This window comes from Weissella uvarum, assembly GCF_016908785.1.
Classification (GTDB): Bacteria; Bacillota; Bacilli; order Lactobacillales; family Lactobacillaceae; genus Weissella; species Weissella uvarum.
The window spans coordinates 57,282-114,952 of sequence record NZ_JAFBEO010000005.1 but is presented as its reverse complement, the minus strand read 5'-3'; the positions used below and the strand labels follow the sequence as shown (position 1 = coordinate 114,952).

Sequence of the window (57,671 nt, the reverse complement as noted above, 5' to 3'; positions counted from 1 at the left end):
AGTATCAAAAGGCTTATGATTTATTAAATTCAGCAAGTTTTAATGCAGACTTAGAAGAATTGGTTATGTCAGAATATTATTTGCTAAATGCACTATGGCATTCTGGAATTGGTGAAGCGACAAAGGCTTTGCATTATTTGCAATTGGCGTTGAGTACTGTCCTGCACACGCAAGTTGGCTTAATTATTGAAATTTTTAGTGAGATGGGGGCTATCTGGATTAAAATGGCTGAATATGAGAATGCTAAGGATTGTTTAGAGCGCTGTACGAAGTTATATAATGCTATGAAAAAAGATGCAAAGAATGATATGGTGCGAGCTGTAATGGTGAAAGTGTACCGTTACTATGCACAATTAGCGACACAACAAAAAGACTATGAGCAAACCTTATTGTGGATTAATCAGGCAATGCAGGTCATGCCAAGATTAAATACTTTTTACGAATTGGTACAGCTACAAGAACTAAGAATTCAAGCGGCGAGCGCATTAGGAAAAAAACAGGAACAAAAAGAAGCAAAACTTTTAGCTTATGCAGCAGGGCTTTTTTCACAAGAACAGAAATTAGCAGAACAAACACAACACTACAAAATTGAATTTGAAACTAATGAAGTAAAATAATCTTTTTCGAATATATTTAAAGTATATAATTTACATTTTAAAAGCTGGCGTTATTTTTAAGCTTAAAACTAAGTGAGAATTAGAGTTTGTGAAGTTAGAAGTGCAAAATGACTTTTTGTCATTTTTTTATATCAATCATAGGGCATATTGCAAGATTTCTGATATTTGCAATAGAAATTTAATATTCACTTTTGGTGATTTTGCGTTATAATTATATAGTTTTAGGAAACTAGTTTATGGAGTAGGAGGCAAGTTATGGACTTGATTACAGGTTTAACGATGTTAGATTTGAGTCGGTTCCAATTTGCGATGACCACGATTTTTCATTTCTTCTTCGTGCCATTGTCAATTGGGCTAGGGATAATCGTAGCAATCATGGAAACCTTATATGTCATCAAGGGTGATGACACATATAAGAGAATGACAAAGTTCTGGGGACGGATTTTCCTTCTCAGCTTTGCCGTTGGTGTTGTGACAGGAATCATTCAAGAATTCCAATTCGGAATGAACTGGTCACGTTATTCACGTTATGTTGGTGATATTTTTGGACCAGCCTTGGCGGTTGAAGCTTTGGTTGCGTTCTTCTGTGAATCAACATTCTTGGGACTTTGGTCATTTGGTTGGGATCGCTTTAAGAAGGGTGTTCATTTGATGTTCATCTGGTTGACGGCCATTGGATCAGCATTCTCAGCTTTGTGGATTCTTGCAGCTAACTCATTTATGCAAAACCCAGTTGGTTTCAAGATTGATCACAAATTTGGACGTGCCGTATTGGTCGACTTCCCAGCCTTGTTGACTAATCATCAATTATGGTTGGAATTCCCTCACGTTTTGTTCGGTACATTATTGATTGGACCATTCGTCGTGATTGGTGTTTCTGCTTTCTCATTGATGCGTCATAAGAACGAGGTTACTTTCTTTAAGAAGTCAATTCACATCGCATCATTCATTGCCTTGATTGGAACACTTGGAATCTTAGTAACTGGTGATAGCCATGCTTACAAGATTCAAGAAGACCAACCAATGAAGTTTGCTGCTATGGAAGGTATTCGTGAAGATGTCGGTGGTAAAGATAAGCAACAGCCATGGTCTGTTGTATCGTATACAAATCCTAAGACACACGATGTGGAGTGGTCAATTGATGTACCATACATGCTATCAATCTTGGCTCACCACAAGTTAACTGGTTATAACCAAGGTACTGAAACGATTAATAAAGAATTGCATGAAAAGTATGATAAGAAGTTCGGTAAGGATATGAATTATTACGTACCTGAGAACACCTTATTCTATGCATTCCGTATTATGTCTGCTGTGGCCGGCGTATTGGGCTTGTTGGCTGCAATTGCTTGGTGGTTTACACGTGAGAAGTCAAATTACGATTTGACAAAGTATCGTTGGATCTTGTGGATCTTTGGATTATCAACATTTATCCCATTCTTTGGGACAACCGCTGGTTGGTTAGTGACTGAATTAGGTCGTTACCCTTGGGTTGTTTACGGCGTCTTGACAATTGCCGATGCCGTATCACCTAATGTTTCATTTGCATCACTATTTATTTCAAATATCGTTTACTTCTTGACATTTACTGCCTTGGGCGGTGTGATGATTTACCTTACACGTCGTGTTATGATTCAAGGTCCAGCATCTGTTGATGAAGAAGTAGATGAAGAACAAATTCCTGCAGATCCATTCTCTGCGGATGCGTTTGACGAAAAAGGAGGTAACAACTAATGCCTTCACTATTACAAAATTTGTGGTTCTTGTTAGTCGCCGTCCTATTTATCGGATTCTTCTTCCTTGAAGGATTTGACTTTGGGGTTGGTATGTCACTAAAGACTGTGGCCAAGAATGAAGAAGAGCAAGATGCGTTGATTTCATCAATCGGACCTCACTGGGACGGAAATGAAGTTTGGTTAATCGCCGGTGGTGGTGCCATGTTTGCGGCAATCCCATACTGGTATGCTTCATTGTTCTCAGGTTTCTACTTGATTTTGTTCATCATTTTGTTGGGCTTAATCTTCCGTGGTGTATCATTTGAATTCCGTGAGCAAATGTATACTTCAAAGTATCGTGAGCTTTGGGCTACCATTGCTTCAATTACATCATTCATCGTGCCATTTTTCTTTGGCTTGATGTTTGCTGATGTTGTGCAAGGTATGCCAATTGATGCCGCTGGTGATTTATCAGCTGGATTCTTCGACTATGTCAACATTTTCTCAGTTGTTGCGGGGGTTGCCCTTGCATTGCTTTCATATATGCACGGTCTTAACTACACACGCTTAAAGTTGGCTGAAAGCCCACTTGTTGAACGTGCTAAGCAACAACTTAAGGTACTCTATCCAGTCTTGTTACTTGGTGAAGTTGCCTTCGCGGTTTCTTTGTATTTCTTCACTGACTTCTTTACAACAAAGCCAATGATTACGTTGATTTTGTTAGTTGTCATTGTTGGATTGACGCTATTAGCATGGTTTACAAATGTTAAAGATCACCAAGGTTGGACCTTTATGGCTCTTGGATTGGTAATTGCAACCGTTGTTGCATTACTTTTGATTGGTTTGTATCCACGTGTTATGGTTGCCGACAATCCTGCAAATTCAATTCTATTGAAGAATGCAACATCAACACCATACACATTGAAGTGGATGACGATTATCGCATTAACAGTTGTGCCAATCGTTGTTTGTTATCAAGCTTGGAGCTTCTGGGTCTTCCGTAAGCGAATTCAAGTTGGTGGCGATGAAAAATATGGAAATTAACATATAGGATATTGAAGAGGGAGCGACAATTGTTGTTCCCTCTTTGTACATAACATAAATAAATAGGAGAGTTGCTTCATGTTAGACCCAAGAATTTTTAAATTTAAAGGAGCCAAAAAGGCTCTTGGTTGGCTATCAGTTTTGACTTTGATTCAAGCAGTCATCATTATTTGCCAAGGTCGCTTTTTGAGTGTTAGTTTAACGGAACTATGGCAACACAGAGCGTTGCAACAAGTTGCGCTCGTACTGGGCATTTTTATCACTGCTTTTATCTTGCGACAGATTCTAACAGTCGTTAAAAACTATGTCTTGGTACCATTTGCTAATCGTGCCACGGATGAACTTCAAAAAGAATTAATCAAGAAATACACGCGGCTAGGCCCAACATTAATTGCTAATAATGGGACTGGTAAGTCTGTTAATTTGGTGATTGAAGGGATTAGTCAAGTTAATAATTATTTGACCTTAGTGTTAGTAAAATTTATCGATGTCAGTATTATTCCTTGGTTGATTTTGCTTTATATTGCCACGATTAAATGGGAACAAGCGGCGTTCTTATTGATTGTATACCCAGTGATTATTTTGTTTATGATCATCTTAGGTTATACGGCACAAGCCAAGGCGGATCGAGAATATGATCGCTTTAATCGTTTATCTAATCATTTTGTTGATACCTTACGTGGTTTAACCACGCTTAAGCAACTGGGCCTTTCTAAGCAATATGCGAATAACGTGTATGAAGTTTCAGAAGATTATCGTAAAGCGACCCTAGGGACCCTTAGTGTTGGAATCTTATCAACCTTTGCGCTTGATTTTTTGACTACATTATCAATTGCGGTAGTGGCTTTGTTCTTGGGACTTGCCTTAATGGATGGCTCAATGACATTAGCGCCAGCGCTAACGATTTTGATTTTGGCACCAGAGTATTTCTTGCCAATCCGTAATTTTGCTGATGATTATCACGCCACATTAGATGGAAAGAATGCTTTAGCTGACATTATGGATATTTTGGAACAACCTGAGCCAACTGATCGTGAAATTTACCATGCGCCAGCAAGTTGGAACGCACAAAGCACTTTGACTTTGGACCATGTAAATTATCATTATCCTGATACGAAGCAAAATGCATTACAAGACATTAGTTTTAAAGCGCAGGGTTATGAGCGGATTGGACTTGTTGGGACCTCAGGTTCTGGAAAATCAACCTTGCTTAATTTATTAGGTGGTTTTGTTAGTGGTGAGGGTGCTATCACAATTGATGGACAAGAAGTACCTCATTTTGCTCAAAACGATTGGCAAAAGAATTTAGAAGTGATGCCACAGGATCCTTATATTTTCCATGATACCGTACGGGCAAATTTGGCCTTCTATAGTCCACAAGCCACGGATGACCAAATCATGGCTGTGATTGAACGGGTTGGCTTATCAAGCTGGTTTAATGAATTAGATAACGGTTTGGACACGATTATTGGTGATGGTGCAATGCAGACATCAGGTGGTCAAGCGCAACGAATTGCCTTAGCACGAATCATGTTGAATCCAGACCGGCACGTTATCTTGATGGACGAACCAACGGCTCATTTGGATATTGAAACAGAGATGCAATTGAAAGAAACGATGTTACCAGTTTTTGATCAGCATTTGGTTATTTTTGCGACACACCGGTTACACTGGTTAGCTGAAATGGATTGGATTTTGGTTATGAAAGATGGAAAAATCGTTGAACAAGGTACTTTGGATGAATTATTAGCCAATAATGGCTACTTTGTTGAATTAAGAAATGCAATGCGGGGGACAGAAAATGCGTAATTTTTGGCATACAGTAAAAAATGATCGTTGGGTCTTTCCTTATTTAACTAAATATAAAGGCCTCCTTGCTTTGATTATTTTCCTGGGGTTCATGACGTTCTTTTGTGGAGGGGCTTTAATGTTCACCTCTGGATTCTTGATTTCCCGATCAGCTCAACGACCTGGTAATATTTTAATGGTCTATGCGCCAATTGTGTTAACCCGTGCTTTTGGAATTGGGCGGCCTTCTTTTCGCTATGCTGAACGGTTGACTTCGCACAACTGGGTTTTGAAAATTGTGTCTGTTTTCCGTAAGCGGCTTTATCAAATTGTTGAGGCTGGGACCAAAAGTATTTATGCCCATGTACAAACTGGTGAAGTCTTTAATTTGATGGCCAATGATTTGTTTAAGATTGAGAATATGTATCTTCGTGTGGTCTTCCCAAGTATTATTGGTTGGTTACTTTATGTTTTGGGTTCAATCGCGCTGGGTATTTTTAGCCCAATTATGGCCTTGTTAATCTTTATTATTTTAGGAATCGATGCAATTGTGATTCCCCTTATCACGTTGGCAATTATGGGCGAACGTGATGCGACACAAAAACAAGTCGAAAATAAAATTTATACTAACTTAACGGATGCTGTGATGGGCTTGCAAGACTGGACTTTGTCAGGACGGACACAGGAACTAGTTGATAATCAAGAAGAAGATTTTGATCAACTTGGTAATTTACAGACCAAGGATGATCACTTTGATTGGTGGCGTAACTTTAGCTCTGAAGTGGTAATGGGAATTGCTGCATTAGCTTTGATTATTTTTGCGACAATGGCGTTTGGTCACTCTACTTTCGGTGTAAACTGGATTGCTGCTTTTGGCTTGGTACTTTTCCCAATTACGGATGCTTTGGGTAGCATCAGTCAAGGCTTTGGCGAATTGCCACGTTACACAGATTCAATCAAGCGTTTGAATGCCATGGATCAAGAAAGTCAGGCTGAGACCAATCAACAATTACCTCAGGTTGATCAGCTACCTTTGGAAAATACAATTAATTTGGCTGATGTCAGTTTTGGATATGATGGTGGCAAAAATGTTTTGAATGATATAAACCTAAATATTCCAGTTGGTGAACATCTAGCCATCTTAGGCCCTTCTGGTGCCGGAAAATCAACCTTGCTTAAGTTAATTACAGGGGATGAAGTACCAAATACTGGAGCGGTAACGGTCGGTGGTATAAATGTTTCGCAATTACAAAGTCATCGGGCAGAGTTAATTGCGGTTTTGGATCAACAACCTTATTTATTTGACACGACAGTTGCCAATAACTTGAAATTGGGTAAGTTGCATGCAAGTGATGCTCAACTTTGGGATGTATTAGACCAAGTCAATTTGAAAGAATTGGTGGAACAATTACCAGAACAGTTAGATACACCAATGACTGAAGCTGGAAAGCGGTTCTCTGGTGGTGAAAAGCAACGTTTTGCACTAGCCCGAATTTTGCTACAAGATACACCGATTGTTATCTTAGATGAACCAACGGTTGGCCTTGATCCGATTACGGAGTTAGAGGTTTTGCAAACAATTTTTGCAACTTTGCAAGATAAGACGCTAATTTGGGTGACACATCATTTGACTGGGGTTGAATTGGTGGATAACGTTATCTTTATTGAGCATCACCAAATTACTTTGGAAGGTTCTCCCCAAGCGTTGCTTGAAACTTCACCACGATTTAATCAATTGTTGGCGATGGACCATGGATTTTAATAGTTTTTAAGGAAAATAGCAGTTAAGTCTGCTATTTTTTTATTTACACATGTCACACCAAAATATTGTATGATAAAGTAGTGATTATAAAGGCAGCGCTGATGGTGCCTTTGATAGAGGGGATGCGCAGTGCAGAAAAAGAAAGAGAATAATATAAAGGTTATTGTAGCCCTGCTCATTGTTTTTGTTATCGGTAGTTTTGTCACGATTCGGTTAGTTCAATTGAATACACCGGCACCGACAACATCGGCAACACCTGGCATGAGCAAGCAAGCCTTTATAAAGAAGCTGGCACCTACTGCGGTCCAGATTCAAAAACAAAAAGGGGTGCCGGCATCGATTAGTTTAGCGCAAGCAGCACTAGAATCTAATTGGGGTCAGTCTGAGTTGGCAGCTAAATACAATAATTTGTATGGTGTTAAGGGTTCTGCAAACACGCGAAACATCAAATTACCGACACAAGAATATGTCAATGGACAGTGGCAGACTGTCAACGCATCCTTTCGCTGGTATGATAGTTGGGAACAGTCGATGTGGGCGCATGCAACCTTGCTTGAACATGGCACATCAGATAATTCGCAGCGGTATGCTAAAGTGATTCGCAGTCATAACTATCGTGATGCGGCACAAGGTTTGGTTGATGGTGGCTATGCTACAGATCCAGATTATGCTTCAAAATTAATAGAAATCATCGAAAAATATCATTTAAATAAATACGATCAGAGTTAAGGGGTTAGTTAGATGAGTGGGAACATTTTACCGGGTGCAACAATTGGAATATTAGGTGATGATATTATGAGTAATTATGTTGCTCAAGTAGCCCATCGCCAAGGTTATACGGTTGCAGCATATAGTGACTTTGCGGAAGCACCAGTGATGAAAGAAGCCGATTATCGTTTCGTTGGACGTGAAGAACTCGTTAATTTTATGGGGCTAAGTGATTTAATTACCTATGCATCATCTTGGGTACCAAGTGATGTCATCAATACCCTAGAACTAGCACAGGCAAATGTCCCCCAGGGCTATGATTTGATTAGCTTTACGGATGACCACGCTCTAAGCAAGGCTTTTGCTGAAGAACAAGCTTTTAATATTACGCCGTATGAAATTGGAACGTCATTAGATGATGTGGCTTCAGCAGCTCGAAATTTGGGCTATCCGGTTATTGTTAAGCCAATTGCACGCCATCACCATGAAAATCATGCGGTGGTCTTAAAAGGCGCATATGATTTAGGAAAGGTCGCCCCTTTGATTGATGGGGCTCCAGTCATTATTGAAAGTTGGCTAGAACATGTTCAAGAATATTCGATGACCGCTGTTCGGGATCAAAATGGCGAATTTGTTTACTATCCTTTGCGTCAACGCATTACTGATAAAAATAAATTACATAGTGCGTGGACCGTTGGTGATATTGAAAATAGTGTACGACAAGAAATGCGTGAGATTACCACGAAGATTGGAAACTCTTTAAACTATGTTGGTGCCTATGCAGTACATTTCTTTTACGCAGATTCGGGGACACTTTATTTATGTGATGTGACTGCTGGAACAGAGCGAGTTGATTTAATGTACAACATTAGCTGTAATTGTTCAGTTGAAGCGCAACATATGCGGGCCCTAACTGGTCAAAAATTGATGCCAATTAAGGTGTTGCAAGAGTCAGCTTATCTACCATTAGTTGAGGCTGATTTAGATAAGCTTGCTTTACATTGGGGAATTCAAGAAAACTGGACGATTAATCTTTATCCAACGATCCCTTATAGTCAACAGCGTGGACATGTGGTCGTTACCGGTGATAATACGACTGAAATGCTTAATCAGATTCAAGTTGCAAACATTTGGGATATTAATAATAATCAAGCATAAAAAAAGCTAGTTAGCTGAATTACCAGTTAACTAGCTTTTTAATTAAAATAGTTGCAAAATCACTAAGAGTGATGAACCAACTAGGACAACTAACATGAACACAACAAAGAATTGTAGGATACGTTGCATTGTTGATTTTTGCTTACGCTTGCTCATCGGCATACCTCATTAACATTTTTTAATCTTTACACAATTGATATTATAGCAAATTTAACGTGAGAATTCGCACAGACTTGGCTAAATCAAGTATAATGGAATAGATATTATACGAAGAAAAGAGATTTATTATGGCAACTGCGATTAACTGGCCTTATTCGATTTTAATTGTTTTACTGCTTTGGCTACTGTTGAGTCTAGTAAAGCGGGTCAACCAAAGTTGGCCGAAAAAATTGCGCGTCATTGATTTAATGATCTTACCAATGTGGTGGAGTATGGAGGCGATGACTTTTCAAAGTACGCACTACTCAGTGGTTGGACCGATGATGTGCATGTTTTTAATTTGGGGAATCGCGCTTGCTATTTATCAGACATTTGGCACACAACAGTTTGTAATTAAACGTTTTTTGTTAAATTGGTGGCGAATTATTGGCATTGTGACTTTAGTTGTATATGTCTTAGTAATCGTGATGACTTTGTGGCAATTAAAGTAGAGGAGAAAATGGAATGGAAAAATTACATGGAACAGTTAAAACATGGGATGATGATAAAGGCTTTGGATTTATTCAAGCCCCTGACATGGATGATGTCTTCGTCCATTTCTCTGGTTTAGAAAATATGCGTGTACGTTCATTACCAATCGGTGCAGCGGTCTCATTTGTCGTTGTACCAGGGGTACGCGGACCACAAGCTGCTTTAGTTGAACTGGAACAAGGAGAAGCTTAAGCATGGATGAAAATTATCGAGAAACAGTTTTGCAAGAAGATGAGCGTTATGCAGGACACATCATTCGAGTGACCGAGCAGGTCGTGGCTTTACCAGATGGTAGAAAAGCACATCGTGATATTGTCTATCATAGTGGCGCAATCGCAATATTAGCCTTGACTGATGATGGCAAAATGATTTTAGAAGAGCAATGGCGGGCGCCGGTTCAGGCGAAGACATTAGAAATTCCAGCTGGAAAAGTCGATAATCGTGATGATAATTATTTAGACACTGTGCAACGCGAATTAAATGAAGAAACTCGATTGTCAGCTGATCATATTGAAAAGATTGCTGGATTCTACACGTCAATTGGTTTTTCAGATGAATATATGGAATTGTATTTAGCAACAGGCTTACATCCTGTCGAGCATGCATTACCACAAGATGATGATGAATCAATTGATTTAAAGTACTATACTTTGGATGAAATGAATCAATTGTTTAGTGCAGGCAAGTTAAATGACGCCAAAACTTTAATGGCCTATTTTTACTGGCAGACACTGCAAGGAAAGTAATTAGAATTATGTGGGAAAAGATAAAGGCTTTTTTTGAAGAAAAATATCAAAATTATCAAGAAAAAAAGCAACGAGAAGCACAAGTGAAAACGACATTAGCGCAGATGGATCCGCCACTTACACGAAAAGAGTACCGATTAACAGGGCGTGGTAAGTATGAATTGGATCCACAAACGCGGCGTTTAACCCAATTCGGTTTAACGACACGTCTTAAGCACAAACTTAATTTAGTGATTTTGGTGTTATTAGGCTTGATTTTAGTAACCTATATTATTTTGTTTTTCTTTTAAGGAGTAAATATGCGATTTGGAATTGTAAATGCCATGGCGGAAGAAAAAGTGGCATTGTTAGAAGGAATGACTGACCAAGCTGAAGTAACCATCGATGGTAAAGTTTTCTATACTGGAAAAGTTGGACAACAAGATGTGGTCATTGTTGAGGCTGGAATTGGAAAAGTAGCAGCGGCAATCACGACGACCTTATTGTTAAATTCATTCGATATTGATTATGTGATTAATTCTGGTTCAGCGGGTGCGTTGGGGCATGATTTGAAGATTGGTGATGTTGTCGTTGCAAATGAGTTAGCGTATGCAGATGCAGATGCACGAGCCTTTGGCTATGTATATGGACAAGTTCCGCAACAACCAGCTCGGTATGTAACAGATGCATGGTTATCAGAACAGTTGATGCAAGATTTTGCTAAAGCGACTGATAAGCAACGTTTACAAGGATTAATTGTAACGAGTGATTCATTTATTGCAGATGACGCACAAAAAGAAACGATTTTAAGTCATTTCCCAGATGCACTATCAGCTGAAATGGAAGGCGCAGCCATTGCCCAAGTGGCAACGACGTATCAAAAACCATTTGCAGTTGTACGAGCAATCTCTGATAACGCCAATGGTGAAGCAGGACCAACCTTTGATGACTTTATTATTGAAGCTGGCCGTCAATCGGCACAAGTATTGTTAGATTTTTTGAATCAAGCTGAATAAGGACTTTATGATGAGAATAAAGGCAGGTGAAGTAAATGGCATTTGAACAAGTCATTAATATTCCAGGTGATGATAAGACGTACAGGGTAAGTCCAAAGATTAAACGATATGCGTTGACTGATACTGGTTTTGTATCTAAGCCGAATGGTACGTTTGTGATGGAACGTTCATTGGAACCTATGAAGCCGATTAATCAAGCAATTAAGTTAAAAATTGTGGTTAATGCTGAACTTAATGGCATGAAAATTAAAACGCTCAATCCAGCGGGAACAGTCACCATTAATTTGTTTAACTTATCAGACAATGCAGAAATGGTGCAATTGTATCATTATTATTTGCAAGAATTAGTTGATCGTGATGTATTAGAAGTCATTTAACTTGAACAGTGTACCGAGCGGTATGCTGTTTTTTTGATTGACTAGCATTATTTGTAAATAAAATAACTCTTTAATAACTTATTAGATGTCATTACTTTGCAACAAAAAGAGAAAAACGTTTATGTTGTTTAGAAAAATGTGCATTTTTTATCGAAAACGACTTTTTTTCAAAAAAAATTGCGAGTATTCGTAAAATAATGCTGAATATAAATTGCTCTAGCGCGGTCTTTTAGCGCTATGAATGGGTTGAACGTTGTGAAGATTAAAGCCCTGTCATAACGTTGTAAAGTTTTGATTTCTCTTTGTCATGCACTAACTGCTCAGCTTGTTAAACTATTATTTGTCGATGAGGTGGTCGTGAGCTGCTGATATTGCATATGAGTTCAGCACCGACCTAGATATTTTTTCACTTAAAGAGGAGTATTAATTCACATGAATATTAAACAAGCTATTTTAATGACAACTGCAACTGCCGCCGGGCTTTTGGGTGCAACTGGAATTGCATCTGCCGATCAAGTAACAATCAAGTCAGGTGATACTCTTGCATCTATCGCACAAAACTACAACACGACAGCGGATAAGTTAGCTGAAATCAATAACATTGAAAACCCAGACATGATTTATGCTGGTGAAACACTTGAAACCGAAGGTTCAGCCCAAGCTACAACAACTGTTGCCGCTGCGCCTGCTGCTACCCAACAAGTTGCAACGCAAGCTGCATCAAAGCAACAAGCTACGCAAACAGCTCAAGTGGCTGCTCCTAAGCAACAAGCTACACAAACTGTTGCTACAGCACCAAAGCAACAAGCAGCCCAAACCACTACAGCGGCTGCACCAGCTCAACAACAAGCTGCTTCAACGCAACAAACAACTACTAACACAGCGCAAGCAACAAACGCTGGTGGTTCAACTTACGCCCAATTCATCGCTAACGGTGGATCAGCTGCTTTGTGGCAAGCTGTTGTGATGCCTGAATCAGGTGGAAATGCTAACGCCGTATCAGCTAATGGATACCGTGGATTAGGCCAAACTAAGGAAAGCTGGGGAACTGGATCAGTTGCTCAACAAACACAAGGTATGGTTAACTACGCTAACTCACGTTACGGTTCAGTTTCAAATGCCGTTGCCTTCCGTCAAGCTAACGGTTGGTGGTAAGATTTAATGAATTTAATAAAAAAGCTCTCATTCATCATGAATGAGAGCTTTTTATTTAGTTTGAGACAGCCTTGATTCTTTGACAGAGGGCTTGATAAATCCGGTCAATATCGTGCTCGGTTCCACGTAATTCATAGTCAGCAATTAATGGCGCACCGAAAGTCTCCGCATAACGTTTAGCTGTTAAAACATATTGGATATTGAAGTTTTTATTACCAGAACCAATTACGCCAAGCAGATGGCGCGCATTATTCCCGTAATCTAGATAATCATAAAGTGCATTAGTCATGATTTCTTTCACACCAGTGTCAATACCATTACCACCATCTAAGTAAGTAGGCACAAAGACAAAGTAAGGTTCAGTTTCATGGTGATCCGGGGTTAAGTCATTAATCTCAACGGCTTCAAATTGTGGACCGTTCAGTTTTTTGGCATAGTCAACTAATTTGGTAACAAAAGCGCGGGTATTCCCAGACTGAGAAATATAGAGTAAACGAATGTTCATAATAGGTCCTTTATTAATTTTGTTACTTCAAACAGTAACCGGAATTTTAATAACTTTCAAGAGACAAATTTGGAGATTGCTTTGAAAGACGGATAGACGCTGATTGGGACAGGTTTTTTAAAATGTTCGGCATAACGGAACGTTATTTTTAATGCAAATGTAACATTGACGTCTGTTGCCTGTGTGGCTGTGATAATGCCTTGTCAAGCGTTTTATTTATAATTTTTTAGCCTTGCAAATTGTTATCTTTTTACAGTATACTCAACATCAGTTATTCAGATTTCGGATACAAAATATAAGTAAATTGCTAGGAGAAGTGCCATGAAAAAGGTAACTGTTTATACAAAAAATAATTGTGTGCAATGCATGATGACTAAAAAATTGTTAGGACAATATCAAGTTGATTTTGCTGAGGTGAATGTTGAAGAAAATCCAACGGCCCTTGCAGAATTAAAAGAAGCTGGTTATCAATCAGTTCCAGTTACATTTGTTGAAGATGAAGCACCAATTGTGGGCTTCCGTCCTGACCTATTGGGAAATTTAACTAAGGCGGCAATGTAAAAGTAATTATCTGATACATTCTTGCCGGTGCAATCTAACAATTCCGCTTTGCGGTTTGTATCATTGAAAAGAAAAGGGGATGCACATGTCACTATTGGACTTAGATCAAAACAAGGTTACTTACTTTGATTTAAATAATGAATTAAATATCCCAAAGGATAATAAAATTCAATTGGGAAAGGATCGTGAAGCGCTTGAAGCCTTCATGCAAGAGAATGTTATTCCCAATACGTTGAAGTTCGATACGTTACGTGAACGCTTTGACTATTTACAGGACAATGACTTCATTGATCCGAAGATTTTAAACAACTATTCATTTGAATTCATTGAAAAATTATATGATTATTTGGAATCACAACATTTCCAATTTAAGTCATTTATGGCGGCATATAAGTTTTATGCACAATATGCGATTAAAACTAATGATGGTGCTTACTATGTTGAGCGTTACATTGATCGGGTGGCAATGAATGCATTATTTTATGGTAATGGTGATGAAGAATTGGCGATGAATTTGGCTGATGAAATGATTCATCAACGTTATCAACCAGCAACACCATCGTTCTTAAATGCGGGACGTGCTCGTCGTGGTGAATTGGTATCATGTTTTATTCTGCAGTCAACGGATGACATGAACTCTATTGGTCGCACAATTAATTCTGCTTTGCAACTTTCAAAGATTGGTGGGGGTGTTGGAATTAACCTATCAAACTTACGTGAAGCAGGGGCACCAATTAAGGGGATTGAAAATGCTGCATCTGGTGTAGTTCCCGTGATGAAGTTGTTGGAAGATTCTTTCTCATATTCAAACCAAATGGGCCAACGAAATGGTGCAGGTGTTGTTTATCTATCAGTTTTCCATCCCGATATTATGGCCTTTTTGGCTACTAAGAAGGAAAATGCTGATGAGAAGGTCCGAATTAAGACGCTTTCAATGGGTGTGACAGTTCCGGATAAGTTTTATGAATTAACGCGAGACAATGCCACAATGTATCTATTCTCACCTTATGATGTTGAACGTGAGTATCAGACGCAATTTAATTATGTGGATATCACGGCGGAATATGACAACATGGTCGCTAACCCTAATATTAAGAAGACTAAGATTAACGCACGTGACTTAGAGAACGAATTATCTAAGATGCAGCAAGAATCTGGTTATCCATATATCATCAATATTGATACGGTTAATCGTGCTAATCCAATTGCCGGTAAGGTAATTTCATCGAACTTATGTTCAGAAATCTTGCAGGTTCAAAAGCCTTCAATCATTAATAATGATCAACAATATGAGCAGCTTGGTACAGATGTATCATGTAACCTAGGGTCAACCAATATCGTTAACTTGATGGAAACATCTGATTTTGAAAAATCAGTTGATACGATGATTCGGGCTTTGACATTTGTATCGGATGCATCTGATTTGGATATCGTACCATCTGTGCAAAATGGTAACCGACAAATGCATGCGGTTGGTTTAGGGGCAATGGGCTTGCACGCTATGTTTGCTAAAAACCACATGTACTATGGTGATGAAGAAGCGCTTGATTTCACGAATATGTACTTCATGATGTTGAATTTCTATACGTTGAAAGCTTCAAATAAAATTGCACGTGAACGCCATGAAACTTTTGCTGACTTTGAAGAGTCTGATTATGCCGATGGTAGTTACTTTGATAAGTATCTTGAACAAGATTGGCAACCAAAGACTCAAAAAGTGCGTGATTTGTTTGCAAAGCATCACTTACCAACACATGCTGATTGGCAAGAGTTAAAGGCAGCTGTGATGCAATATGGCCTTTATAATGCATATCGTATGGCGATTGCACCTACTGGTTCAATTTCATATGTAAATGATGCGACAGCGTCACTACACCCAATTATTAACAAGATTGAAGAACGCCAAGAGAAGAAGATTGGTAAAATTTATTATCCCGCACCATACCTAGATGCTGATACGATTCCATATTACGAATCAGCTTATGATATGGATATGCGTAAGGTGATTGACGTTTATGCTGAAGCACAGCAACATGTTGATCAAGGAATGGCTTTGACTCTATTCATGCGTTCAACCTTGCCGGAAGGTTTGTATGAGTGGAAGGATGGCCACACAGATAAGATGACAACTCGTGACCTAAATATTTTGAGAAATTATGCTTATCGTAAGGGTATTAAGTCAATTTATTATGTCCGGACATACACCGATGATATGGAAGAATTCGGCGTGAACGAATGTGAGAGTTGTTCGATTTAATCTAACTAAGAGGACGGCAGATTTATTTGCGGTCTTTTTTATTAAAAATAAGGATTGTGATGAAATGAGTGAACAATATAAACCAATTAATTGGAATAAAATCGAAGATGCAATCGATAAAGCAACTTGGGAAAAACTAACTGAGCAGTTTTGGCTTGATACTCGAATTCCTTTGTCGAATGACTTAGATGATTGGCGCCAAATGTCAAAGACAGAGCATAATTTGGTTGGAAAGGTGTTTGGTGGGTTGACCTTACTAGATACTTTGCAATCTCAGGATGGGATGACTTCGCTTAAAGCGGACATTCGGACACAACAAGAAGAAGCGGTTTTGAATAACATTGAATTTATGGAATCAGTCCATGCTAAGTCATATTCATCAATTTTTGAAACTTTAAATACCGAAGCTGAAATCAATGATATTTTTGAGTGGGCTGAGAGTGACGAATTTTTGCAATATAAAGCACAAAAAATCAATGATATTTATCATAATGGATCGGCGTTAGAACGAAAGGTTGCTTCAGTATTTTTGGAAACATTCTTGTTCTATTCTGGTTTCTATACGCCACTTTATTATTTGGGACACAATAAATTAAATAATGTGGCTGAAATCATTAAGCTGATTTTGCGTGATGAATCTGTGCATGGTACGTATATTGGTTATAAGTTCCAGCTTGGCTTTAATGAGCTTTCTGATGAGGAACAAGCTAACTTAAAGACATGGATGTATGATTTACTCTTTGACTTATATAGTAATGAAGAAAAGTATACACACGAGTTGTATGATGAAGTTGGTTGGACTGAGTCTGTTTTGACATTCTTACGTTATAACGCTAACAAAGCCTTAATGAATTTGGGTCAAGATCCATTATTCCCAGATGGAGCAGAAGATGTTAACTCAGTGGTAATGAATGGGATTTCAACAACGACATCAAATCATGATTTCTTCTCACAAGTTGGAAATGGTTACCGTCTGGGCGAAGTAGAAGTCATGTCAGACGATGATTATAATATCTAGTTTAAATTAGGATTGACAAATCAAATTGAGGCATGTTAGTATCATTACATTCTAAAACGATTGGTGGAGCAATTATGATGATGGTCAAGACACAATTAAATCTTTGGTGGCGCAGGTAAAAGCGTTGGATTTTTCGTGAGAGGGTTCAATGCGTATGCAATAATGTGTATTGAACCTGTGTAACCAAATCATGCTTCAAAAAAGATGAGGTCCACAGGAATGACTGTGGGCCTTTTTATTTGCCATAAGGGGACTAAGCACAGTCAACTTATGGCTTTTTGTTTAATATGGGGCAGATTTAGGGATGAAGTGGTAGAGGAGTGAGATAAGATGAATAAAAAAGTAGCAGTCGGGATGGCACTCTTAATTGGTATAACTGTCTTTGCGGGCGGTATGGAGTTAAAACAACAAAACGATCAAAATAAAGTCCCAACTGTGGGAATTTTACAGTACGTTAAGCATCCTGCGTTAGATGCCATTCATCAGGGAATTGATGATGAATTAGCGCGTAATGGTTATCACAATGGAAAAAATATTAAAATTGATTATCAAAATGCACAAGGTGATCAGTCAAATTTGAAAACAATGGCAACACGTTTTTCTGATGAACATGCGACTATTTCAGTTGGCATTGCGACACCTGCGGCCGTGGCATTGGCTAATACGGTTCAAAATCAACCAGTCATATTCTCGGCGGTGACGGATCCGGTGGGAAGTAAGTTGTTGACGAATGAACAAAGACCAAATGGCAATGTTACTGGAGTTTCGGATAAAGCACCTTTAAAGCAACAGCTTAAGCTGATGCGTAATTTCGTACCACAAATGAAAACGATGGGGGTTATTTATACTTCTTCTGACGATTCAGCCTCATCTGAAGCTAAACGCATGATTAAGTTGGCGAGTGCAGCCGGCATTAAGGTGAAAGCCTATTCAATTTCTTCATCAAATGATTTGAATCAAACCAGTCAACAGATGGTAGCTAATCATCAAGTCGATGCGGTCTTCGTACCGACCGACAATACGATTGCTGGAGCAATGCCCACATTAATTAAAAATACGAATGCACAAAAAGTACCGGTATTTCCAACCGTTGATACGATGGTATCAGCAGGTGGTGTGGCGGCCAGCTCAATTAATCAGCACGAACTTGGTGTAATGACTGGTAAGATGATTGTGCAAGAACTAAAGGGTAAAAAGCCACATGATTTACCTGTTGAATCGGTCAAGACTGGTCGGGTTGTGGTCAATCGCAAGCAGGCTATGCAGATGGGTGTGCACATTCCAAAAGAATACCAAAATGCAAAAGAAGTAGGTGGAGATAAGTAATATGGGAATGATATTATCAGCAATTGGGCAAGGGTTCCTATGGGCACCTTTAGGGATCGGACTCTTTTTAACATTTAGAATTTTAGATTTTCCTGATATGACAGTTGAGGGGACTTTTCCATTAGGGGCAGCGGTAGCTGTTACAAGCATTTCAAATGGTGTGTCACCGATAATGGCAACTTTATTTGGAACCTTGGCGGGAGCCTTAGCTGGTTTAGTAACTGGATTATTGTATACCAAGGGCAAGGTACCAATTCTCTTGGCTGGAATTTTAACGATGACGGCGATTTATTCCATTAATTTACGGATTATGGGCCAGTCCAACCGTTCGCTTTTGAATTTGCCAACATTGTTCCATACGCCATTATTGGGCTTTTTGCCTAATAACCTAAGTGTGATTTTGATTGGGGCCGTGCTCATTACCATTATCGTGACTTTAGTAGCACTATTTTTGAAGACAGAACTAGGCCAAGCTTTTATTGCAACTGGTGATAATGCGAATATGTCACGGTCATTAGGGATTAATACAGATGCCATGACAATTATGGGCTTGATGTTAGCGAATGGGCTAATTGGACTCGGCGGTGCTTTAGTTGCTCAAAATAATGGCTTTTCCGATGTGAATATGGGAGTTGGTACCATTGTCGTTGCATTAGCTTCAATTATTATCGGTGAAGTTGTTTTTTCTGGAGATATGAGTCTAACAGATCGTTTGATTACAGTCGTATTCGGTTCAATTATTTATCGCTTTGTCTTAGTGTTGGTATTAGCAATTGGATTCGATGCTGATGACTTGAAATTAGTTAGTGCAGTTATTTTGGGCTTGGCATTGATGTTACCAAATCTAGGCCAACGACTTAACTTGAGACTTAAAGAGAGGAATTAGGCATGGAAACAAAATTACAACTAATTGATGCAACTGTGGTTGTGAATCAGGCGACTGCAGAAGAAAAAACAATTTTGGACCATGTTAATTTAACAGTTAACTCCGGAGATTTTGTGACTGTTTTAGGGTCAAATGGGGCTGGAAAATCAACACTATTTAATGTGATTGCCGGTAGTTTGGCTTTAACGAGTGGCCAAATTTACTTAGGCGGCCAAGATGTGACTTATTTAGGTGAGACGGAACGTACGAAAGAATTAGCACGGGTATTTCAAGATCCAAAATTAGGAACCGCTCCACGTATGACGGTTGCTGAAAATTTATTGTTGGCTGAACGTCGCGGGGAAAAACGCCGGTTACGTTCACGAGGCTTAACTGAAAAAAAGCGGGCTGAACTACGTGAAATTGCTGACCAGATGGGAAATGGTCTTGCTGATCGTTTGGATGTACCCACTGGTCAACTTTCCGGTGGTCAACGCCAAGCATTGGCCTTTTTAATGGCTACAGAAAAAACACCTGAACTCTTATTGCTTGATGAGCATACAGCAGCGCTAGATCCTAAGACTAGTGCGCAACTGATGGCTTTGACGGATGCGCAAATTAAAAAAGCGCATTTAACAGCAATGATGATAACTCATAATTTGTCAGATGCTTTGCAATACGGAGATCGTTTATTGGTGATGTCGAATGGACGGATTGCAATGGATGTAACGGGTGCAGAAAAAGACGCATTAACGATTGAAGAGATGTTAACTTTCTTTAATCGCTATTAATTAAGTTTTATCAAGGAGGAAAAATGAAGTATTGGCAACGCTTTATGGCTGTGGCAGTTGGTGGCTTTATTGGGGGCATCATGCGCGAGCTAATTTCTTTTTTGTTGAATCAACCACATCTGCCTTTAGGTACTTTGGTAATTAATTTAACGGGCACATTCCTATCAGTTTTGGTAACAACAATTGCGGCTCGCTATGGACATGTACCGCAAATTTTATTAGATTTTGTCTCAGTTGGCATTTTAGGTGCGTATACCACCTATGCAACGTTGATTACGGAATTAAGCACTGAATTTACTTTTTGGACAGGCCTTGGTTATGGATTGATATCAATCATTGGTAGTGTTGCGATGGTTTATTTGGCCCGCTACCTTGGTAAGGAGGTGGCTCGGTAATGCTAGTAGCGATGAAATTAATGTTAATCGCTGGATGCGGAGCTGCAATTGGTTCAATGCTACGCTTTGCATTATTAGAGTTGGCGCGTCATTTCTCAGATATGTTAGAACCTTTAATGGTTTTAGCAATCAATTTGGCGGTCGCTTTTTTCGCGGGTGTATTAATTGGTTATGCGCCGATGCAAACTCATACTTTTTGGGCTACTGGAATTCTAGGTGGGTTTTCAACTTTTTCGGCGCCAATGGTTAGTCTAGCAGATGGCTTAGAAGTGTCAGGAGAGCGAAGCCATGCCCTGTTACAATTCATTATTCTAATGATTGGTGGCTTAATTTGTTTTCAAATTGGTCGTTTATTGGGACAATTAATTTGATAAAAAAACACCAAGTCTTTTATGACTTGGTGTTTTTATTTGTAATGAGCTGGATTTGGTTACCTTCAAAATCCGCGATATGGAAAATCGTCTGCCCATCGCGTTGTTCGACTGGTTGGGTTTGTGGAACTTCATAATTAATGAGATGATTGGTGATATCTTCAGGAGTGTCGTTAACCTTAACTTTTAACGCAATTGGGTTAAAAGTGGTAGCATCTTTTAGTGGGAAGTGAATTAGCTTGCCAAGAAATGATAAATGGCTCTGCTCGTGGGCTGTAAAAGTAGCAGGTAAATCAAAAACTTCACGGTAGAAACGAACAGCTCGTTCTTGATTTAAGACGGGAATTTCATCGTTTGAAAAAGCAGAAACGCGCATAAAAAACCTTCTTTCTGAATGTGTTTGTGTAATTAGTGTAGTCGCTTCAAACTTAAAAGCCAATCATTTTTATAAAAAATTGGGAAAAAGGCCTCTTTATTTTGAACCATAAAGTTGAGGGGTAATAAGATGCGCAAGATGCAATCAGTTGAAACAGTGGGTAACTATGCGGTTGAACGTTATGGTTATCGACCACAAGAAGAGTGTTGGATTTTAGCTGTTGATACGCAACTCAATTTACTAGATGAACAGTTGATTGCGCGTGGGACTTTGAATCAAGTTGCCATCCATCCGCGTGACGTGTTCCGACATTTGATTGCCGTGAATGCCTATGGTTTTATGATGATTCATAATCACCCAAGTGGTAATCTAAGTGCCTCTAATGGCGATCAGTTGGTATTACAACAATACCAATGTTGTAGTGCGTTGATGTTGATAAATTTTTTTGATTTTTTAATCGTTTCAAAACAAGGTTACCGCAGTTATCGACACTCTAATTTGTGGCATGAAATAACTTTACAAAGCTTGCTTGACGCCTAGACGAGTTGTACTGATTTGTGCTAAAATTAGTAACATTAAAGGTAATCAAGACGGATTGCCCTGATTATTATTAAAATTAAAATCTAAGAGAAAAGGGATAAAAGCCGTGTTTTCATTTGGAACTCATAATGTAGGAATTGACTTAGGTACGGCCAATACCTTAGTTTATATTGAAGGTAAAGGAATCGTGCTTCGTGAGCCATCAGTTGTGGCTTGCAACACAAAAACCAACGACATTGTCGCTGTTGGTCAAGAAGCAAAAGAAATGTTAGGACGGACGCCAGTTAGCATTAAGGCCATTCGCCCAATGCGCGATGGTGTAATTGCTGACTATGAAACGACTGTTGCTATGCTTAAGTATTACTTGGAAAAGGCCCTAGGTGGTTCACGCGGTAATAACTCTAAGCCATATGTCACAATTGGGGTACCATCTGGTGTGACAGCTGTTGAGCGTCGCGCCGTGATTGATGCTGCTCGTGTAGCTGGAGCGCGTGATGCTTATGTTTTGGAAGAACCATTTGCGGCAGCTATTGGAGCTGGTTTGCCAGTTAACGAACCAACTGGTTCAATGGTTGCTGACCTTGGTGGTGGTACCTCTGATATTGCAACGATTTCACTAGGTGATATTGTTTCATCACGTTCAATTCGAATGGCTGGTGATACAATGGACGAATCAATTATGAATTATATTCGTAAGAATTATTCTGTATTGATTGGTGAGCAAACTGCTGAACGTTTGAAGATGGAAGTTGGTTCTGCAAGCATTGAAAATGCGGATCAACTTGAAAGCGTTAGCGCTCGTGGTCGTGATTTGGTAACCGGTTTGCCAAAGACCATTGAAGTACCTGCTAAGGACATTGCGATTGCTATTCATGATGTTATTGAAGAAATCATCGTGGCAATTAAAGAGACGTTGGAAGAAACATCACCTGAAATTGCTGCTGATGTTATCGACCACGGAATTGTTTTGACCGGTGGTGGAGCGTTATTGAAGGACATTGATAAGGTCATTGCAGAAGCAACCAAGGTGCCTGTATTTGTTGCACCAGAACCATTGGATGCAGTTGCCCTTGGAACAGGGGAAGCATTGAAATCAATCGATGTTTTAAAAAATAACTAGTACATGATATTGACGCCGCGCCAATTTCGGTGAGGCGTTATTTATTTGTTAGAACAATAGTAAGAAAGGATTCTGCACAATGAAGAAATTACTAACATCACGGCGGCTAGTAGTTTTTGTTGTGGTTGTAATTGTCACAATTGGTGTGTTGACCTTTAGTTCACGTGCCCGTGGTTCACAAGAAAAGCCAGCGCTTCCCATGCGGATTGCTTCAGACGTTTCAACGTGGGTTTCAGAAGTGGTTACGTCTCCGGTTAAAGCGGTCGGAAACTCTTATAATGCATTGACACAAATGTTTGATGTGTATGAAGAAAATGAGCGCTTAAATAAAAAGGTTGATCAGCTAGCAGGTGTCCAAGTGCAATTGCAGACTGAACAAAAAGAAAATGAAGCTCTTAAGAAGCAACTTAAGATTGATAAAACAATGACTGACTATCGTTTAGTTAATGCGTCAGTTATTTCCCGCTCACCAAACAACTGGCAATCACAGTTAATTATTAACCGTGGTTCAAATGCTGGCTTGAAAAAGCATATGTCAGTGATGGGGGCCGGTGGTATGATTGGTCGTATTTCTGAAGTTGATACGACTAGTGCCAAAGTTGAGTTACTTTCTGATAATAGTCAAACTGCTGATCGCTTTGCTATTCGGGTTACGAATGGTTCAAAGGAAACAGTAGATGGAATTGTCTCAAAGTTTGATCAAACGAAGAATGAAATTGTTATGAGTAAGGTGACATCTAAGGTGAAGGTGAAGCCTGGTGACCCTGTGACGACGAGTGGACTTGGTGGCATTACACCATCTGGTTTGTTCATTGGAACTGTTGCTAAGGTTGAAGATTCAGATTACGGTCTAACTCGTACAATTTATGTTACACCAGGTGCAGACTTTAATAATACGCCTGCAGTCAGTGTTGCAATTCCTGAAAGTTAAAAAAAGCGATACCGTTGGGTATCGCTTTTTTTAGTCTTGGTGATATTCAATGATGCGATCATTTAATGGTTGTAATTGACGGTTATTACCATTGTGAAAATGATGCAAGACTTCTAATTGATCTTTGTCAATTTGGATGGGATGATCAAGCACGTACCATTCAACATTCTCGGTGAGTGGTGGCGTCGTTAAGGATCCCAAATAATGCAAATAGGTGCGTTTCTCAGGAATTAGAGGAGCAATTGAAAGTTCAAAAGCTTCTTGGGTCGGGAAAGCATCTAAAATAGTCATCATGGCCGGATTAGTGTCGGCTAGTTCAATTGGAACTGCAATAACGGCTAACTGACCATCGCGAGCATGATGTACAAAGTGTAGCTCTGCCGGTGCTTGATGGTTATCAATCGTGTGTTCGGCAGGTGTATGTATGTGTGCTTGTTCAACTTCAAATTGGCGATGATTTAGGCGGGCTGTGCCACTTAGGCCGAACTCTAGGCTGGCGCCAGTATCTCTAACGTAGCGAATTTGTGCATCATAATGCATTTCAAGATCAGCTAGTTCAGGATCGGCTGTTGCAGCTTGATGTGCTAATGCAACCGGTGACTGATGTTGACCACTTACGAACGACCAGTGGTCTTGATCAATGTAATCTAAATTTGGCATAGTATCATTCCTCCTGCTAATAAGCCTATCAATTACAATACTAGTCGTCAAAATTCAATTTTTATAAAAATAAAAAAATACAACAGAATTTAATGACGACAATGATTTTTTTCATAAAAAAAAGAGACGAATTTCTAAAAATAATCGGCATTAGAAAAAAGTGAAAATATGCACAAAATATTAACAAAAACGTGCCTTTTGCATTGCTCTCGTATGAATATCTTTGGTAAAATAGGGTATCGAGATTAAGGATTAACTTAATTAAAAATTGGAGGTATCTTCACATGAAGATTGGATTTATTGGAACTGGTAATATGGCCAATGCCATTATCAGTGGAATCACAGATGCTGGATATGTAAAGCCAGAAGATATTAACTTATATGACCGTACTCTTGAAGTTGCAAAGGCAAAGGCTGAAGAACTTGGGGCCAATGCAGTTGAAACGGCTACAGACTTAGTTGCTGCATCAGATTATATTTTGTTAGGTGTTAAGCCACATATTATCCCAGTCGTTGTGGATGAAATTAAAGATGCTCTGACTGACAACGATAAGGTGTTGATTTCAATTGCTGCTGGTACATCAACTGATTCAATTTTGGAAACTGTTGGTAGTGCTAACGAAAAGCAAGCAATCGTTCGTGTTATGCCAAATATGAATGTTATGGTCGGAGAAGGGGCTTCAGCTGTTACAGGAAATAAGTATGCGACTGATGAGCAAGTTGAATTTGTTTTGAACATGTTCCAAACGATCGGTAAGGCTTGGGCTTTGGATGAAAATTATTTCTCAGCCTTCACTGCTATTTCTGGAAGTATGCCGGCCCATGTCTTCTTGTTTATTGATAGTATTGCTCGTGCTGGTGTTAAACATGGTTTGCCAAAGGCAATGGCTGATGAAATTGCTACTCAAGCTGTCCTTGGTAGTGCTAAGACATTAGAAAACACCGATGATTCAGCTTGGACAATGGTTGACAAGGTTAGCTCACCAGGTGGAACCACAGTTGCTGGTTTGTTAGAACTAATCGACGAAGGCTTTATTTCAGATGTTGTTGCTGGTGTTGATGCAACGGTTGCCAAAGATATTGCCCTAGGTAAGAAGAAGTAAATCTTAAATATTCAAACATGCTGAGTTACAGAATTTTCAAGGATTCTGTAACTTTTTTATTTTTAATTGACGCAAACGATTCTAGAGGATATGCTTGTAGTTAGAAGTATTCAGGCATTGGAGAAAAAAATATGTTGAAGTATATACGAACATCTTGGCTACATGTAGTCCTGGTTATTTTAGCAGTCTTCCTAGACGGAGGAATTGCGCAACAATTTGCCGGGGTTCTTTTTAAATTGCCAATGTCAGCGAGTCCTTATCTTAGTATTCTCGTGATCTTGATGCCGATTTTAACTGGAACAACGAAACAGATTGGGATGCGCTTGATTTATATTATGGCCTTTCTAAGCGGTTTGTTGTTTGACATTTTCTATGTGGGCATTATTGGTATTGCGACAATTGGTTTCCCATTAACGGTCTGGTTAGCTACTAAGATTCAACGTTATGTCCAAACGACAATGAGTTGGTCAATGGTCACATGGTTCTTATCAATGTGTGCCTTCCTATTTTATGATTATTTTGCTTTTGGTATTATCAATTTGGCTAATTCAGATTTGTTTAGCTTTGTTGTCTTTCACCTATTCCCAACGATTGTGTTGAATTTGATTTTCTTCATTGTGCTTTACAGCCCATTGAGTTATCTTTACCGTGTTACAAAGCAACCTGATATTTCAAGTTACAATACTGATCAACGTGATTTGAATTCGGGTATTCCATTGCGGACCCGGTCACGTCACTATTAAGTATTCTAAACATTAGTTTGATTGACAAATCAAGTGAAGTTAGGTAAGGTAATAACACCATTAATTAAATACGAAAAAATTTGAGCAAAAGAGTAACCGATTGTTTAAGCACAGAGAGCCATGCAAGGTTGAGAAATGGCGTTGGACTGAGGTGAACCACACTTGCGATTGTTAACAGATATGTTCGGCCGTCGCCGTTATCGACATACCAGGATGACCTGGTAACTGAGTACTAATTAGTAATGATTGGTAGATCATGAGGTGGGACCGCGACTTTATCGCCCTCGAGTAGTTTTTAACTGCTTGAGGGCTTTTTTTATGATTTGGAGGAAGAAAATGCAATATGTTTTTCAGATTTTGCCCAGTTTATTGGATGGTTTGAAAATGACTTTAGGGGTCTTTGGCCTCACTTTGCTTGGATCAGTTCCTTTGGGGATGGTGATTGCTTTAGCAATGAAGTCTAAACTAATTGTCTTAAGGACGATTACGAATGCTTACATTACAATAATGCGTGGGACACCATTGTTGTTACAAATTGTTTTTGTTTATTATGGTTTGAGTTTGGCAAACATTGTAACTTTTCCCCGCTTTGAGGCTGCGGTGGTGACATTTATTTTCAATTATGCAGCTTATTTTGCCGAAATTTTTCGGGGTGGTTTTCAATCGATTAACCAAGGACAATATGATGGTGCAAAAGTGTTAGGCTTTAGTCGTCGACAAACCTTGCAGCATATTGTTCTACCACAGGTTCTTAAGAATGTTATGCCACCGGTCGGGAATGAAGTCATTAACTTAGTTAAAGATTCTTCATTGGTTTATGTGATTGGGCTTGGTGATTTAATGCGTGCCGGTAATATTGCTGCTGCACGAGATGTCACTTTAGTGCCTTATTTGCTTGTGGGAGCACTTTATCTATTGTTGACGATTGCGTTGACGTATGGGATGCGCTACATTGAGAAAAAGATGAACTATTATCATTAGAAAGGAGGGCCAAAATGTTAGAAATTAAGAATTTATCCAAAGCCTATGGTGATCACGTTATCTTCAAAGATTTGAATTTAACGATTGCCGATGGTGAAATTTTGACGATTGTTGGACCGTCCGGAATTGGAAAAACGACATTTTTGCGGATACTGGCAGGGTTGTTGCCAGCTGATTCTGGAACGATGACGTTGGATGGGAAAGAATTGGCCTTAGATGGTAATCGTACCGGGGCGGATGTCGGCGTTATTTTCCAAGATTTTAATTTGTTCCCTCAATATAGTGTGGCGCAAAATATTGGTTTAGCTCCAAAATTGGTGGCCCATCAAACCCCTGATGAGGTACACACGCATGTTAATCGGTTAATGCAAGAGCTAGATTTACAAGATCAAAGTGATCAATATCCATTTGAACTATCAGGTGGTCAAAAACAAAGAGTTGCAATCGCCCGTGCGTTGGCGATGAATCCAGGTATTCTAGCTTATGACGAACCAACCTCCGGTTTAGATGCAGCTTCAACCCAACGCGTCACAGCAGTGACCCAGGAGCTACAGGCCAAAGGGGTCACACAATTAATTGTGACTCACGACTTGCCTTTTGCTGATAGTTTAGATAGTACAATTTTTGACTTTGCGACTGATGTGAAGCGCTAGGAGGCAATTATGAAGAAAGCACGTTGGCAAATTTGGTTGGGCAATGGGCTCGTTTTGTTGGTGGTGTTAGTCATTGTGCTAGGGATAACGTATCGAGTTAATCATCGAACTGATTCTTGGAAAACGGTCCAAAAAAATGGGGAGGTGGTGATTGGAATTGATGATACTTATGTACCAATGGGCTTCCGCAATAAGCAAGGCCAATTAGTGGGGTATGATGTTGACTTAGCTCGTGCGACGTTTATGCGGATGGGACTTAAGCCGAAATTTCAAACCATTGATTGGTCGATGAACCAGACTGAACTCGCGACACATCACATTGATGTCATTTGGAATGGTTATACAATTACGCCAGCGCGAGAAAAGAAGGTCGCCTTTTCAAAACCATATCATTCAGATCGCTTGGTATTATTGACCAAGAAAGATAGTGCAATTCATCGGCCGGCTGATATGCGTAATCACACTTTGGCAGTACAGACAGGTTCCTCTGGGGCCACTAATTTAAATACTGAACCACAGCATTTGAAAAAGTATTTGAATCGCAAAGTTGTCCAGTACGATACCTACGATAAAGCGATTAATGATCTTCAGGTTGGCCGGGTTGATGCAGTTTTAATTGATCGAGATTATGCGAATTATGATATGAAGCACGAGCAGCAAAGAACGCCACTTAAAATTGTTGCCACAGGCTTCCCAGCTGATCAATATGGGGTTGGATTCCGAAAAGAGGATCGGACTCTACGAAATAAGGTGAATCAGACCTTAGCAGAATTGAAAGCGAATGGTACTGAAGCAAAGTTAGCTAAGCAATATTTTGGTAATTAAAATAAAAAAGCTAGGCATGGATATGCTTTCCGAGATGAAATCGATTTCGGAAATTATTACATGACTAGCTTTTTTATTAGATTTTCTTTTGATAAATCGCAATCTGTTGGTTTAAAAAATTTTTCATTACAGTTACTTGTTTAAAATTTAATTTTTCGACCAAGGCTTGTGAGGCATGATTCTCAACTAAAATTTCGGCTTGGACAATTTTTCCGTGGGGCAATTGTTCAAGTTGCTGGGTGAGTGCTTGTCCCATAATGCCTTGATGTTGGTAGGGCTGGATGAGACCATAGGCTAAGTCTAAAGTTTGTTCATCGATTTGGTACACGGTAAGCGTACCAACGCAGGTTTGATTAAGTTTGATTTGATTAAAAGCAACTTGTTGGCATTCATTCGTAAAATGGTGTTTTAAATTTCCTGATAATACGCCTAAACCATGCGCTAAACTTTCATCAGCCAATAGTTGCTGATAGGTTTTAAAATCGTTGGCTTGCCAAGGCTGCAGGGTAATGACATTTTTTAATACCATGAGTTATGAAATCCGTTCATGCGTGCAAAGAAAGGGGCGTAGTGGACATAGAGCATTTCAAAAAGTTCGAGGATAACGAGCGCAAAGCTCCAGCCAAAGAGAATACCACTCATGAGTACATGAGTTTGAAAGAGACTGCCGATAAAAATGAAAAGCCAAATCATGCATAAAAGGCATTGCAGACCGATTCGACTAAAGAAGTGGTTTAATTCTGGCAGGATGAAGATATTAAAAAAAGAATAAATTAAGCTCGCCCAAAAGATGGCAAACGCTGGGAATTGGACGGCTTGATGCAGATGGGTTGCTGGAATTAACCAATCTAACAAATGAAGGCTTAATCCCCCAAATAGACTGGTACAGACTACCCAAAAAGCCGGTAACTTATACTTGAAGCCCCAAAGAAAATAGGCTAAGCAAAAAATGACGAATAAAGCGCCGAACCCCTGGTTAAAGAACGCAACGAGGTGCCAGATAAGCTGAATGCTATGAGGTAATTGTGACATGTGTAACTGCGCACTCAAGTTGTCCAGCATGGCAATAAACGGTGCATGCAGCAAAGTTAAAATGATTAGACCGATGCACGCGATTAGGCTTAGACCAAATAAAATTTTTTGGGCATGTGTATTTCGAATTAACATGTGTTTGACTCCAATCTTTTCATTCCATCGCTAGTTATGTTATCCGATGAAGCGGTATAATATGGAAAGTGATACTGCTAAATTTATTAGGGAGTAATATATTATATGTTAACACAAACGGTTATCATGTTGGTTACGGGTGTTTTGGCGGGGGCCTTAGGATCCATATTGGGTTTGGGCGGAGGCATCATTGTCACACCTGTTTTGACAGTTTTTATGGGGTTAGATATTAAATATGCGGTTGGAGCCAGCATTATTGCTGTGATTGCAACTAGTTCCGGCTCAGCAATCGCCTTTTTAAAAGATGATGTTTTAAATCTACGAGTGGCGATGTTCTTGGAAATTTTTACAACTTTAGGAGCGCTATTGGGGGCGATTATGGCCGGCTTCTTTCATGCAACTGTGTTGTACTTCTTATTCGGAGCGTTATTGATTTTCCAAGCCTGGAACATGTGGAAAAAGTTACATCAGACTAAAGCAGATACGATGGTACAAACACCAGATCCATTAGCGACTCGTTTAGAGTTGAATGGACAATATTATGATAAGCAAGCTCAAAAAACAGTGCCTTATTACCTAGAACATGTACCTGGTGGTGCTGCGGTTATGTTTGGTGCTGGGATTGCCTCTGGTCTATTGGGGATTGGATCAGGTGCCTTCAAGGTCATGGCGATGGATGGTGTCATGAAAATGCCATTGAAGGTTTCATCGGCAACATCTAATTTAATGATGGGAGTAACAGCTGCTGCGTCAGCAACGGTTTATTTTTTTAATGGCACCATTAAACCAACGATTGCCGTACCAATGGCCTTAGGTATTGTTGTGGGTTCAACGATTGGCTCACACGTCATGCAGTATTTGCCAGCCAAAATGATTCGAAAGATTTTTATCCCAGTGGTCTTATTGATGGCCTTACAACTTATTTATAAAGGAATGGTGGTATTTAACTAATGAATAATCCAGTCCAGAATCATAAACAAGCCGAAACTGATTTAGCTAAAATGGAACAAGTGATTGGACAAATCATGCGAATTGGCGTGGGCTTGGCAATTTTAGCCATGCTAATTGGGATGGGCCTTTTATTGTTCAAACCCACGCAAGCGCAAGCAACTTTTCCAACGCAATTAACCCTAATTTGGCATGGCTTATGGCAGTGGCAACCCATGGCATGGATGATGTTAGGTTTATTTATTTTAATTATGACCCCAGTGTTACGGGTAATTGTGTCAATTATAGCTTTTGCTAAGATTCATGATCATCTTTATACGATAATAACAACTGTGGTTTTAATTATTTTATTTGTAGCGATTGCTTATGGGTATTACAGTAAATAAGCTTGACGGATACAGAAAAGTCCACTAAACTATTAGCAAACATAAAATAATATAGAGGTTGCAACTAACAAGAGTAACTAATCAAACCGGCGGGTGATGCGATTAGTAAAAGGGGCGGTTGCCGAAATGAGTAGCCGGCGGGTGGACTCATTGGTGCAGTTATTAAGAGTGGCTGGACTGTCGTAATCAATGATTACGGAGCGCTATCATATACTTGGTAAATAATGCCTAGTTTACGACGATAGCCGTAAACTAGGCTTTTTTTGACCCAAGGCATGGAGGCCTCATAAAATTAGGAGGAGTTTTATGTCTAATGAAGAAGCAGAGCAGCCTGGTTTAAAGCGGACGCTCAAAACCCGTCATTTATCAATGATTGCCTTAGGCGGAACGATTGGAACCGGGCTATTTGTGACGTCTGGTGCGACCGTGGCGCAAGCTGGTCCTTTTGGAGCTTTAACAGCGTATGCCATTATGGGTTTGATGGTGTATTTCTTGATGACCGGACTTGGTGAAATGGCAACTTATATGCCAGTATCTGGTTCGTTTTCAACCTATGCTGATCGTTTTGTGGATCCTGCGTTTGGGTTTGCGATGGGCTGGAATTTTTGGTTGAACTGGACGGTTACTGTTGCCGTTGAAGCAGCTACCGTGGGCGTTGTGATGGGGTATTGGTTCCCCCACAGTCCAAGTTGGATTTGGTCTTTCGGAACGCTTGCACTAATTTTACTTATCAATTTGCTATCAACTAAAACTTATGGTGAAACTGAGTTTTGGATGGCAATGATTAAAGTAATTGCAGTCATTGCTTTCTTGTTGGTTGGGTTTGCAATGATTTTTGGCATTATGACTTATAAGCCAGATGTTGCCCGGAATTTATCAGTTGGTAACCATGGTTTTGTGAATGGCTTCAATGGTATTTTGGCAGTCTTAATGGTGGCGGGATTCTCGTTCCAAGGAACAGAATTCATTGGCATTACAGCTGGTGAGTCTGAAACACCAGAAACATCAGTTCCAACTGCAATTAAACAAGTATTCTGGCGGATTTTGTTGTTCTATATTGGGGCCATCTTTGTGATTGGTGCAATTATTTACTACAAGGATCCATCACTTTTGAATTCAAGTGAGCAAAATATTGCGGTATCGCCATTTACTTTGGTATTTGAGCGCGCCGGTTTGGCTGGTGCGGCTGCGGTTATGAATGCAGTTATCTTAACGTCAGTGATTTCTTCAGCTAACTCTGGTTTGTATACGTCATCACGTATGCTTTATTCCATGGCAGAAGATGGCATGGCACCAAGTTTCTTTAAGAAAGTGGATGCTAAAACTGGGATTCCAACGCGGGCGTTACTTGTAACGATTGCGGTTAGTGTCTTGACATTGGCTACGAGTTTAGTTGGAAAAGATGTGTATATGTATTTGGTGGCAGCGTCTGGTTTGACCGGATTTATTACATGGATTGGCATTGCGGTATGTGACTATCGTTTCCGACGTGCCTTTAAGGCTCAAGGCCATGCCGTGTCAGAATTGCGTTACCATGCAAAGTGGTTCCCAGTGGGACCAATCTTAGCACTTGTCATGTCAATCATCGTGATTATGGGACAAGACTTACAATCATTCCAAGGTTCGATTATGGATTGGAACTGGCAGGCTATTATTACCACTTACTTGGCTATTCCAATTTTCTTAGTGTTGTTCTTCTACTACAAGTTCAAGCATCATACTAAGATTCGTCCACTTGAAGAAGTTGATTTGCAAACGGATGCGCGTCCAATGTCAGCCGACGAAAAATAAATTAAGTAAAAACAGCCCTAAACGGCTGTTTTTTTATTGTCTGGACGAACCCAGATTGCAATAAATCGACCAGATAGATTGTCTAATAAAAGTTCTAAAAACCTTGATATAATTGGAAACGTTTACATTTTAAAAATACCGATTTTCAATGTTAAACGGTTTAAATTTAGTGTACAATGTTCATTGGATACAGAAGTATTGCTATCAAAAAACAAAGGAGATTTTTCAATAATGAAAAAGACCAAGATTGTTTCAACACTTGGACCTGCCAGTACAGATGTCGAAACTATTGCTAGCTTATTAGAAGCTGGTGCTAACGTTACCCGTTTTAACTTCTCACACGGAGATCACGAAGAGCATTTGGGTCGTATCAATGCGGTTCATGAAGCGGAAGCAAAGACCGGAAAGACTGTTGGTCTTCTTTTGGACACCAAGGGTGCCGAAATCCGTACCACGGTTCAAGAACCTGGTAAGATTGAATTTAACATTGGTGATGTTGTTCGCATCTCAATGGATGATTCACTACAAGGAACTAAAGATAAGGTTGCTGTAACTTACCCAGGTTTGTACGATGACGTACATGTTGGTGGACATGTTTTGTTTGATGATGGTCTAATTGATATGTTGATCACTGATAAAGATGATGCAACACGTGAATTAGTTACTGAAGTTCAAAACCATGGTTGGTTGGGTTCACGTAAGGGTGTTAACGCCCCAGGTGTTTCAATTAACTTGCCTGGTATTACTGAAAAGGATGCTGATGACATTCGTTTTGGTTTGCAAAATGGTATCCAATATATCGCCGCTTCATTTGTGCGTAAGCCATCTGACGTTGAAGATATCCGTGCCCTATTAAAGGAAGCAAACCGCGAAGATGTTATGATCTTCCCTAAGATTGAGTCTCAAGAAGGAATTGATAACTTCCCAGAAATCTTGAAGGTTTCAGATGGATTGATGATTGCTCGTGGAGACATGGGTGTGGAGATTCCGCCTGAGAACGTGCCATTGGTTCAAAAAGAATTGATCCGTATGATGAACGAAGCTGGTAAGCCCGTTATCACAGCGACTGATATGCTTGATTCAATGCAAGAGAACCCACGTCCTACACGTGCCGAAGCTTCTGACGTTGCCAATGCTGTCTTCGATGGTACTGATGCAACAATGCTTTCTGGAGAATCAGCTAATGGTTCATACCCAGTAGAATCAGTTGCTACAATGGCTCGGATTGACGAAAAGGCTGAAACAGCTTTGCGTGAAAACAGCCGTCATAAGGATGATTACAAGGTTGACGATATCACTGAATCAGTTGCTGCTTCAGTCGCCAACGCTGCCAACAACTTGTCTGACGTTAAGGCAATCGTTGCCGCAACTAACTCAGGATACACTGCTAAGATGATTTCAAAGTACCGTCCTGATGCTGACATTTTGGCTTTGACATTTGATGAAATGGTACAACGTTCACTTACAATTTATTGGGGTGTTCAACCAGTTATCGTTGACCCAGTTGCTACAACTGACGAGATGATTGAATTGGCTAAGCAACAAGCTGTTGAAAACGGTTTGGCTGAGAAGGGTGACAAGATTATTGTTACTGCTGGTATCCCAGTGACTGTTTCTGGAACAACTAACTTGATGTCAATTGTCACAATCGACTAATTAAATTTTAAATAAAAGCACTTACTGTGAGCAGTAAGTGCTTTTTTATTTAGAATTTCAAGTAAGATATGCTATTCTAGTATTAATATTAAGTTGGATTGGAGCAAAAAAATGAGCTGGCAAGCAATCACAGTAAGTACGCAAAATGAATCCGTTGAAGCTGTTAGTAATATTTTGATGGAGGCCGGTGCAGAAGGTATCCAAATTGATGATGCGGCTGATCGCGATTTTTATCAACCTGGCGATGCGACCGTGACGGTTGATTGGGATCAACTTCCCGGTGTTAAGGAAGGCGCCCAAGTATCTGGATATTTTCCTAGTGACGTTAATGTGTCGGAGTTGATGGATGAGATTCGAGCTCGGGTGCAAGGGTTAACTGCTTTTGGACTCGATCCACATCCTGGAACTGTTAAACAACAGGCAGTGCAAGATGAAGATTGGGCGACTGAATGGCAAAAGTACTATCATCCGGTGCGTTTAACACGATATTTAACAGTTGTACCTAAATGGGAAGGTTATCAACCTGAGAGTGCAGATGAACATGTCATTACTTTAGATCCAGGAATGGCTTTTGGGACTGGTACGCATCCAACAACGCGTCTGATGTTGCAAGCTGAAGAGTTTGTCTTTCGGGGGCATGAACGTGTTTTGGATGTAGGGACAGGTTCTGGTGTTCTGAGCATTGCCGCAAAATATTTAGGGGCAGATTATGTACTTGGTACGGACGTTGATGAAGTTGCGGTTCGATCAACGCAAGGCAATCTCGATTTAAACCCGGTTGCTAAGGATGTCCACGTTCAAGTCAGTGATTTACTTGACGATGTGCATGAAGGTGATTTTGATATCGTTATTGCTAATATGCTTGCTGAAGTATTATTGCCTTTGATTCCTCAACTTAAACGGGTAGTTAAACCTGGCACACAAATTTTGTTATCAGGTATTTATCAAGATAAACTAACTGCGATTTCTACAGCGTTGCAAGCGGAAAGTATGTTGATTGACCAAGTGATGCAACTTGGTGAATGGTATGGAGTCATTGCGCATGTGCCAAGCGATGAGGAGTTATAATGCAAAGATATTTTCTTGATGAGGCACCTCAAGGTGAAACTTTTTGGTTGCCAGAGGAGATTGCTCACCATTTTTTAACAGTTTTACGTGCGCGTGAGGGGGAACAAGCAGAGTTTGTGTTACCGGATCACAAGACCGTTTTAGTAGCTAAAGTAGCGGATTTTGCTGATCATACAGCGCGGATGCAGATTACAGCGAGCCATACGCCACAAGTTGAATTGCCGGTGGAGACGACTTTAATTATTGGATTAAGTAAGGGCGATAAGCCAGATTTTGTTGTACAAAAAGCAACGGAACTAGGGGTCAAACATTTAATATTTGTTGAGACAGATTGGTCTGTGGTCCACTGGGGTAATAAAAGTACTAAAAAATTGGTGCGTTTAGAAAAAATCGCACAGGGAGCTAGTGAACAAAGTCATCGACTAATAGTCCCAACGGTAAGTTATGCTGAACGTTTAGAGGATATTCGCTTACCAGAAAATATGGTGGGGGTTGTCGCTTGGGAAGAAAGTGCAAAGCAAGGTGAACAGGCAAAGCTAGCTCAAACTTTGTCAACATTAAAGACTACGGACCATTTTGTGGGTGTTATTGGCCCAGAAGGTGGGCTAAGTGAGGGTGAATTAAAGACCTTAACCCAGCGTGGGTTCACTCCAGTGGGGCTTGGACCCAGAATCTTGCGTGCCGAGACAGCTCCGCTATATCTCTTAAGTGCTTTAAGTTACGTGTTAGAATTGAGTTAGGAAGTTGGGAAATCTTATGAAAAAATACTTTAAAATAATGAATTGGCCAATTTGGCTATTGATTGTGGTTTTTGCTTTTGTGGAGCCATTGCTGGTGAAGATGTTAAACATCCCATTGCTGTGGGCTATTGTCGGTATTTATTTACTGGTAAATGTTGGGTTTAGTATTTGGTTGGCTCGGACTTTGAAACATCGTGGGGCATTGATTTGGATGCTGTTAGTTTGGCCAATCCTCTTTGCCGTGGCGGTAGTCATCGGTTGGGTACCTGCAATTTATGGGTATGCTTTTGCTATTTTGTATTTGGCTGTGGAAGGGTTAGCCTTTTTTGCTGGACAACGTAATGATCAGGATTATGAAGATCAAATTCCGATTGAAAATGGCTATCATGAAGTTTAATGAAGTAAATTAATTAAAAAAGCATTATGGAGAAATCCATAGTGCTTTTTTAATTGGTGGGGATTGATGAAATAGTGGGGAAGCTCCCCACTATTTTTTTTGGACTTTTTTTGCTTAGAAACATTGATTTAAAGCTGTTTCTATTTGAAACCGCATTTTTTTACAAAAAACGTGGTGGGGGATAGTGGAGAATAGTGGCGAATTGTGGTAAATTAATCATGTTGGATTATCTTAATAGGCGTAGTGTCGGCTGAGTTCAATAAATTTAGGCAAGGAGGGGTTAAACGATGTTCATGGGAACCTATCAACATACAATCGATAATAAAAATCGTTTAATCATTCCGGCTAAGTTTCGAAATCAGCTCGGAGATTCTTTCATTGTGACGCGCTGGATGGAGCATTCGATTCGTGCATATACCCAAGCGGGTTGGGAAGAATTTTCAAAGACGGTTCGGGCCTTGCCAGAAACAAACGCAAAAGCACGTCAATTTAAGCGTTTTGTCTTAGGTGGTGCACAAGAAGTTGAGTTTGATAAGCAAGGTCGCATTACGCTAACAAAGTCGTTATGCGAATACGCGCAGTTAGAAAAAGACACGACAATTTTCGGATTGGGTGATGATTCGTTTGAAATTTGGAGTTCTGCTAATTGGCAAAGCTATGAAGAAAATGTGGCCGAAAACTTTGACGACATTGCAGATGGCTTAGATGATTTAGGCATTTAAAAACAAATACAATTGATTATTAAAAAACAAAAGGATGAGTGAGGTTGCGAGCATAGCATGAGTGAATTTGAACATACGACCGTTTTACTCAACGAAGCAATTGATGGATTGGCAGTGAATCCATCAGGCGTTTATGTTGACGCGACCCTTGGTGGTGGTGGCCATTCAAAATTATTGGCTAGTCAGTTAACGACCGGGCAATTATGGAGCTTTGACCAAGATGTAACGGCTATTAATTATAATCAGAGTCATTTAGCAGATGAGCTGGCTGCTGGGAAAGTACATCTAATTCAAGATAATTTTCGTAATTTAACTGATGAACTAACTGATCATGGTGTAACTGGCATTGATGGTATCGTTTATGATTTGGGAGTGTCATCTCCGCAATTCGATGATGGCCAACGTGGCTTTTCTTATAATTATGATGCGCCGCTTGATATGCGGATGAATCAAGATCAAGATTTAAATGCACGTACGATTGTAAATGAATGGTCATTCCAAGATTTGATGCGTATCTTATCACGCTATGGTGAGGAAAAATTTGCCAAGCAAATTGCCCGCGCGATTGAGAAAGCGCGTGAGCAAGCGCCAATCGAGACGACTTTCGAGTTAGTTGACATTATTAAATCAGCGATTCCAGCACCCGCCCGTCGTAAAGGTGGTCATCCAGCTAAAAAGACATTTCAGGCGATTCGAATTGCAGTTAATGATGAATTAGGAGCGGTCGAAACTTCACTGCAACAAGCCTTGGATCTTTTAAATGTCGGTGGGCGGATTGCCGTTATTACTTTCCAGTCTTTAGAAGACCGGCTTGTTAAGACGATGTTTAAGGAAAAAACAGCATTGCCAGAAGTACCAGCAGGCTTGCCGATTATTCCAGCAGAAATGGAACCGGATTTTAAACTTGTAAATCGTAAACCAATCTTGCCAAGTGAGACTGAGATGGCTGACAATCATCGTGCCCATTCAGCTAAGCTACGCATCATTGAACGTATTAAATAAATTATTGAGAGAAAGGTGAATAATCATGGATAATGTACAGAAGTGGCAAAATCAACCTCGCTATCAGAGTCAACCTAATCCAGAGCGGCAAACAGAGCATGTTGTTCGAAAGTTTGGGGCGACCCGTTGGAATTTTTTGGATATCACAATGCTTGCTGCAACAGTAGCAGTCGCTATCATTGGGATGCTATTAGTCATTAATGTTAGTAATCAAACTGCCAAGGTTAATGCGAATGTTAATCAGATGATGGCAGAATTGACGCAAACTAAGAATGAAAATAATGATTTGCGTCAAGAAATTGGCACTTTAACAAACAATGAGCATTTGTCACAGGTTGCAAATAAAGAAAATCTCTCAATCAATCATGATAACGTTAGGAACGTGAAGTAGATGAGTAAGCAAGGACGAACTTCGATGTGGAAGAAGATGGATCGAAATAGTCGACTGGCGGGATTTATACTCATTTGTTCGATGCTGATTGTCTTAGTAGTATTGGGATTTCGTTATGCAAATATTGCGGTGACAAAAGAAGTTAAAGGGCATCATCTAGATAAGGCCACGCAACAAATTTATCAAAGCCAAAGCGTTGATGAAGCGAAGCGTGGCCAAATTTTTGACGTAAATGGGAACCCCTTGGCCGAAAACACAACTTCATATACAGTTGTGGCTATTTTGGATAAGAAACAAATTGCACCAAACGGTAAAAAGCTATATGTGCAGGCAAAAGATGACAAAAAAGTGAGTCAAGCTTTGGCTAAGACATTGGGTGGTAAGGTCGATACATATGAATCAGTTTTAAAAGAAGGACGCAAAACTAAGCGTGCGCAGGTACAGTTTGGTTCAAAGGGTACCCAGCTGGATGTGATGGACTATAAGAAGCTAAAGAGCCAAAATATCCCAGGACTTACATTTGTGGGAAGTGCTGCACGTTTTTATCCGAATGGTTCGATGGCCGCTAATGTTGTTGGTCTTGCAAATAGCGTAGAAAATAAAAAGACTGGTTTAACAACACTCAAAGGGCAAAGTGGTATCGAAGCTGGCTGGAACAAACAAATGACTGGTCGTGATGGTATTAAAACGACTGCAGTTGACGAAAATGAAGCCAACCGAGCTAAGTCAGTTCCAGCTAAAAATGGGTATGATATTTACACAACAATTGATGCTAAATTACAAACCACCCTTGAAAATCGGATGGATGCTCTAGTGAGCGATATGCAACCAAAGTCGGCTGTGGCTGTTGTCATGGATACCAAAACAGGAGACATTGTTGCGACAACCCAGCGTCCAAATTATAATGCCGAAACTGGACGTGGGGTTGGTGATTACTGGCGTGATGAATTAACAACAGCGTTTGAACCTGGATCCGTAATGAAGGGAATTACACTGGCGGCTGCTTTGGACCAAAATAAGTGGCAAGCCAATAATACTTATCAATCTGGAACGCTTAAGATTGATGGTAATAAAGTTACGGATTGGAATAATGGTCAAGGTTGGGGTGACATTACCTATAGTCAAGGGATTGCTTTGTCATCAAACGTGGCAATGGCAAAGACTGAACAAAAGTTAGGTGCAAAGACGTGGCAGAAATATATCCATCGTTTTGGCTTCTTGAAATCAACTAATTCTGGATTGCCAGAAGAATCAGCTGGGATGATGCAATTTAAATATCCATTTGAACAAGCCAATACAGCATTTGGACAGGCGATTTCAACGACACCATTACAGATGATGCAAGGATATTCAGCGATTGCTGGAAATGGTGAAGCGATTAAACCACATTTGGTTGATCGTATTGTCAATCCGAATAATAATAAGACGGTCTATGAAGCTAAGCGTCAGCAGGTAAGTCGGGCTATTAAGCCAGAGACGGCCAAGAAAGCACGTAAGCAACTTGAAGCAGTCATTTATAGCAAGGATGGTCTTGGTAAAGACTATGCCCTTGATAATATTAGGACGACTGGTAAATCAGGTACCGCTCAGGTTTCTACTGGGGGCAGTTACAATAACGCGCAAGATGCTAAAGAAGAAATTCATTCATGGATGGGGATGGCACCAGCCAAAAATCCACGTTATATGATGTACATTGTGGTTAAGCAACCACAGCAAGACACTGAAAATGTCACAAAACAAATGGCTGGGGTCTTCAAACCAGTCATGATGCAAGCACTACAAATGGTTAAGGGCGATAAAAAGTCGGTCAGCAGCCATGAGCAAGTGACCCGTGTGCCTAAGGTTGTTAAGCAAGATCGTGATACAGCTAAGCAACAAGTTAAAAAGGCACATTTGCAACCACTTGTCATGGGATCGGGTGCTCATATCGTGAGTCAAAGTCCAGCCGGAAATAAGGAAATGCTGCAAAATCAACGTGTTTTCTTAAACACGGGTGAGCAACTTGAAGTGCCAAATATGCATGGTTGGTCGCGGAATGATGTCTTAACTTGGGCGCAATTAGCGCATGTTAAAGTCGACCTCCAAGGGCAAGGATTCGTTGCTGAGCAATCTGCTGCTGGTGGGATGCCAGTTAGTTCAGCTATGCAGACAATTACAATTAAATTTAAACAACCAAAGGTAGAATAAAGGAGTAGAGAGGGAATATGTGGAATTTAGTCATTGGGTTACTGGTTGGTTTAGCAACCACGCTGGTTGTTGTACCAGCCTTACGTAACTGGTTTAAAAAGATTAAAGTGGAACAACTCGTTATGCGGTCAGGGGAAAATGAACCTGATCATGCTGCTAAGGCGGGGACTCCAACGATGGGGGGCGCCGGATTTATCGCGGTTGTGGTGATTGGTTTCTTGATTTTGAGTTTTGTTTTAAAGTCATTCGATGTAACCGCTTTTGTCGTGATTTTGGCAATTTTGTTTTATGCAATTGTTGGTGGCTTTGACGATAGTATTAAAGTTTTTAACCACCGCGATGAAGGTTTTCGCTTTTTACCTAAATTAAGTGTTGAAATTTTGGCTGCAATTCTAGGCGTAATTCTTTTGCACATGAGTGGATTTGAATTTAGTTTGGCGCTTCCTTTTGGGTTGCCAACTTTGCATAATACATTCTTGTATACTATTTTCGTGATTATTTGGTTGGTCGGTTGGTCGAATGCGACGAATTTGACCGATGGTTTAGATGGGCTAGCAACTGGATTAGCAATCATCGCTTATGGGGCTTATCTTATCATTGCATGGCAACAAGCAAATGCAGGCGTTATTTTAGTTGATGCTTTGATGATTGGTGCTTTGATTGGCTTCTTCGTCTTTAATCATTATCCAGCGTCAATTTTTATGGGTGATACGGGTTCATTAGCATTAGGAGCTGGTTTGGCAATGAATTCAATTGTTTTGCACCAAGAATGGTCATTGCTTTTGATTGGGGTTGTCTTCATGCTAGATACACTTTCAGTGATTATTCAAATCTCTTGGTATCGTTTAACTGGGAAGCGAATTTTCTTAATTACACCAATTCATCATAGTGTTGAAAAGGGTGGATTAACTGGTAATGTGGACCATCCTTGGAATGAATGGCAAGTAGATAGCTTATTCTGGGCAATTGGTTTAATTGGAGCCGGATTATACTTTTTGATTTTTTAAAATTATTCAAAGTAAGATGCTTAGCATCTTACATACATAGATTTATTTATTTGTAACACATATGACGTCGGTTTAAACATAAGAGGGAGTTAGATATGCGGACATTGGTCATTGGGTTTGCTCGTTCTGGAGCAGCCGCAGCAAAGTTATTATTGGATAATGGAGATGAAGTTATTGTTTCAGATCCAAAGTTGGATATGCAAGATGCAACGGTACAAGAGTTAGCGCAGCAAGGTGTTACTTTTACGACGCAGCAAGATGAATCGTTACTCAATGGTGTTGATCAAATCGTAAAAAATCCGGGAATTCCATACTCAATTCCAATTTTAAAGGCAGCGCAAGCACGTCACATTCCGATTAAAGTAGAAGTGGCTTTGGCCCAACCTTATATCAAAGGGGATTGGATTGCTGTGACTGGATCAAATGGTAAAACGACAGCAACTGAGATGATTGCGGCTGTATTGAGAACGCAAAGCGATGATCAGCATGATGTACGTGTGGCCGGGAATATCGGAACACCGGTTAGTGAAATTGCTAAAACAGTGCGACCTTCAGACACATTGGTGACCGAATTATCTTCCTTCCAACTTTTGGGCGTCCCCGATTTAAAACCTAAGATTGCAGTGATTACAAATATTTATGCATCACATCTTGACTATCACGGTACCCGCGAAAATTATGTTGCTGCTAAAATGAATATTACGAAGAATCAAGACGCTAGTGATTTCTTGGTGATGAATTTTGACCGCGCTGAATGGCGGGAATTAAGTCAACAGACTGCGGCACAGGTTATACCGTTCTCACGGACGGGGGTCACTCAAACCGGAGCCTATCAACAAGATGACTGGCTATATTATAAAGATGAAGCAATCATGTCCGTTGATCAATTGGGGGTCAGTGGGGATCATAATATTGAAAATGCACTTATGGCAATTGCGGTTGGTCGTCTGCAAGAAATTCCCGTATCAGCCATTAAGCAAGCTTTATCAGAGTTTACAGGTGTAAAGCATCGGCTCCAAAAAGTTGGAACATATTTGAATCGTATGGTTTATAATGATTCTAAAGCAACTGATATTGAAGCAACAGAAAGTGCGTTGTCAGGTTTTACACAACCAATTGTTCTTTTGGCTGGTGGGTTAGATCGTGGTGATGATTTGATGCGTCTAGCACCAGTTTTAAAGGCTCATGTTAAACAGATGATTGTATTTGGACAGACAGCCAATCAATTAATTGAGGTGGCTCAAACAGTAAACATTCCGGTTGAAAAAACTGAAAATGTGCAAACGGCTGTGCCGTTAGCCTTTCAAACCAGTGCACCTGGTGATTTAATTTTGCTATCACCCGCAGCAGCATCTTGGGATCAATATCCTAATTTCGAAACGCGTGGTGACTTATTTATTCAAGCAGTACAAGATTATGCTGCAGCACATACGAATGAGGTGAAATAATGCGAATTGTAGTTTCTGGTGGTGGTACCGGTGGACATATTTACCCAGCTTTAGCGACGGTTAATCGCTTAAAGGAAATCGACCCGGCGACAGAAGTTTTGTATATTGGTGGTGAACGTGGTCTCGAAAAAGAAATTGTTCCTAAAGCAGGGATTGATTTTAAAGCAATTGAGATTCAAGGTTTTGATCGTTCAATTTCGCTCAATAATTTTAAGACGGTATATCTGTTCTTAACTGGAACCGCGAAAGCAAAAAAGATGTTAAAGGCTTTTAAGCCTGATGTCGTGGTTGGAACCGGTGGCTATGTATCTGGACCAGTTTTGTATGCAGCTCAATTACTTAAGATTCCAACGGTGATTCATGAACAAAATTCAGTTGTCGGCGTGACAAATAAGTTTTTGGCGCGTAAGGCCGATAAAGTTGGGGTCGCCTTTCCAGATGCTATTTCAGCCTTTAAACCTGGCCAAGCCGTTGAAGTTGGTAACCCACGTGCGCAAGAAGTGGTCGACGGCAAAGGTGAATTTAATTGGTCTGAGTTAGGATTAGATGGAAATGTGCCAACCGTGTTAGTTTTTGGTGGTTCACAAGGAGCTTTGAAATTGAATGCTGCAATGGTTCAAGCAATGCCCCAATTTAACCAAGCACATTATCAGGTGATTTTTGCAACAGGAAAAAAGCGCTATGAAGAGGTTCAGGCTGATTTGTCCGAGCAAAACATTCAACCAGCTGGTAATGTTGCCGTTGTGCCATATATTGGTAACATGCCGCAATTGATGCCAAAAGTGGCCTTAGTTGTCGGTCGGGCTGGAGCCACAAGCATTGCCGAGCAAACTGCTTTAGGTAAGCCGATGGTTTTGATTCCAAGTCCTTATGTGACCAACGATCATCAAACTAAGAATGCGCAAAGTTTAGTTGATGCTAAGGCAGCTAAAATGGTAACAGAATCAGAGCTTTCTGGTACTACGTTATTTGACGCCATCAATGAAATTATGGTGGATGACAATTTGCGAGCTGACATGGCAGAGAACGCTAAAAAGTTTGGCGTTCCTGATGCAGCTGACGAATTTATTGATTTAATTAAAAGTGTTATTAAGTAAAACAAGTGCGAGGAGGAAGATGCAATGGCAGATGATGATTCAAAAAATCAATCAACGTCAGACATTCAAAAACATTTGAATCAACTTATTGATGAGGAATCAACATCTGCACATGCGACGTCCTCTCAAGCAAAGCAAGGCAAAAAAGACGCTACTACTCAAAATAAAGCATCCAAAAAGCCCAAAACACCGCGACCACCTCGTCAAAAAAAGAATAGACGTTCATTTAATCTATCTTTCCGGACGTTCTGGCAGGCTCTGGTAGCCAAAGCACCACAAAAATCTACTGATGCTGAAGAGGTAGATGCTTTTTTACCTGATGAATATCATGATGATGAAGGACTTGATGAGGTTGCTTTAAATATTCCCGCTACAGGTGATGCGTGGAAAAGGCAACGGAAACAAGGCATGATTGTGATTGGTATTTTGGTTGTTGCTCTACTAGGGGTGGGATGGTTTAACTCACCATTTGCGCAGGTACAACATTATCAAGTTGTTGGGCATGATGATTTAAAGAAGAAAGATATCTTAGCAGCTGCGACATTAAAAAAACAACAATCAACTTTTTTAACTTATGAAGAACAGGCCTTTTTTAAAAAGCAGGCGCAACAACATAATCCGCAAATTTCAGATTTAACGTTAACGATGAAGAACCCTACAACCCTCGTTGTGCATATTAAAGAGCGACATCAAGTGGGCTATTTGAAAAATGATGATGGTTATCAAAAAATCTTGGAAGATGGCACCATTTTAGCGACAAATTTGAAGCATCATCCAGCGGATAGTTATCCTATTTATGATGATTTTCCTAATAATAAAACGCTGGAGCAAGTAACCGAAAGGTTTGGTAAGTTATCTGGCCCAGTGCGTCGCTCTGTTTCAGATGTTGTTTGGTCGCCAACGAAGCTAAATAGTGATCGACTCATCTTGTATATGAATGATGGAAATGAAGTATTAGTGAGTGCAGGGGATCTTGATCGTAAGTTAAAGTACTATCCATCAATTGTGGCACAATACCAGCAAAGTCATCCGGATAAAGCCAATAAAAAGACGATTATTGATTTACAAGTTGGTGCATATGGCTACCAACAAACCTTTTAATAAAAAAAGTGGCTTAATTCGGTTAATTTTGGGTGAAAAGTAGAAGAAAGCCTAGAAATATGGTATTCTTTTAAAGAAAATATTTAATTTATTGACTTTAATTTTTAAAGAATGTAATGAAGGAGGAAATCAGATGGCCAATCATGGATTAATTGTTGGTTTAGATGTTGGGACCAACACAATTAAAGCGTTGGCCGCAGATGTCCGAAATCAGCAAGTAAATATTGTTGCGGTTGGACGAGCTGTCTCACACGGCGTCAAACGAGGCGTTGTGGTTGACATTGATGCTACTGCCGCCGATATTCGACAAGCAATGGCGCAAGTTAATGAACAGGCTGGTCAAACAATCACTGATGTCATTGCAGCCCTCCCAGCAGAGAACATTCAAATTCCTCAAGTGAACGGACAGGTAACGGTTGAGGATTCTCAACATATTTCTTATAAAGATGTTGAAGCTGCCGTACGTGAAAGCGTTAAAGGTCAAACAGCTGTTGATCGTGAAATTGTTGATTTAGTGCCCACGGATTTTGCTGTAGATGATTTTGATGGCATTCAAGACCCTAATGATATGGTCGGGATGCGATTAACCATGAACGGTATTGCTTATACTGCTCCTAAAAATGTACTCGGTAATTTGAAGATGGCTATTAGTAAGGCGGGCTTAAATCTACGTGATTGTGTACTTACGCCATTGGCCACCAGTAAAACGGTACTTTCAGAGGCTGAACAGGAGTTTGGTAGTATTTTACTTGATTTAGGTGCTGGTCAGACAACTGCATCTGTGGTTCAAAATAATCAAATCAAATTTATTGCATCATTTCCAGCTGGTGGAGAAAATATCTCAAAAGATATTAGTACGGTCTTATCAATTGGTGGCTATGATGCAGAAATGCTCAAGCTAGATTCTGGTGTGGCAATGACCCAATTGGCTGATAGTCAAGAACAATTGATGGTCACCAAAGTTGGACAGGCTGAGCCGGAGGCTATTTCACAGGCATATCTTTCACAAATTATTGAAGCTCGTGTTGACCAAATCTTGGGTAAGCTAGCTGAAAAGCTTGGGATGGTGAGTGCCTTGCAAATGCCTGGTGGCGTAACCGCCCTTGGTGGTGGTGCTGCCTTAGAAGGTATGACTGATGCAATTCAAAATCAGTTTGGCACGCAGGCACGTTTGTTTGTTCCTGATGATATTGGACTTCGGCATCCAGGTTTTGCGAATACTTGGGCTGTTATTCAATATGCAGCGTTACAGTTACCGGTTCAATTAATTGTTAAGCAGGCACTCTACGGAATGCCATTGACGACTAATCGTGAAGGTCATCCGGCAACTGTCAGCCAACCGGTTAATCGGACGGCGCAATCAACGCCAAAAGAGCAAGAAGCAACGTTGGTTGCTCCAGATGATCCATCTTTTAACCAAGATGATGCTAATCAAGCAGATACCCGTGATTCAAAAAAGAAACCATCAAAAATTTCTGGTTTCTTCCGTGAATTCTTTGACTAAATATGAACGAATACAAGGAGCTCAATATGGATTTCCAAATGGATACAAATCAAGAATATGGCGCAACAATTAAAGTAATTGGTGTCGGTGGCGGTGGTGGAAACGCCGTTAATCGCATGGTAAATGAAGGGGTTGAAGGGGTTGACTTTATCGTCGCCAATACCGATGCCCAAGCATTAGACCGTTCAGCAGCTGAGAACAAAATTCAAATTGGTTCAAAAGCAACGCGTGGCCTTGGGGCCGGAGCGCGTCCTGAAGTCGGAGAAGCTGCCGCTAAAGAAAGCGAGCAAGAAATTTCAGAAGCACTTGAAGGTGCTGATATGGTTTTCGTCACTGCCGGAATGGGTGGTGGAACCGGAACTGGTGCGGCTCCAGTTGTTGCTAAGATTGCACGTGATTCTGGTGCATTAACAATTGGTGTTGTCACACGTCCTTTCTCATTTGAAGGACCACGCCGTGGTAAGTCAGCTGCTGAAGGACTAGCTAACCTAAAAGAAAATGTTGACACATTGATTGTGATTTCAAATAACAATCTTTTGCAAATCGTTGATAAAAAAGCGCCAATCATGGATGCTTTCAAGATGGTTGATGATGTGTTGCTACAAGGAGTTTCTGGTATTTCTGACTTGATTACTAAGCCTGGAATCATTAACTTGGACTTTGCTGATGTTAAGACTGCTATGGCAGGCCAAGGTACAGCGTTGATGGGAATTGGTCAAGCATCAGGCGAAAACCGTGCCGCTGAAGCTACCCGCAAGGCAATTGCATCTCCATTGCTAGAAGCTAAGATTGAAGGCGCATCAAATGTATTGCTTTCAATTAAGGGTGGTGCTGATATGTCATTGTTTGAAGCCCAAGAAGCTTCTGAAACAATTGCGCAAGCTGCAGGCACTGATGTAGACATCATCTTTGGAACAACCATTGATGAAAATATGGATGGTGACATCTTGGTAACTGTTATTGCAACTGGTATTGATAAGGCTCAGACGCCACGTCCTGAGATTAAGCTTGGTGCAAATGCAGCAAGCCCATTTGAGAATCAAAATCAATCAGCGCAACCTGCTGCGCAAGCTACACAACCCGCTGCACAACCAAGTCAACCTGCTGAACCAGCTGATCCATTTGCTAACTGGAATATGACCAATCAAAGTCAAGCTCCTGTAGGCAATGAGGCAAACGCGACTGAAAATACAAATCAAGCCGCTGCACAAACAACACCAGCTCCAGAACAAAACCAAGAAGACGAAATTGATCGTCCAGCTTTCTTTAACTGGAATAAACGTGAAGAAAAGTAGGTGAATGAAGATGGCATTTGATAAATTCAAAGATTTCTTTGGCGTAGATGATACGTATGAAGAAGAAGTTGAACGTGACGACTATGTTGAGAATGACCAAGCCGAACAAAGTGATGAACGTAAAGGCAAGCCAGTTCAACGAGGAAATGTGTTGAAGATGGATGGTAAGCGCAATACTCCAGCTAAAATTGCCTTATATGAACCAAGAACTTATGCTGATGCACAAACAATCGCTACGCAAATTTTGCAGGGCGAGGCGGTTATCGTGAACTTTAGTGCAATTGACGAACGCAATCAACTCCGTGTGTTAGATTACATTGCCGGAGCAACGTTTGCTGTTGATGGTGATGTTGAACGTGTCGGTGATGAAATTTTTGTGGCTACGCCACATAACTTTGAGATTTCAGGTTCAATTTCACAAACTGTCAGCCAACAATTTGGTAGTTAGTTGAGGTAGTGTAAATGGCAATGATCCTCACGTTAGTCGGGTATGGTTTACGGGCGTTTGAATGGATTATCATTATTTGGGCGCTAATGAGTTGGATACCTGCGTTACGTGATAGTAAGGTCGGTCAATTGATTACACGACTTGCCGAGATTGTGGTTGGACCGATTCAAAGAATCGTGCCACCCATTGGCATGATTGATTTTAGCCCAGTCATTGCTTTGATTTTGTTACAGGCCGCACAATATGGTGTCTTTTCAATTATGAATGCACTAAGCTGAGGTCGATTATCATGGCAGATATGCGACAACATTTTCGAAGTAATGAGCAAGCTTTTGTACAACAGGCAGTCGATTGGGTTGCACAGGCGGTGGATGAATACCGATTGGTATTAACACCGTTTTTAAATCCACGCGAACGCTATATTTTACAGACTTTGGTTAATCGAGCGGCATCGTTAACATTAAGGACAAACGGTTTAATTGCGGATGCAGAAATGCAACGTGGTTTGATATTACCTGATTATATTGATATAGAAACCTTGGACAATTCGGTTTATGAAATGCAATTGGTCGAAATCGTCTATCCTAAAAAGTTTTTAACTTTGCAACATCGGACCATTTTAGGGACGTTGATGCATAATGGTATTGAACGTGACCGAGTTGGCGATATCGTAACTGATGACAATGAGCGTTGGCAATTTGTTACGACACCTGTCGTGGCGGACTATGTGAATCAGCATATTGAGCGAATTGGTGGGGCCAAGGTACATTTTAAAAATGTAGCGGTCGACCAAGCCCTCGTGCCTAATGTTGAATGGGAAACCGTTGATATATTGGCTACTTCTACGCGTTTAGATAATGTGGTAGCTAGTACGTATCAACTCTCACGTAGCATAGCCAAACAAATGGTTGAACATGGTGATGTAAAATTAAATTGGGCAGAGCAACTTCATCCAGACGTTACTTTGGAGCCTGGTGATTTACTTTCTGTTCGTGGTCATGGTCGGATGCAAGTTATGGCTGACAATGGTTTAACAAGACAAGATAAACATAAATTAACTGTGGCACGTTTAAAAAAATAGACAGGAGTGTTATAAAATGGCAGTAACCCCACAAGAAATTCATTCAAAGCAATTTACAACTCGTTCTAACAAGTGGTTTGATAAAAGTGAAGTAACAGACTTTCTAGATCAAATTGCTGTAGATTACGATAATTTGCTACAAGAAAATCAAGCTTTGCGGACTAAGTTGTTAGAAGCTGATTCAAATGCAACCCAAGTTGAAGAAATGAAGCAATCAGTAAATTCTTCAATTTTGATTGCGCAAGAAGCAGCTGATCGTTTGAAGAAGCAAACCGAAGCAGAAGCAGAAGCAACTTTGCAACAAGCAGAGACTGAAGCACAAAAGATTGTGATGGAAGCCAATGCTAAGGCTAATAACTTGTTATCTGAAAGTCAACAAAAGAATGCTGACTTGGTTGCCCACCACGATGCGATGGCTAAAGAAATGGCGGCCTTCAAAGAACGTATCTCTGGTTTGTTAAATGCACAATTGGATTTGATGAACACTGAAGGTTGGGCTGAATTCCAAAAGGCGGTTGCTGACCAACCAAATGCACCTGAATCACAAGTGACGCAGGTACAACCTGGTATGGATGACACGTCTGTATCTGAATCAGAATCAGAAACGGCACCAAAGGAAACAGTTGTTGTGATGCCTGATTTAGAAGAAAATAAAGATAATTACTTGAATCAAGATTAGTTTTTAGGTATTATCATTTTAAGTTACGCGAACAAAAGGTATTTTGTATTCTAAAAAGCGATCTAGTGGATGGTGGAAGTCTAGAGTAGTGCCGCAAGATATTTATCACCGCGTAATATAAAAAAGTTAATCAAACTGTTGAGGCAGCGCTATGCTGTAAAAACGGGTGGTACCACGTTATTTAGCGTCCCGGACTGAATGATTTCAGTCTGGGATGCTTTTTTACTTTGAAAGGAGTACGCGATGAAAATCAAGGAGACATTGAACCTTGGTAAAACTAAGTTCCCAATGCGTGGGAATTTACCGCAAAAAGAAGCTGAACGTGAAAATGTTTGGTTTGAAAATAAAGTATATGAACAACGACAACGTTTGAATGAAGGTAAGCCTTCATTCATGTTGCATGATGGACCTCCATATGCGAATGGAAATATTCACATTGGCCACGCAATGAATAAGATTTCAAAGGATATTATTGTTCGTTATAAGTCAATGAATGGCTATTATGCACCATTCGTTCCTGGTTGGGATACGCATGGACTCCCAATTGAGCAACAATTGACGAAGGCAGGTAAAAATCGTAAGGAAGCTGGTCCTGTCAAGTGGCGTAAAATGGCTGCTGAATTTGCGGATAAACAAGTTAAGACGCAGATGGCCGACTTTAAACGTTTGGGAATTTCTGCTGATTGGGATCATCCTTACATTACAAAGCAACCTGAATATGAAGCGGCGCAACTACGTGTCTTTGGAAAGATGGCCGATCGTGGCTTGATTTATCGTGGTAAGAAACCAGTCTTTTGGTCATGGTCATCTGAATCAGCAATGGCGATGGCAGAAATTGAGTATCACGATGTGACTTCAACTTCAGTTGCCTTTTCAGAGCGTGTGAAGGATGGCAAAGGTGTCTTAGACAATGATACATACTTTATTGTCTGGACCACGACCCCATGGACAATTCCAGCGTCAGAAGCAATCGCTGTTAACCCTAACTTTACTTATGATGTTGTGCGTCCAGCTGGCTCAGAAAAGAAGTATGTGGTCGCTGAGGCTCGCTTAGCAGCGGCTGCTGCAGATTATGGTTGGGATGATTATGAAGTGGTTCAAACTGTTAAGGGAAGTGATCTTGACCGTTTGACTGCCCAACATCCTTACATGGATCGCGATATCTTGGTCATCAATGGGGAACATGTTACAGCTGATGCTGGAACTGGTTTGGTTCACACTGCGCCTGGTTTTGGTGAAGATGACTTTGCAATTGGACAAGCCTATGATTTGCCAATTTTGATGAACGTTGATGATCGTGGTTATTTGACAGAAGAAGCTGGTCCTGATTTTGATGGCGTGTTCTATGAAGATGCGAATGCCATTTCACTTAAAAAGTTAGAAGAAGCGGATGCCTTGATTAAGGCTGAAGAGATTACTCATAGTTACCCATTTGATTGGCGAACGAAGAAGCCGGTTATTTTCCGTGCGGTACCACAATGGTTTGCATCAATTGAGCCAATCCGTCAAGAAATTTTGGACAGTTTGGACGATGTTGAATTCCAACCAGAATGGGGCCGTAAGCGTCTTGCAAATATGATTCGTGATCGTGGTGACTGGGTTATTTCACGTCAACGTGTTTGGGGCGTGCCATTGCCAATCTTCTATGCTGAAGATGGAACCCCAATTTTGGAACAAGCTTTGGTAGAACATGTGGCTGACTTGGTTGAAAAACATGGTTCAGATATCTGGTTTGAACGCGACGCCAAGGATTTGTTGCCAGAAGGTTATACAAATGAGCACTCACCACATGGTGAATTTACTAAAGAAAAAGATATTATGGATGTTTGGTTTGATTCAGGTTCGTCGCACACTGCTGTGATGGAACAACGTCCTGAATTGTCATTCCCAGAAGATGTCGTGTTGGAAGGATCTGACCAATATCGTGGATGGTTTAATTCATCTTTGATTACTTCTGTTGCAATCCATGATCGGGCACCTTATCGTCGTGTGATTTCACAAGGTTTCACCCTTGATGGTAATGGCGATAAAATGTCAAAGTCAGTTGGTAATACGGTATCACCAAATGAAATTACGAAGAAGATGGGTGCCGAAATCATTCGTCTTTGGGTAACGTCTGTTGATACTTCTGGTGATGTCCGCGTATCAGAAGAAATTTTGAGCAAGACATCTGAAGTCTACCGTAAGATCCGAAACACCATGCGTTATTTGCTATCAAATACGTCTGATTTCAATCCTAACGAAAATACAGTTGCATATGCTGACTTAGTACCTGTTGATCAATATTTCTATGCTCACTTTAACAATGTTGTTAAGGACATGAAGGCTGCATATGACGCTTATGATTTCCAACAAGTTTATAAGCTTTTGAATAACTTCATTAATGTTGATTTGTCAGCATTCTATTTGGACTTTGCCAAGGACATTTTGTATGTTGAAGCACCAAATGGGCACGCACGTCGTTCATTACAAACAGTACTTTATAAGATTTTGGTTGATTTAGATAAGCTCATTTTGCCAATTTTGCCACATACGGCAGAAGAAATTTTTGACTATATGCCATATGAAACGGCTGATTTCGCTTATTTGACTGAAATGCCAACTGTTGAAGATTTAGGTGATGTTTCAGACTTGCTTGCACGTTGGGAGCAATTTATGGACTTACGGAATGCTGTTAATAAGGCCCTTGAAGTGGCGCGTGATGATAAGTTGATTGGAAAGCCATCTGAAGCAGCCGTTACGCTTTATCTAACAGATAGTCAAAAGGCACTCATTGATAGTCTTGGACAAGATATTCGTGTGCTGTTGATGATTTCTCAACTTCACTTAGAATCAGCTGAACAAGCTGGTGATGCTAGTGACTTTGATGGTTATCTCATCAAGGTTGAACATGCTGCTGGTGAGGTTTCACCACGTGATCGGATGTATCATTTAGATATTGGGGCAGATCCTGATTTCCCTATGCTTTCAGCCCACGAAGCCGAAATTGTACGCGAGAATTATCCTGAAGCGTTGACTGAAGGACTAGAAGCTTAAGCTTTAAAAGAATCTAACGACTCGTTAGGTTCTTTTTTTTAGAAAAAGGCTGAGCTTTATGAAAAATTTGCTTATAATGGAAGGTAACAGAAAAAATGGGAGTATGGCGATTACATGACTAAATTATATTTTATTCGACATGGAAAAACAGAATGGAACCAAGAGGGGCGTTTTCAAGGCGCAAATGGGGATTCACCCTTGTTACCAGAATCATTTGATCAAATGAAGGCATTGGCCAAGCATTTGGAAGATATTCCGTTTAAACATGCCTTTGCAAGTCCAATCAAACGTGCTTATGTGACTGCCGAAGTCACAATTGAACAGATGCACCAAGATATTCCCTTAACGCCGTTGGAAGGTTTACGTGAATTTGGAATGGGGGTTTGGGAAGGCATGCGTTTTGTAGACGTTAAGTCCCAATATCCTGAAATGCATGATGCTTATCGGCATCATCCGGACCAATTTGATGCCAAACAGGTACCGGGTTCAGAAAGCTTTGAAGAGGTGCAGGAACGTTTCGTTCATGATGTTGATGAGGCCGTGGCGCAATATGGAGGCGAAGGTGTCAATCTGTTGTTCTTTAGTCATGGAATGGCTTTGACTGCTGGCATGGGCGCTTTACTTGGATTGCCAATGGCAGATATTCGTAAGCGTGGTGGTTTAGACAATACGAGTACGTCAATTTTAGAAACAGACGATGGAAAACATTATCATGAACTCACGAGAAATGATGTGGATTATCTGAATGTGAAACATGATAAATCAAATACAGTTTAGTTGAAAAGAGGCAAATAATGGCAGAGGAACGGCAAGCAAAATTACAAGAACAAGTACATCAATTAGTTGAGGAAATTGAGAATAAGCCTGATGAGTGGGCAGCATATGCTGATTTAGTGACTGCTTTAACGGCTAGTGGTAATTTTGTCCAAGCTGAAGAATTAGGCTTAAAAAGTTTAACCTTATTTGAGGCAAATGCCGAGGCACAAGCCTATCTAGCCTATGCAGTTGGTAATAACTATTATGCGGCGGGACACTACCATGAAGCCCAAAATTTTTTCCAAAAAGTCGATAATCCAAAATTGGCGCATGATGCAACGATGATGCAAGCTCAGAGTTGGTACGCGCAAAAAAACTACAAACAAGCGCTAGCTTTTACTTTAACGGGGATTGATCAGCAACCAGATGACGCTGATGCACAAGTATTGTTAGGCAACATTTGGTTAGCACTTAATGATTTTGCTGCTGCAACACGTGCTTTTGAGCAGGCATTAGCAGTTGATCCAGATAATTTTGAAGCGAACTTTGGTCGTGGCTTGATTGCGACCGTACAGCATCAAGAAAATCCTTGGTTTGAACAAGCAAAACGCCTTGATGCAAGCCAATTTTCCCAGAAGACGCAACAATTGGATGATTTAGTAAATGTGATGACAGGTGGTGAAGAGACACATGAGTCTGCAACAAAATCCGACGACTGAAGCGGCACAATTGGTCGGAACCGTTGAGCATGTCATTTTTTCAGCGCAAGATTCCTTCTATAAGGTGTTGAATGTTCAAATTGACGATACGAACTTTGATTTTGATGCAGATGAGATTACAGTTACTGGAAATTTTGGTGATATTCAAACCGGTGCGACGTATGAATTTTCAGGCCGGATAACAACGCATGCGCGTTATGGTGAACAATTTTTAGCCGAAAAATATCAACGACAAGCAGCCACTTCAACCAAAGGGGTGATTGAGTACCTTTCAAGTGAACGCTTTCCTGGTGTTGGAAAAGCGAGTGCAACCAAAATCGTTGATGAACTGGGTGTTAATGCTGTTGATAAAATCTTGGATGATGAGCATGTTTTGGATAGTTTGCAACTACCTAAGCGTGTCCAAGAGACGCTGGTCAAGCGTTTATCAGAATCTGAAGGGGTGGAAAGAGCAATTTTATCACTGAATGAATATGGATTTAGTACTAATTTGGCGAGTGAAATTTATGAAAAATATCAGAGTAAAACTCTAACCATCCTAGAACAAAATCCATATCAGTTAGTTGCTGATATTAATGGTGTGAGTTTTAAACGGATGGACGAAATTGCCCTTGATCAAGGTATTCCGGCTAATGATGAACGGCGGATTCAAGCAGCCGTGCTTGATACTATGAATACGGCCACGTTTGAGTCGGGTGATACGTATATGTTAGTAGCTGATTTATTACGCGGTACGCAGCAGCTCTTAGAGCAAAGCCAAAATCAACCGATTAGTTCGGACTTAATTCAAACAGCTCTACTGAAACTGACTCAGGCTGGTCTGATTGTTGCAGAAGGCGAACATCTGTATATCAAGCCAATCTATGATGCAGAACGGACAATTGCCGAGAAATTACTACGGTTGACTCATTTGAAAACGGCGCATTTTACACGCAAGCAAGTTGTTGAAAAGTTAAAGATTGTCGCTAAACAGAATACTTTTGAATATGATGAAAACCAAACTGAGGCAATTATTTCAGCTTTGACTAGTAATTTATTTATCTTAACTGGTGGACCAGGAACGGGTAAAACGACTATTTTAAATGGTATTGTAAAAACTTTTAAGTTACTTGAACAGAGTGATGGCTTTAAGCAAGATGAAATTTCAAATAGTATCTTACTAGCAGCACCGACGGGACGTGCCGCTAAGCGTCTATCTGAGGCGACTGGCATGCCCGCCTCAACCATCCACCGTTTACTTGGCATCACGGGTCGTGAAAGTCGTGATGAATTAGAAATTGAAGAACTTGAAGGGAAAATTTTGATTGTCGATGAAATGTCGATGGTGGATACAGAGCTTTTCGCCCTGCTATTATCAGCAGTTCCGATGGGGATGCAATTAATTTTAGTTGGCGATAAGGATCAATTGCCTTCTGTTGGTCCAGGTCGGGTGTTTTATGACATTTTAGCTAGCGGTCTCTTGAACTATCGTGAATTAGATGTGATTTATCGTCAAGGTAAAGGTTCTTCGATTATCGCGTTAGCGCAAGCGGTTAAATCCGGACAATTGCCAGCAGATTTTCAAGTACAGCAATCAGATCGTTCCTTTTTTAATGCAGATGTTCAGACGATTCCAAAATTAATTCGAAAAATTGGGGAATCATGGCGTGATAAGGGCTTTTCAGTTGCGGATATGCAAATCTTATCACCCATGTACAAAACTGGGGCGGGCGTGCATCAATTGAATACATTGGCTCAAGATATATTCAACCCAGCTAGTCCAAAGAAACGTGAATTACCGATTAAAATGGGTGATCAGAGTTATATCTTGCGGGTTGGTGATAAAGTCATGCAAACTAGTAATAACCCTGAGAATAATGTCTTTAATGGTGATATCGGCTATATTAAATCAATCCTGTTAGCAAAAGATGCTGATAATCCAGATAAGAAAGATAAAGTCAGTGTCGCATTTGATACTGGGGATGTTGATTATGGACGCCAAGATTTGAATCAATTGGCTTTGGCTTATGCGACGACTATTCATAAGGCCCAAGGATCTGAATACAAACTTGTTATCATGCCAATGGTTCGCCAATTCTCGCGCATGCTACAACGAAATCTGTTGTATACTGGTTTAACACGAGCCAGTGAATCACTGGTCTTATTAGGTGAACCGGCTGCTTTTGCACAAGCTGCGCAAAATGAAGGAACGATGCGTAAAACGACGTTGCAAGAGCGTTTAAAACAACAGGGGAGCCTGAAAGAAACGGGGCAGCAAGCACCAGTAGCG

Annotated in this window: 61 protein-coding genes and 1 riboswitch (2 of these 62 cut by a window edge); of the genes, 55 read left to right on the top strand and 6 right to left on the bottom strand. The window is 40.3% G+C overall.

The features are described from left to right. The 7 genes from JOC36_RS06970 to JOC36_RS06940 form a co-directional block, all read left to right on the top strand. Positions 1-617 carry the 3' portion of a helix-turn-helix domain-containing protein gene (locus tag JOC36_RS06970; RefSeq protein WP_205145787.1) on the top strand. 247 nt of this gene lie to the left of the window's left edge, so the window shows 617 of its 864 coding nt (coding positions 248-864); the start codon falls outside the window, past its left edge; the stop codon is at positions 615-617. A gap of 255 nt (positions 618-872) precedes the next feature. Beyond that, the gene (locus tag JOC36_RS06965) at positions 873-2,351 is read left to right on the top strand and encodes a cytochrome ubiquinol oxidase subunit I (protein ID WP_205145786.1); all 1,479 of its coding nucleotides are present in this window, start codon (positions 873-875) and stop codon (positions 2,349-2,351) included. Next, positions 2,351-3,376: a cytochrome d ubiquinol oxidase subunit II gene (cydB, locus tag JOC36_RS06960; RefSeq protein WP_205145785.1), complete on the top strand. Its 1,026-nt coding sequence runs from the start codon at positions 2,351-2,353 to the stop codon at positions 3,374-3,376. The genes JOC36_RS06965 and cydB overlap by 1 nt, the downstream gene beginning before the upstream one ends. Positions 3,377-3,454: 78 nt before the next feature. Further along, entirely contained in the window at positions 3,455-5,185 is a 1,731-nt protein-coding gene (gene cydD, locus JOC36_RS06955) for a thiol reductant ABC exporter subunit CydD (RefSeq protein WP_205145784.1), read from the top strand. Beyond that, positions 5,178-6,926 (top strand): thiol reductant ABC exporter subunit CydC, encoded by a 1,749-nt coding sequence (cydC, locus tag JOC36_RS06950; RefSeq protein ID WP_205145783.1) that lies wholly within the window; start codon positions 5,178-5,180, stop codon positions 6,924-6,926. Before cydD ends, cydC begins: the two co-directional genes overlap by 8 nt. 129 nt (positions 6,927-7,055) lie before the next feature. Further along, positions 7,056-7,655: a glucosaminidase domain-containing protein gene (locus tag JOC36_RS06945; protein ID WP_250780502.1), complete on the top strand. Its 600-nt coding sequence runs from the start codon at positions 7,056-7,058 to the stop codon at positions 7,653-7,655. Positions 7,656-7,667: 12 nt separating this feature from the next. Then, on the top strand, positions 7,668-8,792 hold the full coding sequence (locus JOC36_RS06940; protein WP_205145782.1) for an ATP-grasp domain-containing protein: 1,125 nt from the start codon (positions 7,668-7,670) through the stop codon (positions 8,790-8,792). Positions 8,793-8,834: 42 nt separating this feature from the next. On the opposite strand, the gene JOC36_RS06935 is transcribed toward JOC36_RS06940, so the two are convergent. After that, the gene (locus JOC36_RS06935) at positions 8,835-8,948 is read right to left on the bottom strand and encodes a DUF4044 domain-containing protein (RefSeq protein ID WP_205145781.1); all 114 of its coding nucleotides are present in this window, start codon (positions 8,946-8,948) and stop codon (positions 8,835-8,837) included. A gap of 131 nt (positions 8,949-9,079) precedes the next feature. Between JOC36_RS06935 and JOC36_RS06930 the strand changes: the two genes are divergently transcribed. The 7 genes from JOC36_RS06930 to JOC36_RS06900 all read left to right on the top strand — a co-directional run bounded on the left by JOC36_RS06930 (position 9,080) and on the right by JOC36_RS06900 (position 12,755). Continuing rightward, positions 9,080-9,442, top strand: a complete 363-nt coding sequence (locus tag JOC36_RS06930; protein WP_205145780.1) for a DUF3397 family protein — start codon at positions 9,080-9,082, stop codon at positions 9,440-9,442. 13 nt (positions 9,443-9,455) lie between these two features. Then, positions 9,456-9,674 carry a cold-shock protein gene (locus JOC36_RS06925; RefSeq protein ID WP_205145779.1) on the top strand — a complete coding sequence of 73 codons (219 nt, stop codon included), beginning with the start codon at positions 9,456-9,458 and terminating at the stop codon, positions 9,672-9,674. A 2-nt stretch (positions 9,675-9,676) separates the two neighbouring features. After that, positions 9,677-10,228, top strand: a complete 552-nt coding sequence (locus JOC36_RS06920) for an NUDIX hydrolase (protein ID WP_205145778.1) — start codon at positions 9,677-9,679, stop codon at positions 10,226-10,228. A gap of 8 nt (positions 10,229-10,236) precedes the next feature. Beyond that, the gene (locus JOC36_RS06915) at positions 10,237-10,518 is read left to right on the top strand and encodes a hypothetical protein (protein WP_205145777.1); all 282 of its coding nucleotides are present in this window, start codon (positions 10,237-10,239) and stop codon (positions 10,516-10,518) included. Between the two features lie 9 nt (positions 10,519-10,527). Continuing rightward, on the top strand, positions 10,528-11,223 hold the full coding sequence (locus JOC36_RS06910) for a 5'-methylthioadenosine/adenosylhomocysteine nucleosidase (RefSeq protein ID WP_205145776.1): 696 nt from the start codon (positions 10,528-10,530) through the stop codon (positions 11,221-11,223). 35 nt (positions 11,224-11,258) lie between these two features. Next, positions 11,259-11,600: a cysteine desulfurase gene (locus JOC36_RS06905; protein WP_205145775.1), complete on the top strand. Its 342-nt coding sequence runs from the start codon at positions 11,259-11,261 to the stop codon at positions 11,598-11,600. 432 nt (positions 11,601-12,032) lie between these two features. After that, the gene (locus JOC36_RS06900; RefSeq protein WP_205145774.1) at positions 12,033-12,755 is read left to right on the top strand and encodes a LysM peptidoglycan-binding domain-containing protein; all 723 of its coding nucleotides are present in this window, start codon (positions 12,033-12,035) and stop codon (positions 12,753-12,755) included. Positions 12,756-12,810: 55 nt separating this feature from the next. Here JOC36_RS06900 and nrdI read toward each other — a convergent pair whose 3' ends face one another. Next, the gene (nrdI, locus tag JOC36_RS06895; RefSeq protein WP_205145773.1) at positions 12,811-13,260 is read right to left on the bottom strand and encodes a class Ib ribonucleoside-diphosphate reductase assembly flavoprotein NrdI; all 450 of its coding nucleotides are present in this window, start codon (positions 13,258-13,260) and stop codon (positions 12,811-12,813) included. Between the two features lie 321 nt (positions 13,261-13,581). Between nrdI and nrdH the strand changes: the two genes are divergently transcribed. From nrdH to JOC36_RS06855, 8 genes are all read left to right on the top strand, one after another. After that, positions 13,582-13,821, top strand: coding sequence for a glutaredoxin-like protein NrdH (gene nrdH / locus JOC36_RS06890; RefSeq protein WP_205145772.1), 240 nt, complete (start codon positions 13,582-13,584; stop codon positions 13,819-13,821). 85 nt (positions 13,822-13,906) lie between these two features. Further along, on the top strand, positions 13,907-16,078 hold the full coding sequence (gene nrdE, locus JOC36_RS06885) for a class 1b ribonucleoside-diphosphate reductase subunit alpha (RefSeq protein ID WP_205145771.1): 2,172 nt from the start codon (positions 13,907-13,909) through the stop codon (positions 16,076-16,078). A gap of 64 nt (positions 16,079-16,142) precedes the next feature. Then, positions 16,143-17,096: a class 1b ribonucleoside-diphosphate reductase subunit beta gene (gene nrdF / locus JOC36_RS06880; RefSeq protein WP_205145770.1), complete on the top strand. Its 954-nt coding sequence runs from the start codon at positions 16,143-16,145 to the stop codon at positions 17,094-17,096. Positions 17,097-17,426: 330 nt separating this feature from the next. Next, positions 17,427-18,422, top strand: a complete 996-nt coding sequence (gene trpX, locus JOC36_RS06875; protein WP_205145769.1) for a tryptophan ABC transporter substrate-binding protein — start codon at positions 17,427-17,429, stop codon at positions 18,420-18,422. A 1-nt stretch (position 18,423) separates the two neighbouring features. After that, positions 18,424-19,308 carry an ABC transporter permease gene (locus tag JOC36_RS06870; RefSeq protein WP_205145768.1) on the top strand — a complete coding sequence of 295 codons (885 nt, stop codon included), beginning with the start codon at positions 18,424-18,426 and terminating at the stop codon, positions 19,306-19,308. Positions 19,309-19,310: 2 nt separating this feature from the next. After that, positions 19,311-20,078, top strand: coding sequence for an ABC transporter ATP-binding protein (locus tag JOC36_RS06865; RefSeq protein ID WP_205145767.1), 768 nt, complete (start codon positions 19,311-19,313; stop codon positions 20,076-20,078). A 23-nt stretch (positions 20,079-20,101) separates the two neighbouring features. Next, positions 20,102-20,473: a FluC/FEX family fluoride channel gene (locus JOC36_RS06860; RefSeq protein WP_205145766.1), complete on the top strand. Its 372-nt coding sequence runs from the start codon at positions 20,102-20,104 to the stop codon at positions 20,471-20,473. Continuing rightward, positions 20,473-20,844 (top strand): fluoride efflux transporter FluC, encoded by a 372-nt coding sequence (locus JOC36_RS06855; protein ID WP_205145765.1) that lies wholly within the window; start codon positions 20,473-20,475, stop codon positions 20,842-20,844. The genes JOC36_RS06860 and JOC36_RS06855 overlap by 1 nt, the downstream gene beginning before the upstream one ends. A gap of 19 nt (positions 20,845-20,863) precedes the next feature. Here JOC36_RS06855 and JOC36_RS06850 read toward each other — a convergent pair whose 3' ends face one another. After that, complete coding sequence (locus tag JOC36_RS06850) at positions 20,864-21,220, bottom strand: VOC family protein (RefSeq protein WP_205145764.1); 357 nt, start codon at positions 21,218-21,220, stop codon at positions 20,864-20,866. Between the two features lie 129 nt (positions 21,221-21,349). On the opposite strand from JOC36_RS06850, the gene JOC36_RS06845 reads away from it, so the two are divergent. From JOC36_RS06845 to mreC, 3 genes are all read left to right on the top strand, one after another. Next, the gene (locus tag JOC36_RS06845) at positions 21,350-21,760 is read left to right on the top strand and encodes a JAB domain-containing protein (protein WP_205145763.1); all 411 of its coding nucleotides are present in this window, start codon (positions 21,350-21,352) and stop codon (positions 21,758-21,760) included. Between the two features lie 106 nt (positions 21,761-21,866). Continuing rightward, complete coding sequence (locus JOC36_RS06840; RefSeq protein ID WP_205145762.1) at positions 21,867-22,880, top strand: rod shape-determining protein MreB; 1,014 nt, start codon at positions 21,867-21,869, stop codon at positions 22,878-22,880. A 79-nt stretch (positions 22,881-22,959) separates the two neighbouring features. Then, on the top strand, positions 22,960-23,811 hold the full coding sequence (gene mreC, locus JOC36_RS06835; protein WP_205145761.1) for a rod shape-determining protein MreC: 852 nt from the start codon (positions 22,960-22,962) through the stop codon (positions 23,809-23,811). A 30-nt stretch (positions 23,812-23,841) separates the two neighbouring features. On the opposite strand, the gene JOC36_RS06830 is transcribed toward mreC, so the two are convergent. Continuing rightward, on the bottom strand, positions 23,842-24,471 hold the full coding sequence (locus JOC36_RS06830) for a carbonic anhydrase family protein (RefSeq protein WP_205145760.1): 630 nt from the start codon (positions 24,469-24,471) through the stop codon (positions 23,842-23,844). Positions 24,472-24,755: 284 nt separating this feature from the next. Between JOC36_RS06830 and proC the strand changes: the two genes are divergently transcribed. The 5 genes from proC (at position 24,756) to JOC36_RS06805 (ending at position 28,776) form a co-directional block, all read left to right on the top strand. After that, positions 24,756-25,574 (top strand): pyrroline-5-carboxylate reductase, encoded by an 819-nt coding sequence (proC, locus tag JOC36_RS06825; RefSeq protein WP_205145759.1) that lies wholly within the window; start codon positions 24,756-24,758, stop codon positions 25,572-25,574. A gap of 131 nt (positions 25,575-25,705) precedes the next feature. Then, entirely contained in the window at positions 25,706-26,317 is a 612-nt protein-coding gene (mreD, locus tag JOC36_RS06820; protein ID WP_205145758.1) for a rod shape-determining protein MreD, read from the top strand. Positions 26,318-26,653: 336 nt separating this feature from the next. Continuing rightward, positions 26,654-27,298, top strand: coding sequence for an amino acid ABC transporter permease (locus JOC36_RS06815; RefSeq protein WP_205145757.1), 645 nt, complete (start codon positions 26,654-26,656; stop codon positions 27,296-27,298). Between the two features lie 14 nt (positions 27,299-27,312). Then, positions 27,313-27,951 (top strand): amino acid ABC transporter ATP-binding protein, encoded by a 639-nt coding sequence (locus tag JOC36_RS06810; protein WP_205145756.1) that lies wholly within the window; start codon positions 27,313-27,315, stop codon positions 27,949-27,951. 9 nt (positions 27,952-27,960) lie between these two features. Beyond that, positions 27,961-28,776 carry an amino acid ABC transporter substrate-binding protein gene (locus JOC36_RS06805; RefSeq protein WP_205145755.1) on the top strand — a complete coding sequence of 272 codons (816 nt, stop codon included), beginning with the start codon at positions 27,961-27,963 and terminating at the stop codon, positions 28,774-28,776. Between the two features lie 76 nt (positions 28,777-28,852). Here JOC36_RS06805 and JOC36_RS06800 read toward each other — a convergent pair whose 3' ends face one another. Then, positions 28,853-29,305 (bottom strand): GNAT family N-acetyltransferase, encoded by a 453-nt coding sequence (locus JOC36_RS06800; RefSeq protein ID WP_205145754.1) that lies wholly within the window; start codon positions 29,303-29,305, stop codon positions 28,853-28,855. Then, positions 29,296-29,943, bottom strand: a complete 648-nt coding sequence (locus JOC36_RS06795) for a hypothetical protein (protein WP_205145753.1) — start codon at positions 29,941-29,943, stop codon at positions 29,296-29,298. Before JOC36_RS06795 ends, JOC36_RS06800 begins: the two co-directional genes overlap by 10 nt. A 105-nt stretch (positions 29,944-30,048) precedes the next feature. Here JOC36_RS06795 and JOC36_RS06790 point away from each other — a divergent pair, with 105 nt between their 5' ends. The 25 genes from JOC36_RS06790 to recD2 all read left to right on the top strand — a co-directional run. Next, complete coding sequence (locus JOC36_RS06790) at positions 30,049-30,894, top strand: sulfite exporter TauE/SafE family protein (protein ID WP_205145752.1); 846 nt, start codon at positions 30,049-30,051, stop codon at positions 30,892-30,894. Beyond that, positions 30,894-31,277 carry a DUF1634 domain-containing protein gene (locus tag JOC36_RS06785; protein WP_205145751.1) on the top strand — a complete coding sequence of 128 codons (384 nt, stop codon included), beginning with the start codon at positions 30,894-30,896 and terminating at the stop codon, positions 31,275-31,277. Before JOC36_RS06790 ends, JOC36_RS06785 begins: the two co-directional genes overlap by 1 nt. Positions 31,278-31,321: 44 nt before the next feature. Further along, a riboswitch (Lysine riboswitch) is annotated at positions 31,322-31,491 on the top strand. Positions 31,492-31,583: 92 nt separating this feature from the next. Beyond that, positions 31,584-33,068, top strand: coding sequence for an amino acid permease (locus tag JOC36_RS06780; protein ID WP_205145750.1), 1,485 nt, complete (start codon positions 31,584-31,586; stop codon positions 33,066-33,068). Positions 33,069-33,299: 231 nt separating this feature from the next. Then, positions 33,300-34,724 (top strand): pyruvate kinase, encoded by a 1,425-nt coding sequence (gene pyk, locus JOC36_RS06775; protein ID WP_205145749.1) that lies wholly within the window; start codon positions 33,300-33,302, stop codon positions 34,722-34,724. A gap of 111 nt (positions 34,725-34,835) precedes the next feature. Then, positions 34,836-35,792, top strand: a complete 957-nt coding sequence (prmA, locus tag JOC36_RS06770; protein ID WP_205145748.1) for a 50S ribosomal protein L11 methyltransferase — start codon at positions 34,836-34,838, stop codon at positions 35,790-35,792. Beyond that, positions 35,792-36,532 carry an RsmE family RNA methyltransferase gene (locus JOC36_RS06765; RefSeq protein WP_205145747.1) on the top strand — a complete coding sequence of 247 codons (741 nt, stop codon included), beginning with the start codon at positions 35,792-35,794 and terminating at the stop codon, positions 36,530-36,532. Before prmA ends, JOC36_RS06765 begins: the two co-directional genes overlap by 1 nt. A gap of 37 nt (positions 36,533-36,569) precedes the next feature. Further along, complete coding sequence (locus JOC36_RS06760; protein ID WP_205145746.1) at positions 36,570-36,929, top strand: hypothetical protein; 360 nt, start codon at positions 36,570-36,572, stop codon at positions 36,927-36,929. A 287-nt stretch (positions 36,930-37,216) separates the two neighbouring features. Beyond that, positions 37,217-37,651 (top strand): division/cell wall cluster transcriptional repressor MraZ, encoded by a 435-nt coding sequence (gene mraZ, locus JOC36_RS06755; protein WP_205145745.1) that lies wholly within the window; start codon positions 37,217-37,219, stop codon positions 37,649-37,651. A gap of 57 nt (positions 37,652-37,708) precedes the next feature. After that, positions 37,709-38,653 carry a 16S rRNA (cytosine(1402)-N(4))-methyltransferase RsmH gene (gene rsmH / locus JOC36_RS06750; protein WP_205145744.1) on the top strand — a complete coding sequence of 315 codons (945 nt, stop codon included), beginning with the start codon at positions 37,709-37,711 and terminating at the stop codon, positions 38,651-38,653. Positions 38,654-38,678: 25 nt separating this feature from the next. Then, positions 38,679-39,044 carry a cell division protein FtsL gene (gene ftsL, locus JOC36_RS06745; RefSeq protein WP_205145743.1) on the top strand — a complete coding sequence of 122 codons (366 nt, stop codon included), beginning with the start codon at positions 38,679-38,681 and terminating at the stop codon, positions 39,042-39,044. After that, on the top strand, positions 39,045-41,231 hold the full coding sequence (locus tag JOC36_RS06740) for a penicillin-binding protein (protein ID WP_205145742.1): 2,187 nt from the start codon (positions 39,045-39,047) through the stop codon (positions 41,229-41,231). It begins immediately after the preceding gene. A gap of 17 nt (positions 41,232-41,248) precedes the next feature. Further along, positions 41,249-42,238, top strand: coding sequence for a phospho-N-acetylmuramoyl-pentapeptide-transferase (mraY, locus tag JOC36_RS06735; RefSeq protein WP_205145741.1), 990 nt, complete (start codon positions 41,249-41,251; stop codon positions 42,236-42,238). 95 nt (positions 42,239-42,333) lie between these two features. Then, positions 42,334-43,686: a UDP-N-acetylmuramoyl-L-alanine--D-glutamate ligase gene (gene murD / locus JOC36_RS06730; RefSeq protein ID WP_205145740.1), complete on the top strand. Its 1,353-nt coding sequence runs from the start codon at positions 42,334-42,336 to the stop codon at positions 43,684-43,686. Continuing rightward, a complete protein-coding gene (gene murG, locus JOC36_RS06725; protein WP_205145739.1) occupies positions 43,686-44,783 on the top strand; it encodes an undecaprenyldiphospho-muramoylpentapeptide beta-N-acetylglucosaminyltransferase in 1,098 nt (365 codons plus the stop codon). Before murD ends, murG begins: the two co-directional genes overlap by 1 nt. 24 nt (positions 44,784-44,807) lie before the next feature. Further along, the gene (locus JOC36_RS06720) at positions 44,808-45,884 is read left to right on the top strand and encodes a cell division protein FtsQ/DivIB (protein ID WP_205145738.1); all 1,077 of its coding nucleotides are present in this window, start codon (positions 44,808-44,810) and stop codon (positions 45,882-45,884) included. Between the two features lie 133 nt (positions 45,885-46,017). After that, positions 46,018-47,388, top strand: coding sequence for a cell division protein FtsA (gene ftsA, locus JOC36_RS06715; protein ID WP_205145737.1), 1,371 nt, complete (start codon positions 46,018-46,020; stop codon positions 47,386-47,388). Between the two features lie 26 nt (positions 47,389-47,414). Next, positions 47,415-48,683 (top strand): cell division protein FtsZ, encoded by a 1,269-nt coding sequence (gene ftsZ / locus JOC36_RS06710; protein ID WP_205145736.1) that lies wholly within the window; start codon positions 47,415-47,417, stop codon positions 48,681-48,683. A gap of 10 nt (positions 48,684-48,693) precedes the next feature. Further along, a complete protein-coding gene (locus JOC36_RS06705; protein ID WP_205145735.1) occupies positions 48,694-49,131 on the top strand; it encodes a cell division protein SepF in 438 nt (145 codons plus the stop codon). 14 nt (positions 49,132-49,145) lie between these two features. Further along, entirely contained in the window at positions 49,146-49,409 is a 264-nt protein-coding gene (locus JOC36_RS06700) for a YggT family protein (protein ID WP_205145734.1), read from the top strand. A gap of 11 nt (positions 49,410-49,420) precedes the next feature. Then, complete coding sequence (locus JOC36_RS06695; RefSeq protein ID WP_205145733.1) at positions 49,421-50,212, top strand: YlmH family RNA-binding protein; 792 nt, start codon at positions 49,421-49,423, stop codon at positions 50,210-50,212. Positions 50,213-50,228: 16 nt separating this feature from the next. Then, positions 50,229-50,891 carry a DivIVA domain-containing protein gene (locus tag JOC36_RS06690; RefSeq protein WP_205145732.1) on the top strand — a complete coding sequence of 221 codons (663 nt, stop codon included), beginning with the start codon at positions 50,229-50,231 and terminating at the stop codon, positions 50,889-50,891. Positions 50,892-51,134: 243 nt separating this feature from the next. After that, on the top strand, positions 51,135-53,927 hold the full coding sequence (gene ileS, locus JOC36_RS06685; RefSeq protein WP_205145731.1) for an isoleucine--tRNA ligase: 2,793 nt from the start codon (positions 51,135-51,137) through the stop codon (positions 53,925-53,927). Positions 53,928-54,041: 114 nt separating this feature from the next. Continuing rightward, entirely contained in the window at positions 54,042-54,704 is a 663-nt protein-coding gene (locus JOC36_RS06680; RefSeq protein ID WP_205145730.1) for a histidine phosphatase family protein, read from the top strand. 17 nt (positions 54,705-54,721) lie between these two features. Continuing rightward, positions 54,722-55,402: a tetratricopeptide repeat protein gene (locus tag JOC36_RS06675; RefSeq protein WP_205145729.1), complete on the top strand. Its 681-nt coding sequence runs from the start codon at positions 54,722-54,724 to the stop codon at positions 55,400-55,402. Further along, on the top strand, positions 55,374-57,671 hold the 5' portion of the coding sequence (gene recD2 / locus JOC36_RS06670; protein WP_205145728.1) for an SF1B family DNA helicase RecD2. Its footprint extends 168 nt past the window's final position; 2,298 of the gene's 2,466 nt are visible here — the first part of the coding sequence; it begins with the start codon at positions 55,374-55,376; the stop codon falls past the right edge of the window. The genes JOC36_RS06675 and recD2 overlap by 29 nt, the downstream gene beginning before the upstream one ends.

What these genes read in the sequence shown, in the direction of transcription:
- JOC36_RS06905 (WP_205145775.1), top strand. Translation starts at nt 11,259, where the DNA reads ATGGCATTTGAACAAGTCATTAATATTCCAGGTGATGATAAGACGTAC.
- proC (WP_205145759.1), top strand. Translation starts at nt 24,756, where the DNA reads ATGAAGATTGGATTTATTGGAACTGGTAATATGGCCAATGCCATTATC.
- murD (WP_205145740.1), top strand. Translation starts at nt 42,334, where the DNA reads ATGCGGACATTGGTCATTGGGTTTGCTCGTTCTGGAGCAGCCGCAGCA.
- nrdH (WP_205145772.1), top strand. Translation starts at nt 13,582, where the DNA reads ATGAAAAAGGTAACTGTTTATACAAAAAATAATTGTGTGCAATGCATG.
- JOC36_RS06940 (WP_205145782.1), top strand. Translation starts at nt 7,668, where the DNA reads ATGAGTGGGAACATTTTACCGGGTGCAACAATTGGAATATTAGGTGAT.
- JOC36_RS06935 (WP_205145781.1), bottom strand. Translation starts at nt 8,948, where the DNA reads ATGAGCAAGCGTAAGCAAAAATCAACAATGCAACGTATCCTACAATTC.
- JOC36_RS06925 (WP_205145779.1), top strand. Translation starts at nt 9,456, where the DNA reads ATGGAAAAATTACATGGAACAGTTAAAACATGGGATGATGATAAAGGC.
- JOC36_RS06870 (WP_205145768.1), top strand. Translation starts at nt 18,424, where the DNA reads ATGGGAATGATATTATCAGCAATTGGGCAAGGGTTCCTATGGGCACCT.
- cydB (WP_205145785.1), top strand. Translation starts at nt 2,351, where the DNA reads ATGCCTTCACTATTACAAAATTTGTGGTTCTTGTTAGTCGCCGTCCTA.
- JOC36_RS06690 (WP_205145732.1), top strand. Translation starts at nt 50,229, where the DNA reads ATGGCAGTAACCCCACAAGAAATTCATTCAAAGCAATTTACAACTCGT.
- nrdE (WP_205145771.1), top strand. Translation starts at nt 13,907, where the DNA reads ATGTCACTATTGGACTTAGATCAAAACAAGGTTACTTACTTTGATTTA.
- JOC36_RS06800 (WP_205145754.1), bottom strand. Translation starts at nt 29,305, where the DNA reads ATGGTATTAAAAAATGTCATTACCCTGCAGCCTTGGCAAGCCAACGAT.
- JOC36_RS06680 (WP_205145730.1), top strand. Translation starts at nt 54,042, where the DNA reads ATGACTAAATTATATTTTATTCGACATGGAAAAACAGAATGGAACCAA.
- JOC36_RS06915 (WP_205145777.1), top strand. Translation starts at nt 10,237, where the DNA reads ATGTGGGAAAAGATAAAGGCTTTTTTTGAAGAAAAATATCAAAATTAT.
- nrdI (WP_205145773.1), bottom strand. Translation starts at nt 13,260, where the DNA reads ATGAACATTCGTTTACTCTATATTTCTCAGTCTGGGAATACCCGCGCT.
- JOC36_RS06740 (WP_205145742.1), top strand. Translation starts at nt 39,045, where the DNA reads ATGAGTAAGCAAGGACGAACTTCGATGTGGAAGAAGATGGATCGAAAT.
- JOC36_RS06810 (WP_205145756.1), top strand. Translation starts at nt 27,313, where the DNA reads ATGTTAGAAATTAAGAATTTATCCAAAGCCTATGGTGATCACGTTATC.
- JOC36_RS06900 (WP_205145774.1), top strand. Translation starts at nt 12,033, where the DNA reads ATGAATATTAAACAAGCTATTTTAATGACAACTGCAACTGCCGCCGGG.
- JOC36_RS06700 (WP_205145734.1), top strand. Translation starts at nt 49,146, where the DNA reads ATGGCAATGATCCTCACGTTAGTCGGGTATGGTTTACGGGCGTTTGAA.
- JOC36_RS06720 (WP_205145738.1), top strand. Translation starts at nt 44,808, where the DNA reads ATGGCAGATGATGATTCAAAAAATCAATCAACGTCAGACATTCAAAAA.
- nrdF (WP_205145770.1), top strand. Translation starts at nt 16,143, where the DNA reads ATGAGTGAACAATATAAACCAATTAATTGGAATAAAATCGAAGATGCA.
- JOC36_RS06865 (WP_205145767.1), top strand. Translation starts at nt 19,311, where the DNA reads ATGGAAACAAAATTACAACTAATTGATGCAACTGTGGTTGTGAATCAG.
- pyk (WP_205145749.1), top strand. Translation starts at nt 33,300, where the DNA reads ATGAAAAAGACCAAGATTGTTTCAACACTTGGACCTGCCAGTACAGAT.
- JOC36_RS06845 (WP_205145763.1), top strand. Translation starts at nt 21,350, where the DNA reads ATGCGCAAGATGCAATCAGTTGAAACAGTGGGTAACTATGCGGTTGAA.
- JOC36_RS06860 (WP_205145766.1), top strand. Translation starts at nt 20,102, where the DNA reads ATGAAGTATTGGCAACGCTTTATGGCTGTGGCAGTTGGTGGCTTTATT.
- JOC36_RS06930 (WP_205145780.1), top strand. Translation starts at nt 9,080, where the DNA reads ATGGCAACTGCGATTAACTGGCCTTATTCGATTTTAATTGTTTTACTG.
- murG (WP_205145739.1), top strand. Translation starts at nt 43,686, where the DNA reads ATGCGAATTGTAGTTTCTGGTGGTGGTACCGGTGGACATATTTACCCA.
- prmA (WP_205145748.1), top strand. Translation starts at nt 34,836, where the DNA reads ATGAGCTGGCAAGCAATCACAGTAAGTACGCAAAATGAATCCGTTGAA.
- ftsA (WP_205145737.1), top strand. Translation starts at nt 46,018, where the DNA reads ATGGCCAATCATGGATTAATTGTTGGTTTAGATGTTGGGACCAACACA.
- JOC36_RS06910 (WP_205145776.1), top strand. Translation starts at nt 10,528, where the DNA reads ATGCGATTTGGAATTGTAAATGCCATGGCGGAAGAAAAAGTGGCATTG.
- JOC36_RS06765 (WP_205145747.1), top strand. Translation starts at nt 35,792, where the DNA reads ATGCAAAGATATTTTCTTGATGAGGCACCTCAAGGTGAAACTTTTTGG.
- JOC36_RS06850 (WP_205145764.1), bottom strand. Translation starts at nt 21,220, where the DNA reads ATGCGCGTTTCTGCTTTTTCAAACGATGAAATTCCCGTCTTAAATCAA.
- JOC36_RS06855 (WP_205145765.1), top strand. Translation starts at nt 20,473, where the DNA reads ATGCTAGTAGCGATGAAATTAATGTTAATCGCTGGATGCGGAGCTGCA.
- JOC36_RS06790 (WP_205145752.1), top strand. Translation starts at nt 30,049, where the DNA reads ATGTTAACACAAACGGTTATCATGTTGGTTACGGGTGTTTTGGCGGGG.
- JOC36_RS06785 (WP_205145751.1), top strand. Translation starts at nt 30,894, where the DNA reads ATGAATAATCCAGTCCAGAATCATAAACAAGCCGAAACTGATTTAGCT.
- JOC36_RS06805 (WP_205145755.1), top strand. Translation starts at nt 27,961, where the DNA reads ATGAAGAAAGCACGTTGGCAAATTTGGTTGGGCAATGGGCTCGTTTTG.
- JOC36_RS06830 (WP_205145760.1), bottom strand. Translation starts at nt 24,471, where the DNA reads ATGCCAAATTTAGATTACATTGATCAAGACCACTGGTCGTTCGTAAGT.
- JOC36_RS06965 (WP_205145786.1), top strand. Translation starts at nt 873, where the DNA reads ATGGACTTGATTACAGGTTTAACGATGTTAGATTTGAGTCGGTTCCAA.
- JOC36_RS06815 (WP_205145757.1), top strand. Translation starts at nt 26,654, where the DNA reads ATGCAATATGTTTTTCAGATTTTGCCCAGTTTATTGGATGGTTTGAAA.
- JOC36_RS06675 (WP_205145729.1), top strand. Translation starts at nt 54,722, where the DNA reads ATGGCAGAGGAACGGCAAGCAAAATTACAAGAACAAGTACATCAATTA.
- mreD (WP_205145758.1), top strand. Translation starts at nt 25,706, where the DNA reads ATGTTGAAGTATATACGAACATCTTGGCTACATGTAGTCCTGGTTATT.
- cydD (WP_205145784.1), top strand. Translation starts at nt 3,455, where the DNA reads ATGTTAGACCCAAGAATTTTTAAATTTAAAGGAGCCAAAAAGGCTCTT.
- JOC36_RS06695 (WP_205145733.1), top strand. Translation starts at nt 49,421, where the DNA reads ATGGCAGATATGCGACAACATTTTCGAAGTAATGAGCAAGCTTTTGTA.
- trpX (WP_205145769.1), top strand. Translation starts at nt 17,427, where the DNA reads ATGAATAAAAAAGTAGCAGTCGGGATGGCACTCTTAATTGGTATAACT.
- JOC36_RS06760 (WP_205145746.1), top strand. Translation starts at nt 36,570, where the DNA reads ATGAATTGGCCAATTTGGCTATTGATTGTGGTTTTTGCTTTTGTGGAG.
- JOC36_RS06705 (WP_205145735.1), top strand. Translation starts at nt 48,694, where the DNA reads ATGGCATTTGATAAATTCAAAGATTTCTTTGGCGTAGATGATACGTAT.
- rsmH (WP_205145744.1), top strand. Translation starts at nt 37,709, where the DNA reads ATGAGTGAATTTGAACATACGACCGTTTTACTCAACGAAGCAATTGAT.
- mreC (WP_205145761.1), top strand. Translation starts at nt 22,960, where the DNA reads ATGAAGAAATTACTAACATCACGGCGGCTAGTAGTTTTTGTTGTGGTT.
- ileS (WP_205145731.1), top strand. Translation starts at nt 51,135, where the DNA reads ATGAAAATCAAGGAGACATTGAACCTTGGTAAAACTAAGTTCCCAATG.
- JOC36_RS06795 (WP_205145753.1), bottom strand. Translation starts at nt 29,943, where the DNA reads ATGTTAATTCGAAATACACATGCCCAAAAAATTTTATTTGGTCTAAGC.
- ftsZ (WP_205145736.1), top strand. Translation starts at nt 47,415, where the DNA reads ATGGATTTCCAAATGGATACAAATCAAGAATATGGCGCAACAATTAAA.
- ftsL (WP_205145743.1), top strand. Translation starts at nt 38,679, where the DNA reads ATGGATAATGTACAGAAGTGGCAAAATCAACCTCGCTATCAGAGTCAA.
- JOC36_RS06780 (WP_205145750.1), top strand. Translation starts at nt 31,584, where the DNA reads ATGTCTAATGAAGAAGCAGAGCAGCCTGGTTTAAAGCGGACGCTCAAA.
- cydC (WP_205145783.1), top strand. Translation starts at nt 5,178, where the DNA reads ATGCGTAATTTTTGGCATACAGTAAAAAATGATCGTTGGGTCTTTCCT.
- JOC36_RS06920 (WP_205145778.1), top strand. Translation starts at nt 9,677, where the DNA reads ATGGATGAAAATTATCGAGAAACAGTTTTGCAAGAAGATGAGCGTTAT.
- mraY (WP_205145741.1), top strand. Translation starts at nt 41,249, where the DNA reads ATGTGGAATTTAGTCATTGGGTTACTGGTTGGTTTAGCAACCACGCTG.
- mraZ (WP_205145745.1), top strand. Translation starts at nt 37,217, where the DNA reads ATGTTCATGGGAACCTATCAACATACAATCGATAATAAAAATCGTTTA.